Source organism: Halobacillus sp. B29, from assembly GCF_052246755.1.
GTDB lineage: Bacteria > Bacillota > Bacilli > Bacillales > Halobacillaceae > Halobacillus > Halobacillus halophilus.
In genome coordinates this window covers 115,344-159,163 of sequence record NZ_JBQQCM010000012.1, presented here as the reverse complement: position 1 = coordinate 159,163, position 43,820 = coordinate 115,344, and the positions used below count along the sequence as shown (strand labels likewise).

Genomic DNA, 43,820 nt, shown 5'->3' with positions numbered 1-43,820 from the left:
ATGCGAGCTTCAATATATTGAAGGAGATTCAAAGAATCCTTACAACCGTCGGTGCGACGGGGTTAGCCTAATCATTTGAACGAACCGTTAGGTTCGTGCTCTTAGGAATCCCCCAACTTCAAGGAGTTTCAGCGAGTAAGTGGGGGTAGTTCAAGAGGACGATTTTGGTGGATCAAGGATATTAGACAAGCATATTAAAACGTTTATAGCTACAAGATCTATCAAGACAAAGGTAAAATAGGATATTTTTTTCTCTAAATCATCTGTTTTATTATTTGAATTCAAATGAACATTAATAAAGGCCCGGTCGGAAATCGACGAGGCCTATAGTGGATCGATTGATAAAATGTTTTTTTGTGTTAAAAGGAACCTGTTACTAGCAGCGGTTATTGGTTATTTTTCCGTTCCAGTTGGCTCCATTCCGCGTTAACTGCAAAGGCCAGATCATCATTTCCAAATAAAGATAAGATTTCTAATAAAGTTTCTACAGAGATCTGATGGGCTTCCGCTGGAGGTAATGTTAGTTCTACGGCATCCTCCAAAGCAGTATTGGCTGGCTGATTTGGATAAGCTTTTTGATAAATTTCGAAAGGATCCAACTCATTGTTTACACACCATTGAGCAAAAATGAGAATCATCTTTTGTTCATCCTGCTTGTATTGGTGAATGACTTGATCATCCATTTCCTTCCGGTCCATTGCTTAGTCCCCCTCAGATTAAATTAGGTTTTTGCTTGTTAAAAGTGTCCTATTTTCTCAATATGGATACAAGCACTGAATTATGCAATAAAATGCTCTTAGTATCTATTTTAGCATTGGGAGTTCCTGCTGTCTTCTATGGTTTGTCATCTTATCAAAGTCACTGAGAGAACCTGATACTAATAAATAAATGAATTTTTCAAACTGACAATGGAGATTAAAGGGAATTGTGCGTGGTTATAGAAGGTAAGTTATATAGCATATTATAATAGAAGATCCTGTTTTGGAGAGGTCATAATTTAAAGATGGATTGATTAATGGCCTGGTTAGATTTTCTTACTTTTGGATCTGTAGGAGAGGGAAAAATCTTATTTTACTATATCAGAGGAGGCTAATATGAACATTGATCAGGCAAGACAAGAATTAGCGCAGCACAACAAACTGGGAATTCCCATTCTCTATAGTGCTTTCATTTACTGGACAGTAATGCTGGGATTAAGTTTCTTCATTGAAAATGTAAAACTGCTTTCTGTGATTTACTTATATGGAACAGGGATGCTGCTCCCATTAGGGATTTGGATTGCGAAACTAATGAAAATACAGTTGTTTAGTAAGGTAAACCCTCTATCGTCGCTTTCTGGAATTCTCGCTTCTACACCTGCTATAATGGTTCCTTTGACGATTTACATATATTTAACTGATCCCTCAGCTATTCCATTCACAATTGCGGTCATTACGGCGGGACACTTCTTTCCATTTGCCTGGTTGTATCAAACCAGAGCCTACGTGTTTCCATCTATTTTCATGATGATTGGGAGCAGCCTTGGGCTCATCATCTGGCCGGACTTGCAGTTCTTCATCATCCCGATTGTCATGATGGTTTGCCTTGCAGGAATCATAGTAGGAGCCATGAGGGAAAAGAAAACCATGCACTTGGAAATCTCTGCTTAGTATTTTTTTACAAGGCACATACTAATCTGTCTCCTTCTCTAATAATTAGTTAATGGAAGATAAATTCGGGAAAGAATTAAGTACTCCCATTAAAAATACAGAAAATGGCACATTAGAATATATGATGTACTCATAGAAGGAGGTATATTGTATGGCCTATGTTTACTTGGCTATAGGCATAATTGCTGAAGTATTTGGTAGCGCAATGCTCAAAGCGTCGGATGGTTTCACGAGAGTATTCCCTGCAATAGGAGGTGTTGTTGGGTTTGGTACGGCTTTGTATTTCTTATCATTGGCATTTAAATCTATACCTTTAAGTGTTGCTTATGCAACTTGGTGTGGAGTAGGTATAGCAGGTACAGCTTTACTCGGGATATTAATATGGAAAGAAAAACTTAGTTTTATTGGGGTAATAGGGTTAGCTCTAATTGTACTAGGAATCATTTTTGTAAATATTACTCCTGATAATCATGAGGGAAGTTCATTAGAAGTGGAAGAAACAACAACTTCAGATTAACCCTTACTTCATCATCTATTGGAATAAAAACCGGCCCGTATTTCCCAGAACCTCACATTCTTCGTATTCCAGTTCCACCCTAAAGAGGTTAACCACGGAGAAACAAAGAGAAGCTCAGAAAGGTCCTCTCAACCTTTCTGAGCTTCTGTATTAGTGCAATATTTGCTTGGAATAATTAATTTTCCGTTCGCAGCGCCTGCAAAAGGATCTTTTTATGCTGAGGAACCAATTCTCTTAGCTGGTCCGCTGTACAACACCCCGTAAAATATTGAATCACAAGACCATCAACAAAAGCGATCATTATAGAAGCGCCTTGACCATCTTGTATAACTGGATATTCTTTATTGGAGTCAAGCTCTTTCAATTTATCCTGCACATGATCGACCATTTCAATGAAAGCGCCACTAAAGGTCGTTTCATAGATTTCCCCCTGAGAGTAACGGCTCATAACCGTTTTGATTGTTTCTATATTTTGATCATTATAATCCCAGGAATCGTATAAAAATTGTTCAACGAATGCTCCAACACTTGTTGCTTCATTACCTCTGACTGCTTTTACATATTCATCCTCAAGGCCTTTCAATAACTCATCCATATTTCTATGTGAAATCCGATGTTCCATTTGCTTCATCCTTCCTAGTAATGTATTCCTACACCTTACCTACCAGCCGCAATTCATTCTTAGTCATATTTTTACAACTCTTTCTTTTTATACTTGAGAAAAGAAGCTTGCTTACAAAGGTTTGTAGATTTTGTAAATCTAGAAAAAAGGACTAGATATATGATTTTTAATTACTAAACAAAGGACTTTAGTGGTGAATTATTGCAAAATGCGCCAGAAGGAAAAACGGTTTGGATAAATAGAAGCCTTTTATCTATTGATTTAAAGGTGTTTGTCCTCTCTACTCGAATCACGAATACACTTAGTAGAATACAAAATTTTCAGAGTAGTGTTGAAAATTTTGGTAGAAAACGATATGATGGCGTAATATTTATCTATACTAATCAAGAAGAGGTGATGGGGTTGCGTCAGGAAAAAGCCGTTGAAATACTGGTTAATAGCTTAAAAGAAGACCCTGGTGTTCGTAGTATATTTCTAAAAGGGTCCATGGGCAGAAATGAGCATGACGAACATTCCGATATTGACTTGTATTGTTTGGTAAAGGAAGAAGAAGAAAAAACCTTTCTATCTCGCAGACTGAATCATCTCAGAGCCTATAAAGATCTGATATTCTACGACGATATCTTTATCATAGCCCCCCAAATAATAGCAATCTACAATGATTGGCTTCATGTGGATTTATTTACAGTTACCGAAGAGACATTTCAGAATAAGGATTATTTTACAGTTCTATATGATCCTGACCGTTTAATGGACAAGTATAAGGTCGAGCATAAACTAACACTTTCGGAAGCTGAATTTAAAGATCATGTTATTGATATAGCCTGGTTTTTGTTTCAATATAAAAAAGCGAAGGAACGAGGGAATGCGACGTGGGCGCAAGAGATGCTGCGCTACGTCATGAGCCATCTTTCTAATGTAATGTTATACGGATATGCGAGGGACCGCTCCCGGCTTGGACTTAAAGCGATCGAGGTCCATTTACCTCATGAAAAAAGAAAAAGGGTGCTCGAAATTTATGAATGTATAACACCATCTTCCCACGAAAGAGCCGTTAAACATATCGCGTCTCTTCTAAAGGTAGAAATGAACTGGATTCGAGAGATTATTGAAGAAGATGATCAGACGTTACGTTTTTTGAGATTAATGGTCGAAACCTTCTCGGCTCAAGCTGAATTAACCCCCTAAACTACTTGAGAGGATGGTTATATGTTTAAACATGTGATTAATGAACATACGGAATTGCGATTGTTGGAGGTAAGACATGCTGAGGAGTTATTTCGCCTAACGGACTCCTCGAGAGATAGTTTAAGACAATGGCTGCCGTGGATCGATGCTACCAAAACAGTGGAGAACTCCAAAGAGTTCATAGAAAGCACGCTCAAGCAATTTTGCAATAATGATGGGTTCCAGGCTGGAATCTGGTATAAAGGAGAGCTCGCTGGAGTGGCAGGACTACATACGATTAATTGGTCAAACCGATCTACATCTATTGGTTATTGGCTTGGAGAATCCTTTCAAGGAAAAGGGCTCATGACACAGGCGTGTCAGGCTATCGTGGATTACTGCTTCCATGAATTAGATTTAAGAAGGATTGAAATACAGGCGGCGACTGAAAATGAAAAAAGCTTAGCTATCCCGCACAGGCTGGGCTTTAAAAAAGATGGATGTCTTGAAAAGTCCGAACGTCTTTATGATGAATATGTCGATCATGATGTGTTTGCGTTAATCAATGATCATCCTGATTGATGGGAGGTCAGGAAGTTAGAGGAGGGGTGAAATGAACATACTACGCCAGGTCGGTATGATCTTGCTGATATGTGTCGTTACGTATTTTGTTTTAGGGCGTCCTGGTCATGTCCTTCCTATAGTGTTTGGAGGAATTTCAGGATGGGTAATCGTGAATCTATTTAGTAGATTCAGGATCTCGAAACGGTAGATATTCTTTTATTGTAAGTGCGCCGGTTGATTATTAAATTGGAGCTCCATTTGGAGGTTTACCAACTAGAGGAGGGTGCAAGGTGAGTATTTTCGTACCATTACTAATAACAACTTCGGTTTTATTATTAGCTTGGAAAGTTGGAGAAGAAGAGCAAGGAAACAACTTCCGCAAGTAAAGGGGGAAATTATGAGAATATAGTCGGTTTATATCATCAACACAATTATAAGCGGGCTCATGGCCATTCTTGTTTTTATTATGAGAAAGCTAATTTGCAAGGGAAACATTTTAATTAAATTTGTGCCAGAAACTGTAGTGGTAAGAGATTAAACTTATAAACCAAGCATTTAGGGGAAGGAAAATCGTTGAGTACATATCTTTAGATGGCAGGTTTGATGCCGAGTAATTAGCAACTTCATAGTTTATGGAGCAAGGGAGAAAAACTTTAAACGCGTACCTATTACGGACGATTATTCACTTAGAGGGACCGTTCTTTCTATAAATTGGGATCGTAAATGTTTCCGGTCATAGAGTTCCAAACCAAACTGGGAGATTAAGCTGCAAAGGGTGAATCTGAGGAATGGTTTAACTATTATGATCAAGTATGTATATTAAGACGGATATAAAAAGGATGAGCAAAGTGAGTTTGATTATAAATCCTTTGAAAACTTTTTTACCTTCTAAATAGGCTTTAACAGCTTGAATAAAGATAAATAGGGGAGTGAAAAGTGAAAATCCATCATAAGAAAGTGGTAAATCCGTAGAGATCCTGAGCAAATAATAGAAAACCCCCAGGTTAAGGACTGTCCACTCGAGAGTATAAATAAAATTGCTAATCTGTTGACGCATAAATAATCAGCCCTCTAAATTTGTGAAATTTGGATATTTACAGGTTAGCACATAACTTGTTCATTGAGAACAAGATTAAATATAGTAGATGGGCGCCCTTAAATGAAGAGGGGTTTTATAATAAATACTAATAAATATTGGGACGCAATTCCGTACTTAGGAAATGCGTTCTTTTTCATGTGCCCGGATTGCTTACACATGTGGAACCGCTCAATTAGTTGAACCATCAGAAGTCATGATTTCCCATTTCATGGGGGTTAGAGTCGGGCTAAAACAAAAAGTATTATCTTGACAAAATACACTACTTAGCATTACTATATACTAGTAATAAGTAATACTTAATACTGGGGTTGCAGAATACTCATGATTCAGACCAGATGGAGGCGAAAATGGAAAATTTCAGAGAAATGATGAAAGGGGTTCTTGAGGGGTGTGTGCTTGAGATCATCAGCCGTGGCGAAACGTACGGCTATGAAATCACTCAACAGCTGCGGGAACTTGGTTTCACTGATGTGGTTGAAGGCACCGTTTATACAATTACCATGCGGCTTGAGAAAAATAATCTGGTGGACATCGAGAAAAAGCCATCCACTATGGGGCCACCAAGAAAATTTTATACCCTCAACGCAGCAGGGCAGGAACATCTTGAAACGTTTTGGAAAAAATGGGAATTCGTCTCAGGCAAAATCAACGAACTCAAAACCAAACACTAATAAAAAGGAGAATAGAATATGAGCATCTTTGAAAAAATTACCGGAAGTCTGGATGATAAACGGGAATGGAGAGCGATGGAGGCGCGTGCGAAGGCACTTCCAAGCGAGTATTACAACGCTTATATAGCGATCCAAAAGTATATGTGGACCGCTGCTGGTGGCCCCACAGACTGGAAGGCTACCAGCCGTATTTTTGGCGGTATTCTTGATCTTTTCGAGCAAGGAGCAGCGGAGGGCAGGAAAGTCACTGACATTACGGGTGAAGACGTGGCGGAGTTCTGCGACGAATTAGTGAAGGACGAGAAAACGTGGAGGGACAAATATCGCAAGAAACTGAACGATGCGGTTGGACGTGGATAACGGCGAAACCCATGAGGTTTTGTCCAGCATCGATACTACTCGAGCAAACCTGAAAAATATCGTCCGAGTTTACTTTGCACGAATGGTCTTGAGACAAATATAAGGAAGAGCTTTTTTAGGATTTAATAATGTTAACAATCGAGGGCGAACCCTAACGCGAGGGTCCGCCTGTTTTAATTGTTATTAAGATCTGATCTCCCGTGTGCCACTCAGGATAAGAAACAGTTTATGGTTTTCTTAATGATTAACTAATATAGACAGTCTATTGTAATAGAAGGTCAAGATTACCTTTGAGATTGTTTGTTATTCCTTTATGAGTTTGATAATAGAACGTATGATTATCCTCTTTTAAATGAATATCCAATAGTCTTGCCGATCTCAAAATAGAGAGATGATGATGAATATTACCTTTTGCCATACCAAGTTCTTTGACGATATCCGTAAACGTACAGGATTGACTGGAAATAAACCGAAGAATTTTCAATCTTCTCTCGTCGCTCATTGCTTTGGTTAATTTTAAAACTTCATTAAAGTGATCCTCTATTGTTAAAGGATAAGTGATAATAAGGGTTTCCTTAAATTGATCCACCAAAGAGATCGGCTGGATGTGGGAAGCAGGAATAAGATATACCTTCTTAATAGCCTCTGATTCAACTATAAAACGACTTGTCGAATTTATAACTTTTTCAGCTTTATCCTTTTTAATTCGTTTCTCTACTAGTTTAGCCTCTTTTTCTAGTGCAGGTAAAAAACTTAAATCCATTTTCTGAAAATATTGTTCGTTCCATTCCTGCAAAAGCTCTATATAAAACAAATGAGGAAAAGTCACTCCTTAGAAAAGCTAAAGTTAAAATAAACGACCTAAATCATTTTAATACGGAAGACATAGCTAGAATGTTAAACACTACATTTTTCAAAGCAAATACTCTAAAGGGGCTGGCTGAATTCCAAACGGTTCCTTCTATTGGATATCAATTAGCTGAGAAATTAGTTTTTAAGTTGGACATTTATTCATTATCAGAAATAAAGGATAGGACCGCTGCTGACCTTTTTGACCAATTAGAAAAACAGTTAGGTGTATGGACGGATAGTTGTGTGGAAGATCAAATTCGCTGCGTGATTAACTATGCAAACAATCCCGGAAGCACTAAACAATGGTTTGATTTTACGGAAGAAAGAAAGGGATATCGAGAATTATATGGTTTCCCTGAAGATAGACCTGTAAAGGGCCTGGTATGAGTAAATGCTGATCAATAATCATTTCTGATGTTAATTGTTTCATAACCCGGTGACCTAATCGTGAGTAATTACGTGTGGGGCTTTGTCTTATTTAGAAGATTTTGTTTTATTGTTCTTGGTTCGCAAAGAAGGTGCTTTTAAAATCAATTTTGCTTTACAGCTCAATTTAAATGAATTTAAATAAGCTGGGGAATTCCTCCCCAGCTTGTTGGATCATTCTTCCTCTATTCCTAACATTCCTTTAAAGCTTTTCGCATATTGATCGGTAGCCACTATTGCATCAGCCACTTCTTCCGCTGTAACAGAGAAAGCCTGATGAATCGTTTCTCCTTCAGCTGTAGCAGTTTCCGCTACTTTTAAGATGTCTTCTCTGGAGACATCTTTCAGTTTAATATCTTCTAGGGTAATCGGCAGATCAAGGCTCATATATAAGGCCATGTATTTTTCGATTTCTTCTTGAGAATGTTCTTCCATCGTTAATTGTACAAGCGTGCCGAACGCGACTTTTTCTCCATGTGTAAGGTGATGGATCTCACCTTCTAAGGCAGTGAAGCCGTTGTGAATCGCGTGAGCCGCACCTAGTCCGCCACTTTCAAATCCAAGGCCGCTAAGAAGAGTATTCGCTTCAATTACATGTTCCAGCGCAGGTGTGACAACCTTGCGTTCGTTTGATTCATAAGCGAGTAAAGCATAATCAAATAGTACCTCTTCACACTTTTTAGCTATGGCCTGTGCGGCAAGTGTGGTTTGGCCGCCTGCCATCGTATTCCCTTTGTTGTTTACGACACTTCTTACTTCCACATAAGTAGCCAGTGCATCTGCAATACCGGAAGCTAAGAAACGTGGAGGAGCTTCCGCTATGATTTTAGAATCCAGCAAAACAAGGTCTGGATTTTTGTTATAAAAACGATAGGATTCAAACACGCCTTCATCTGAGTAAACCACGGAAAGCGCGCTCGTAGGAGCGTCTGTGGAAGCTGTTGTCGGAACAATCACGGTAAAGGCCTTAACCTCATCCGAAACGGCTTTTGCCGTATCAAGGGTTTTGCCTCCCCCGACACCAATGACGATAGAAGCTTCCGCCTCTTTCGCAATACCTGTAATTCGGTCCATTTCAGCTGTAGAAGCTTCGCCATTAAATACGACGTTCTCTGTACTGATGTTTGCTTCTTTTAAATAAGATACGACATCATTACCTGCAATATCCCATACTGTCTCATCTGCAATCACAACAGCTGTTTTTCCAATGCCTTCTAAATGCTGACCGATCTTCTGAACAGCGTTTCGACCCTGCACATATTTCGACGGGCTAATGTACACACGTTCCTTCATCGTTAATCCCTTCCTTTCGTAATGTATTACAGTGGTTATCTTACCCATTTATTCAGCCGTGATAAACAAACAAGAGAAATAAAAATTGACTCTCTTCTTACTATTGCAAGCAGGTATAATAAGACAAGTGGCCAAACCTAAATTACGTCCAGCGATACGGGGGATAACATTATGAAAAAATTGAATCAATTCATCACGAACATAAGCAATAAAATCAACTTTTCAGGAGTCGTATATGTAAAACAGGGTGAGCGTATATTATCGGATTTATCCTTTGGTTATGCGGACCGGGCGGAAGAACGACTGAACACTTCCAGCACTCGTTTCGGAATAGCCTCTGGCTGCAAGTTATTTACGGCTATCGGAATTAGTCAATTAGTAGAAGAAGGAATATTGGATTTCAATACGCGTCTGGCTGATTGTTTGAGTGTACAATTACCTCATTTTGATAAAAAAATCACGATTCACCAGTTGTTAACTCATACTTCCGGCATACCTGATTACTTTGATGAAGAGGTCATGAAGAATTATCAAGACCTGTGGAAGACCTTCCCGATGTACCAAATTGATTCTCTTAAAGATTTTTTGCCTTTATTTCAGGCAGAGCCCATGAAATTTACGCCTGGAGAAAGGTTTCATTACAACAATGCCGGATACATCCTTTTAGGACTGATTATCGAGGAACAAACGGGAAGGCGTTTTACAGAATATATAGAATCGGAAGTTTTTCATAAGTGTAATATGAAAGAATCGGGGTATTTTTCGTTAGATCAGCTTCCTGGAAATACAGCGGCAGGATATATTGACAATCATAAGGAGAATACGTGGAGAACGAATATTTATTCTATTCCTAAAAAGGGAGGATCTGATGGAGGAGCTTTTGTTACAGCTCCTGACATGATGAAGCTGTGGGAGGCATTATTTGATTATAAGCTTTTAAATGAAGAGACGACTCGAAAATTACTCTACCCTCATGTTCAGGTAAATGGAGAAGTCCATTATGGTTATGGAATATACATGAATCAGAAAAATCAGCATGTACACAAATATCATGTTATGGGCTATGATCCCGGAGTCAGCTTTAGAGCCTCTATCTATCCAGATCTGGATCTAAAGATTGTGATCCCGTCTAATGTAGAAGCGGAGCCATTCGAACTAACGAAAGCTATTGAAGGGTGTTTTATAGAGTAACGGGCATTGGAACATGGTGAAATAGTTTGGAAAGGCTGGTTATTGAAAATGAATACAGTGACTGTAAAAGAGCTTATCACTAAAGATGAAATCATACAGGGATTTCCTGTTATGAGACAATTGCGACCCCATTTAGATGAACATACATACCTGGAATTAGTATTAGAGGCCAGAGAAGTCGATCGGTACAGGATGTTTGCTTTAATGGAAGGAGAGAAGGTCGTTGCCGTCACGGGTTTTAAACCGATGACGACTCTTTATTACGGGAGGTTTGTCTGGGTTTGTGACTTAGTTACAGAGCAGAACAATCGATCGAGAGGTTATGGGGAAAAGCTGCTGAGTTATGTACATACGTGGGGAAAAGAAAATCGTTTTGAGAGTGTGGCTTTATCATCAGGATTACAGCGCTCTGATGCACACCGGTTTTATATGGATAAGCTGGAGTATGATAAAGTCAGTTATGTTTTTAAGAAATCATTACCTTAGCGGGCAAACTGTCGGTGAGGATCCTATTGAATTTAGCAGGACGATTATTTGATCCATTTAGAGGAGGAACACTTTATGGGAAAGTTGAAAAACTTCAAGCAAGCCCTGGATTATAAAAAAGCTATGACAACACATCTAGCAGACCTCAAAGATCAACACGCCAAAGGATTGATTACGGAAGAACGCATTACAAACGCAGAAGGAAAACTGTTTCTGCATACTCAAACAGCTATGATAGAAGGCTCGATCAATTTGTTTCAAGCGGATGAGACGAACCAGACTTTCATTGAATACGGACTCGCTCAATTCGACGAAGAGCTGGATGAACTTTCGGATGAGATGAATGCATACAACGTTTCTGCGCCCATTCACTTGAAAGATGTCACCATACAGCCTTTGTCTAATCCTGAAGTAAGGACTACTATGAGTGAGATGATTGTTTATTCGGATCAAGTTGTAGGGCTTTCTATTTCTTTTCAATGAAAAAATGAAGTGAGTATTAAGGGAATGAAGCTGAAGACCAATTGATGGTTTTCAGCTTTTTTAATACAAGAGCTTCCTCAAACGTAACAAAAGAAAGTTGACCTTCGAAAATCAGCCACTGCATCTTATGTGTGTCATTGACACATATATAGCGCTGATATACTATGTAGCTATGGATACAAAAAATGACAAATGGCATACGCAATTAAGAAAAGGCACGTTCGAATTAGCGATTCTTTTACTATTAAAGAATGATGCGATGTACGGATATCAGATAACGAAGAAATTACAAGAGGACAGTAGTTTTCCAATAGCAGACGGTTCTATCTATCCTATTTTACGGCGAATGAGTGCGAATGGGTGGATTGGTTCTTTTAAAGAAGAGCATGAGGGAAGGAGCAGAAAGTATTATTATCTAACCGATGCAGGGAAGGAAATTTCTGAGGATCGATGGAACGAGTTTCTAACGGTTTATTCGTTCTTAAACAACCTGCAAGCTGGAGGGGAGTAGAAACATATGAACAAAAGTCATACCGTTGAAGATTATTTGAATGAGCTGGAATATCAATTACGAGAGCTGCCAGCCGACGAACGACGCGCTCATCTTAATGAAATCAGGGATCACCTTATGGAATTGGTCGCAGAAGAAGGAAAAACAGAACAGCAAATCGTTTACTCCTTTATGTCTCCTGAACAACTGAGTCAGGAAATTCTTCAGGAGGAACAAACCAGCAGGCAAAAGAAAGAGTTTGCTATACCGGATTACTGGTATGGCGTTACGGTTATATCAGTCATCGCTCCCTTTGGTGCATTAGCTCTCCCGCTGATTTTCGAGAATATAGACATCGGGTTATTTTTACCTTTTTTATTACAATTTATAGTGGGAGCGGGTGTGCTGTTTGGATACTATAAAAATAAAATGACGACGAAGAGAGGGGATATTCTGCGCAAAGCGGGCCGAATGATGGTTCCTGTGTTAGCGCTCCCTTTTGGATTGTTTTCGCTAAACATTATGCAGACTGGAGAACTGGCTGCATTTAATATTGCTTATCTTGCTTGTTATGTACTGGTGTGGGCGTGTACTTACTTATCTATGAGATCTATATATCTGAATCACGTAAAGATCGTAGAATTATCCAGTTATTAGAGGTTATGGAATAACTGGATAACTATAAAACAGGAAAGCGATCATTCAAGATAGGGGGCAATCCTTAACAGGACAGCCTCCTTTTTTCCTGAGTTTAGCTTAGTCCTTTAAGTCAAAATCATATAAGTAAGCCACTAATTTGTTGAAATCTTTATCAGAAGAACATTCAATCTGCAAATCAATAAAGGTCATCACCACTTCTTCATCATCGAACGGGAAATGGCTGTTATCTACGTTGCTAAGGATGTCCCGGTTAGAAAGTCCCTTACCTCGTAATACCTCAACGGCTTGCTGCATGGAAGATACTTCTGCCATTTTAAATGCCTCCTTGGTTAAATTTGTTCCTGCCTACTATTTTCCCGTTCAAGTCCATTAGATAACTGGATTTGTGAGAAAAATTGGAAGGACGACAAGGATTGCGGGTGTTAAATCCTTGTATTTATTAATACTATAAAGGACGGATATTCTCCTGCTTTTACGTGGTTAAGATCATGAATTACTTACTCCATTGTTGGAATTTTGCAAATAATATGGTAGTGTTTAGGGTCACAATTTCAAGGAGGGAGACGTTATGGTTAATTATAATAACCGTCAGTTTGTATCCGTAGAAAATACGGAAAGTGGTGAAGTTTCTTCTAAAACTTATTTTCGCTACTATCAAGAAGGGGATATTCTTCATGCCGATTACTCCGGTGGAGAGGTAGTTAAAGGGAAGTTAATAGGAATAGTAAATGATGATGATACGTTGGAATTCAGATATAATCATGTGAACACATCCAATGAAATCAGGGGAGGCAAGTGCACATCCGTTCCACACGTCGATTCTGAAGGGAAGATAGAATTGCATGAAGACTGGCAGTGGCTTGATCATGATCAAACGAAAGGAAAATCGATCATCAGGGAAGTTTAATAGGGTTTTACATAGTTGGAGTGGCTTTATTGTTGATTTTTCATAAGAGGCTTATTACACAATACGGCCGTATACTGTAAGACTCAGTTTCGAGGTATCGGGTTAGAGTGAAGGTCCTGAGGGGGGCGATTCGCTTTCCGTGGGCATGTGCTGAGCCTCCTCGAGCTACGCTCTCCGGGGTCTCACCGATCATGTTCATCCCACAGGAGTCTTCATCGTCCCCCTCCGGACCTTGCCGAATCAGAAGCTCGAAACCACTTCAAACATCACCTGCGTGATGAGGAATTAGACCATGTGATTTTCTCCCGATTTTCAGTATGTAACTACCCGCAACAGCTGTCATAAAAGCATTTAATCCAGATTAAGCAGGAGAATCTTTCTCTTCTAGAAGGGGCCGTTTTTCTTAATCATGTTGGGCTGGTGGGGAAATGATGAGACTCCCATGGGAGAAGGAACTAGGTGAGATCCCGCAGCGAGTGATAACGAGCGAGGAAGCTCACCGTTCCCCCATAGGAAAGCGAGTTATTTCCCCACCAGCCCTTCTCAATTTAATGTAACGGGCCCAATTATCTCGAAACTGAGTCTTACAGTATCGGGAGCTTAACTTTAGATCAACTCGGAAGTTTAAAAGAGCCTTTTAGAAAAAGTTATGGTTCGAAATAATCGGCGCTTTCGATTATTTGAGCGCTAATTTTTCATAAAATAATGCCATAAAACAGTGGGTTTTATGGCATTAGAGATCATGTTATATTTGTAGGTCAGTCATCAACAATAAGGTTCTTCTCGAATCGATTGATGTCTTTGTCCCCACCGATAACAATTAGGATGTCACCTTCTACAATTTCTTCAGTGGCCATTGGAGAAACATTGATTTCTTTCCCTCTCTTGATCGCCACGACGTTGCAGCCATATTGGGCACGAATATCTAAATCGATGAGAGTCTGTCCACTCAACTTCCTCCCTGCTATTACCTCAACGACACTGTGATCATCGGAAAGCTCAATATAATCAAGGATGTTATTAGAAATAATATTGTGTGCTATCCTTTTCCCCATATCTCTTTCAGGGTGCACGATGTGATCGGCCCCGATTTTATTTAAAATCTTTTCATGGTAATCATTTTGAGCCTTAACCGTAATTTTTTTTATGCCCATTTCTTCCAGAATTAATGTAGTGAGCATGCTTGCTTGAATATTATCACCAATCGCAACGATCACATGATCTATGTTTCTTAATCCTAGTTCTCTTAACACATTTTCGTCCGTGGAGTCAGCAATTACGGCGTGCGAAGCGATATCCCTGTATTCATTTACTTTATCCTCATCTAAGTCCAGGGCAAGTACCTGCATACCTTCTCGACTTAATTCGCGACAAATACTTCCACCGAATCGGCCTAAACCAATGACGGCAAATTCCTTCTTCATTACAATCCCTCCTCCAACAAGTACACTGAACGAATGATAATCTCTTACTCGTTATTTTCTCTGATTCGTATCGTTCAATGATTTAAAATACTCAATGATGTCTTTCCTTCTAATGATGCCGATAAATACTTGCTGGTCATCCACTACAGGAACAAAATTTTGGTTTACCGCAAGCCCCAGCATGTCTTCCATTTCAGCATTTATGGACACAGATCTATTTTCCCTGTAGTTTTTCACGTCTTTTAAAGGGATTTTATGCATGTTGTGAAAGTTTAAGTCAGGATCATTTTTAAGTTTCCATAGTAAATCCCCTTCTGTAAGTGTGCCAACGTAGTTTCCGTGTTTGTTAATGATAGGGATAGCCGTGTAGGAGTGATACTCCATTCTTTCTAATGCCTGCCGCATAGTGGCTGTATCCAGTACATAGGCTACTTTTTCTTTAGGCAGCAGAAAAAAAGCAATATTCATAAATTGAACTCCTTCATTTTACTATGTTAATGATACTTGCCAAAAGTAGATTTATGATTGGCCTTATTATATTGTTGTACGATTCGTGCTGCTAGTTCAGCCTCTTTATTTTGAGTCACAGCTTGGTCAATCATACGTTTTATTTCATTCACAGATTTTTGCATGTGCTTCCTCTCCCTTTTTTAATCTGGTGTGGTTAAATTTTGACATCAAAAAACACAGGGGGAAGCTACCCTGTGGTCATCATTTGGTTGATCACAAGTTACCACCATCCTCTCTCTAAACGCTTACGGAGTTAGCTGTCGGGTTCGGGCATAAAGAGTTGCCCTACCATTACTATGGATTCACCCCAAGTGGCTAAAGCCACGTAAAAACTGGTTCCTCCGCTTCCATGTCGGAATTAAGCGATTAAGATTTTGGAAACATTGAATTGTATTATGGTGACAAATATTACTCCCCAATAATTCTTTAGTAAAGTGTCAAAATAAGCTTAAATAGGCTGAAAAAAACGGTTTGAGCATAAATAAGTATCTATATCTTCCATTTTCATTAATTATCTGGTTTTTGGGGGCGAATAATATTTCAGTTGTGAATGAAAGTATGATTGAACTTGGGTATGATAATAGTTAAGTCAACCATAACTATTCTATAAAGGGGTTTAGAAGTTAAACGAATCGCTATAGAATGAATACACAGTAAATCTTGAATGATAGGTGGAACAGATAATGTATAAATTGGACTTGAACCCTCCACAGATGATTATATCCATTTTTATCGTATTAATTTTATCTGGAACGCTCCTTTTAAAGCTTCCATTTGCCAGTACGGAAGGGATTTCTTTTATTGACGCTTTATTTACAGCTACTTCGGCTATGACAGTTACGGGATTGATTGTGGTGGATACAGGCACAGCCTATACACTTTTCGGTCAAATCGTTATCCTTCTGCTCATTCAGTTAGGCGGCCTTGGAATTATGACATTTGCTGTATTAATTTATATTGCCGTAGGGAAGAAAATAGGAATTAAGGAAAGATTGCTGGTTAAGCAAGCATTAAACCAGTCCGCTATAGGTGGAGTGGTCCGGCTAGCGAAACAATTACTGGTGTTTTCTCTAATCGTTGAATCCATTGCTGTGGTCTTTCTTGCTTTAAAGTGGATACCTGAAATGGGTTGGGGGCCAGGCTTTTACGCAAGCGTCTTTCATTCGATTTCTGCATTTAATAATGCAGGGTTCTCAATTTGGTCCGATAGTCTGTCCGCTTATGTAGTGAGTCCGATCGTAAATATTGTAATTACGTTTCTCTTTATCGTTGGTGGAATAGGTTTTACCGTCGTGTTTGATATGTGGAAAAGCAAAGAATTCAAACAATTGTCCTTGCAAACGAAGTTAATGATTGCGGGCACTCTAGCCATTAATACCTTCAGTTTTTTCATGATTTTCTTTCTCGAGTATAATAATCCTAATACGCTAGCGGACTTATCCAGTCTTGGTAAGATTCAAGCAGCTTATTTTCAAGCCGTTACACCGAGAACCGCCGGATTTAATACGCTGGATATTGGCCAAATGGAAGAATCCTCTCTCTTTTATATTATTACTCTTATGTTTGTAGGGGGAGGGAGTGCTTCAACAGCGGGCGGTATCAAACTCACGACAGCCCTGGCTATTCTTCTTGCCACTCTCTCTTTCTTCAAAGATAAAGAACATGTGGTGATTTATGGAAGAAGTATTACCAGTCATGTTATTAATAAAGCTTTGGCCCTGGCGGTGGGCAGCCTCTGCGTAGTGGTAACCACCATTTTTATTTTAAATCTAACGGAAGAGGCTCCATTTTTAACGATCATGTTTGAAAGTGTTTCTGCTTTTGGCACCGTTGGGTTATCCATGGGGTTAACGGGGAGTTTATCAGTAATTGGAAAAATAACGATTATTCTTACGATGCTTATTGGTAAACTTGGTCCTTTAACCTTTGCTTTTGCCTTTGCAAAACAAACTCCTGATCCTGTGAAGTATCCAAGTGAAGAAATCCTTACTGGTTAAAAGCCCGCGAATGCGGGCTTTTTTTATTTATAAGTGTCTAATCATCTCATCAAATTCTTTACAATTCTTTTTTGCAATTTAATATTGACAAAGAAAATAAGCGGGAGTAGAATCATCTCATCAGCCAAACACAATTAAATAAATTCATTCTATGAATCGCTTAATTCTAAATATTAGAAGCGGGGGACCCAATCAACATGTGGCTTGAGCCACTAGGGGTGAATCCATAATTTATGGTAGGGTGACTCTTTCCACCCGAATCCGACAGCTAACCTCGTCAGCGTTTAAAGAGAAGAATGTCTAAAGCTTATTTACGTATGCACTTTTTTAGTCATACGGATAAAAGAGCCATGAGACGTTTACCTTCTCATGGCTCTTTTTTGATCTTTTAAAGGGGGTGGTGCTGAATAGTTAATTAGTGAGTCACTAAGGAGCGGGGGTGCAACATGGAAAAAAAGATGAAGAAAAGCTTATGCGTTTATGATAAATCTCATCCACTGGAATTTATTCATGAAGAGCACAATTACCAGCATTTACTGTTTTGGGCATTCGGGGAAAAGCAGCATACTTTATATTCTGTCCATGAACAATCAAAGGTTGTCCATTTGGAAACCCAGGATGCCGGGAGGGTTTTTAAGGAAGTAGACTCATTTTTTATCGAACGAGTGATTTTATTTATGGATGATGAGGTTAAAGCTTGTTATTGGTCCATACAACTAAAAAACGATATTGCAGGTGTGCCCATATTATTAGTTGCACACAGGCCTTTAATGGCTGATCGGGTTTTTCATGAATGCGGTATTCGGACTGTGGTCAAATCCAAAGACAGAGAGCCATTATTTATTATCCGTAAACATTTTAGAGAGGAGTGAAAGGTATGTGGGATGTTTTGTTGCTCGTTACTATTATGATTTTAAGTTTAGGTATGCTGTCACTGCTCAAATGGGTGGAACGCATAATTTCAAAGGCGGGTGATCATTCATGATTAATATTCTGTTGTTCCTTCTGTCGCTGGGATTGTTTGGTTACTTGGGTTACGCGTTAATACATCCGGAAAAGTTCTAGGGAGGTTCTAATATGGTTATTGCAATTTTATCAGTCCTTTTCACCCTCATCTTCGTGGGGGTAATGTTAAAGCCATTTGGGTTATATATGGCAGCGGTTTTCGAAAGCCGTTCAACTAAATGGGATAAGATTTTCTTACCATTTGAAAAATTGTTTTATAAAGTAACTGGTTTAAAAACAGAACAACAAACATGGGGAAGCTACGTTATAGCGTTGCTCCTGACAAATACAGTGATGATTCTAATCGTTTATACAATATTCAGGCTTCAGGGTGTACTGCCTTTGAATCCGACACAAATAGCGGGAATGGATCCAACACTTGCTTTTAACACAGCTATCAGTTTTATGACTAACACCAATTTACAGCATTATAGTGGAGAATCGGGGTTATCTCTGCTATCTCAAATGATTGGGATTTTGTTTATGATGTTTGCGGCACCGGCCACAGCATTAGCTGTAGCTATTGCTTTTATAAGGGGGCTTGGTGGCAAGCCAATCGGGAACTTTTTTCAGGATTTTGTCCGGGCGATCGTCAGGGTCTTACTGCCGGTATCTTTCCTGTTTGGGGTCATCTTCGTTGCCTTAGGCATGCCACAAACCCTTGATGTTATTGTAACAGCAAATACACTTTCAGGCGAAGAGCAAACCATCTTGAGGGGTCCGGTTGGTTCGTTCTTATCGATAAAAGAGTTTGGTAATAATGGGGGCGGGTTCTATGGGGTGAACTCGGCGCATCCATTTGAAAATCCGAACGGCTTAACGAACTTGTTACATGTGCTGCTTATGTTTTTATTACCTGTTTCTTTACCATTTACGTATGGAAAGATGGTAGGCAACAAGAAGCAGGGAAATGTTTTATTTGCTTCGATGGCAACTATTTTCGTTTTGTTTCTGACTGTCTCATTATTTTCTGAATTTCAGGGAAATCCAGTGCTAAATGAAACGGGCATCGAACATTCCGAGGGTTCAATGGAAGGAAAAGAAGTACGGTTTGGTCCTGAGCAGTCAACTCTTTATGCACTTACGACTACGGCCACAGAGACCGGCGCCGTCAATACGATGCACGATACCTTAACACCGATAGCTGGAATGCTTGCTCTTGGGAATATGATGTTAAACACCGTATTTGGTGGAGTGGGCGCAGGCTTTATGAATGTTCTTTTGTACGCGATGATTGCCGTTTTCATCTCGGGGTTGATGGTAGGAAGAACACCAGAATTCCTGGGGAAAAAGATAGAAGGAAAGGAAATGAAGTTACTTGCGTTAACACTTCTGATCCATCCTTTCTTAATATTAGGGGCATCGGCTCTGGCCATTTATACGCCGCTAGGTTCTGATGGGATTTCTAATCCTGGTTTTCATGGATTATCACAAGTGTTCTATGAATATTCCTCTTCAGCTGGGAACAACGGCTCCGGTTTTGAAGGTCTGGGGGACGCTACACCATTTTGGAATATTTCAACAGGCATCGTCATGTTTATCGGTAGATTCTTCTCAATGGTGACGCTGATGGCTGTGGCAGGATCCTTAGCCAGTAAAAAAATCGTGCCAACGACGAAAGGATCATTCCGAACCGACCAGCCTCTATTTGGCGGGATATTAGTCGGAACGATTTTCATTGTAGGGGCGTTAACCTTCTTCCCTGGTCTTGTACTCGGACCAGTGGCGGAGTATTTAATTCTGAAATAGGTGTGCAGGAGGTGCATGGAAGTGGTTCAAGAAACAATCGCGCATAAGCAAGGTCAAAAGAAAAAATCGTTATTTACTAAAGAGTTAATGAATCAGGCGCTGCTTGATGCTTTCGTCAAGCTTCATCCTAAATATATGGTCAAAAATCCTATTATGTTTATAGTAGAGATAGGTTTTCTGATTACCTTTTTGTTAGCCTTCGTGCCACAAGTCAATGTGAACAATGGCAGCTGGTTTAGCATCGTTGTCTCGATCATACTGTTTATCACTGTGTTGTTTGCAAATTTTGCAGAAGCCGTAGCAGAAGGTAGAGGAAAAGCGCAAGCCGATACGCTGAAACAAACGAAGCAGGACACAATTGCCTATCGTCTAAATAAGGCAGGGGAGAAGGAAGAAATATCATCCTCCCTATTGAAAAAAGGAGACGTAGTTGTTGTTTCCCAGGGGCAATTAATTCCTGGAGACGGCGAAGTGATCGAAGGGATTGCCAGTGTAGATGAGTCAGCCATTACAGGTGAGTCCGCACCTGTTTTAAAAGAAGCAGGAGGAGATTTCAATTCAGTGACAGGCGGTACAAAAGTCGTCAGTGACCATTTAAAGATTGAAATTACGAATCAGCCGGGAGAATCTTTCCTGGATCGAATGATTGCACTGGTTGAAGGAGCTGATCGGCAAAAAACACCGAATGAGATTGCTCTCAATACCGTTTTGATCAGTCTGACGATGGTATTTTTAATTGTTGTTGTAACGCTGCCTTTTTTCACCAGCTATCTGGATTTTTCGATCGATACAGGTGTATTAATCGCTCTGCTTGTTTGCTTAATTCCGACAACCATCGGGGGATTGCTAAGCGCGATTGGGATTGCGGGGATGGATCGTGTCACCCGTTTCAACGTGTTAGCTATGTCGGGTAAAGCTGTTGAAGCAGCCGGAGACATCAATACGATTATCCTTGATAAAACGGGAACGATCACTTTTGGTAACCGCATGGCTTCTGAGTTTGTTCCTGTAGACAAGTATAGCGATCAAGAGGTAACCGAAGCAGCTGTGTACACTTCTTTAAATGATGAAACACCGGAAGGACGTTCTGTCATAGAACTGGCGGAGGAACGGAATATCCACGTTTCTCTAGAAAATGTAAAAGATGCGGAAGTTATACCATTCAAAGCTCAGACACGTATGAGTGGTCTGGATTTACCAAATGGTGATCAGTACCGTAAAGGAGCTGTGGACGCCATCCGTAAGTGGGTGGAAGGCAGTGGTGGAACAGTTCCAGCTGGGCTCCAGGAAGAATCCGAACGTATTTCTAAACTAGGAGGTACACCTTTAGCTGTAGCGAAAAATAATCAAATTTATGGATTAATTTACTTAAAAGACACCGTTAAGCCTGGAATGAGAGAACGATTTGATCAACTTAGAGAGATGGGAATCAAAACGGTTATGTGTACTGGGGATAACCCATTGACTGCAGCTACTATTGCTAAAGAGGCAGGGGTCGATGACTTTATTGCTGAAAGTACACCGGAAGATAAAATCGAAGTCATTAAGCGCGAACAGGCAGAAGGCAAGTTGGTCGCCATGACCGGAGACGGTACCAATGATGCCCCTGCTTTGGCTCAGGCTGATGTAGGTCTTGCGATGAACAGCGGAACAACGGCAGCCAAAGAAGCTGGTAACATGGTTGATCTTGACTCCAACCCAACTAAAATTATTGAAGTTGTTGCGATTGGGAAACAGTTACTAATGACGCGCGGAGCTCTAACTACGTTTAGTATTTCAAATGATATTGCCAAGTACTTTGCGATTGTTCCAGCTATGCTTATGTTGGCCATTCCTGAAATGGAAGCATTGAACATCATGAATTTAAACTCACCAGCTTCGGCGATATTATCAGCCTTAATTTTTAATGCGGTCATTATTCCCGCCCTGGTGCCCTTAGCGATTAAAGGAGTTACCTATAAGCCCGTGTCTTCGAATGAATTGTTAAAACGGAATTTGCTTATTTATGGACTAGGAGGGATTCTGGTCCCATTCATTGGAATTAAAGTCATTGATATGATTTTACAAGTCTTTATGTAGGAGGGGTTTTGGATGAAAAAACATGGATTTTCCTTATGGAACATACTCGGTTTAAGTCTTGGCGTAATGATTATATGCGGTATTCTTTACCCTTTAGCCGTTACCGCTGTAGGTCAAGGGCTCTTTAATAAACAGGCTGATGGAAGCTTAGTATACAATGGTGAAGGAGAGGTTGTAGGGTCGAAGCTTATCGGCCAATCATTTGATGAACCCGGATATTTTCATAGTCGAGTTTCAAGCATCAATTACGATGCCGCAGGTTCGGGGGCACCCAACTATGCACCTTCGAATCCCGAGATGATAGAGAGGACTATTCAGGATACAGAGCGCTGGTTAGATGAAAATCCTGACGTACCTGTCAGGGATTTGCCGATTGATTTAGTAACGAATTCAGCATCTGGATTGGATCCTCATATCTCACCAGAGGCAGCTTTAGCTCAAGTTCCTCGTGTCGCTGAAAATACGGGGATGGACGAAAGTACGTTACGGAATTTAATAGAAGCACATACTCAGGAACCTTCATTAGGGATGTTTGGATCTCCGGGAGTGAATGTGTTGACGTTAAATCTAGCCATTAATGAAAAATGAGCATCCTAATGGATGGAGGAGGCTGCAGTATGCAGTCTCCTTTTTTAAAATGGAGGTGAACGAAAGGTGGAAAGTTACGACAAACCGAGAAGAAAAAGCCCTGAGGAGTTCTTGAAAGATATTGAAGACTCAAAAAAAGGACAGTTTAAACTCTATATCGGTTCCGCCCCGGGGGTAGGGAAGACGTACCGCATGCTTCAGGAGGCTCATGAGATGAGAGAATCCGGCATTGATGTGGTAATCGGACTCATTGAATCGCATGGACGAAAAGAAACAGAAGCCCTCATCAAAGATTTAGAAACCATTCCTCTTAGAGATATTCCATATAAGGGGCATGTTCTCAAAGAACTTGATGTAGATTCCATTATTGCGAGGAAGCCTGAGGTCGTATTTATTGATGAGCTGGCTCACACCAACGTCCCGGGATCAACAAATAAAAAACGGTATGAAGATGTCCTCGTTATATTAAATGAGGGGATTAATGTCATTTCAGCCGTGAACATCCAGCACTTAGAGAGTCTGCATGATAAAATTCAACAAATCACTGGAGTTAAAGTACGTGAACGATTGCCGGACACCATTTTACAGGAAGCAAAGGAAATCATTCTAATCGATGTAACTCCTGAAATTTTGCAGGAACGATTGAGAACTGGAAGAATATACGATTCAACTAAAATCCAGCAAGCTTTACAAAACTTCTTTAATAGGAATAACCTTTCAGCTCTAAGAGAGTTGGCGTTACGAGAAGTGGCAGATGATGTGGACGAACGTATAGAAAAAATCAATGAAGCGCAAGGAGGCATCCCTTTTTTCAATGCTTCGGAACGAATCATGGTTTGTGTTCAATATGATGCGAACGCGGAAATGCTGATCAGGCGTGGATGGCGGTTCGCCAAACGGCTTAACGCACCGTTATATGTGTTGCATATTGCTACAAAACCTAATGAGAATCATTTGAAAAGGTGGAGGGAATTGTGTAATCAGTTTAACGCAACTTTTATAGTAGAAGAAAAGAGGGATGACAGAAATATTCCAAGAGCCATTACAGATATTGCTACAAAATACCGCGTAACTCAGATTATAATGGGACAATCGGCAAGGAGTCGCTGGGAAGAGATTACGAAAGGATCTATCGTAAACAATATCATGCGTTATACAGACGGAATTGATATTCATATTGTGGCAGAAAGTCCTAATTTCTAGATCAAAATATTTTGGTCTTTGTGTAATCGGGAATGGTGCTATCTGATATGATGGAGAATAGATAGTTTCTTATAAATCTCCTAAAGGCTGGTGGTTCCTTTTGACCCGTTGTGATGGTTGCGATACAGAGTTTAAATGGAGTGAAATTTTAAAGAGAAACTTGCATTATGGATTCATTGCATGCCGAAAGTGTGGGGGTGCACATAAAATAGATTTTCCTTCCAGGTTAAAAGTAACGCTGGTAAGTGTTGTTCCGTTCCTGGTATTTGGATTATTTTTAACGCCTTTTGACAATACTTTTTTTACGATCGTGACAGGTCTTTTTATATTCGTAATCGGTATGCTGATAAGTCCTTTTGTAGCTAATTATAAGTTGGTTAAGGAAGGATAATAAACTTATGAACCTGCGTAATTATTGTGATTACATGGAAGTTTGCCACATCTGGCAAGCTTCTTTTTTTATGGGAGGGATAGATAGTTGCTCTTGACAGAATATTTTGAAATAATTGACAAGAATTTAAATGAGTGGGGACAGGAGCTGGTAAAGAGAACCATATTTCTCACGCTCGTGAAGGTAAACAACCAAGAGGGATACATAAATCATTCTCCAACGATGACGTTCATGAATAGAAATAGAGAGGAGAAGTTTATTTCATGAAAAATCAAGTTAGCAGCTGTTTTATTCACCTGGTGAACTTTGAAAGTACCAAAGAATGGTATAAGGATGTACTGGATTTCGAGGTCGAAGCTGAAGGGGAAGGATACGTGCAATTTAAAATGAATGGCCCTTCGTTCATTCTGTTGCAGGCTCAAGTGAAAAAGATCACTCCTCTACCTTATTCGCCTTTCCTTTTTGAGACGGATGATGTCGAGTTAACGCAAAAGGAGTTAATAGAAAAGAATGTAAAAGTTGAAGAGATTGAGAACTTTGGAGGTCAAATCTATGGGTGTCATTTTTATGATCCAGAAGGCAATAAACTGCTCGCGTGTTCGACAGGGTGATTTTTTCTTACATGGTTTTATTAATGAAAATAGGAGGGGAACGTATGTCCATTCGCCCAATTAACCATCATGTGAATACTGTATTTATTCCGGTCGAAGATGTTGAAAAAGCGAAAGAGTGGTACAAGGGGGTGTTAGGAATTGAAGGAGGAGAGATTCAATTCGGTCATTTATTCGTAGCGGACATGAATGGAACAGATCTGGTTTTTGATGAGATGCCGATGTGGCGAGGAGAAAAGGGTGAGTTGCCTACCTTGAATGTGCCGGCTATTCAATTCAGCTCGAATGATATTCATGCCTCTTACCGATTATTGAAAGAACAAAATGTTGAGCTCGTATCGGAGGTCATGCATGATCACTTTTTTGTTTTCAAAGATCCGGATGGGAATATGCTGATGGTTTGTCAGTGTTAAACGTTATGAGTCCTGCTTCTCTTATGAGATTATCAAACTATATCGTGCAGGATTTGTACCGATAACTATACTAAATTAAATTTTGGATGAGGTGACTGGATTGAATATTGTCGTACTTTATGGAGGAACGCGTGATGGAGGAAATACAGAATTATTAACAGAAACCGTTATAGGAGATTTATCGGCCGACAAAATATATTTAAAAGATTACCAGATGAATCATATTGTGGATCAAAGACATGATGAAAAAGGGTTTGATCAAGTAGAAGATGATTATGATCAAATAGTTTCGAAGGTAATGGATGCTGATGTTCTGATTTTTGCTACACCTATTTACTGGTACGGGATGTCCAGTGTGATGAAAACCTTTGTTGACCGGTGGTCCCAGACCGCAAGAGACAACAAATTCCCAAATTTTAAAGCGTCCATGACGAATAAACCTGTGTATTTAATAGCCGTTGGAGGAGATGAACCGAGAATCAAGGGGCTGCCTCTCGTTCAGCAATTTAAATATATTTGTGAATTTATGAATTTTACTTTCGTTGACTATATCTTAGGAAATGGTGTGAAACCTTTAGATATCTTAAAGGATGAGAAATCTATAGAGTATGCGAAAGCTATGAATAAGAGTTTGATGAATAGGGGCTGAATGATGTCCAGGGCTTTTGGATAGAAGGAGACGAGTGCATATGGGAAGCGGGAATGCTTCACTGTTAGATAAATGGCGAGCGAAATATGGAGCCATAGCTGTAGCGGTCGCCTGTCTATTCAGCGGGATCTCCAGCTGGGGAGACAATTGGATTCTTACGTTTGTTTTGCTTTTAGGGACAGTTATCTGTGGGATGATGGGCTTCTTTGATATTCGAAAAGCCAGAAAGGAAAAGTTTTGAAAGGTTAAAGAATTTTCACTCTGCGATTTACGATTGAAGCTATAATTTGAAGTCCGGGTTAGTTAATTGATTTTGTATTCATAAGGAGGAGGGATGTCTGGTGGTTGTGATATAGATGCTCATTAGCATAGGCGCTGCGTTTTTTTCTCGGAATTGTTCCTGAAGGATTTGGAAACACATTATTGCTGGGAGCTATTTTAGGTGTATTATTAGGTATCTTTCATCAACTGACTAAGCTCTGTACATATTTGAGCGGTGAGGGGAATTCGGATGAATCCTTAGCCCAATCCAGTAAAATACCAATACGGAGGTAAGTGGTAATGTTCCATACAAGGATCAAGGACTCCCCTGTTACAGGTGGAGTCCTTGAGCGGCTTGGTCTTTTTACTACATGTTCTCACAAAATTGGTTAGAAACGTGAGAAAGTTTGTTCAATACAAATTGTAATACAACACCGCCCTGGTGTAAACACGCTTTAAAGTATTAAAGAAAAATGAGGTTATTTTAGTCTTTAGGAACCTCATTTCCCCCAAAATACCCCACCTCAGGTCATCCATATTATGGATGACCTGAGGTGGGGTATTTTGGATTTTTAGGAGAATTTGAAATAAGCAAAGCCTAAGCATCGAATGCTTAGGCTTTGCTTTATAATTTCCACTCGCCGGTCTCTCTCAATTTGTATAATAAATCTTCTGGCTCTCCGGTATTTCCGTTGATAACAAAGGTTTTGGATAAGAAGTCTGTATCTACTTCAACTGTCCATAAAGGCAAGTACACAAGCTCTACTTCTTTAATTTCATACCTTGGCTTTTTTAATATATAGCTTCTATTAATTTGTTTATCCTGGACATCGATCACGTACTTGTCCAGCAATTCCTGTTTGGTTATATCTGCCCTTTGTACATTTGTCTGAGATACTTCTTTTGATGTGATAGGCGGCACACTTGTAAATAATCCACGATAACCGGAGAGAGCATCTACAAAAGCCATATTCGGTTTCTTCTTAGGAGGGAAAGGTTTTCTGTCTGCGATGACCAGCAGCTTGACCATCCACATGGGATGATATATCTTTTCTTTTTTTACAATCCCTCGATTCAGGCTCTCTTCATTCAACTGCCGGTTCCATTTCAAGGAAGGTTTCAAACTTCTGTACATGTGCTTCGGCAGATCTTCTTCAGGTAAATGATCTTCTCCTATAATGCTGACCTTCATATCGTCACCTACTTATGCGTCTAAATTCATGTGATAACGGTCTACCTCTTGTTGCTTAGCTTCAGAAGGAGGAGCCGTCATTAAACTGACTACCACGGTTAAAATAGCGGAAACGGGTGCAGATACGAGGTGTTCGGAAACTAAGGCGAAAGGGAGCAGGGCCATAATGATAAAAGTGACGGTTCCGCCGACCATGCCTGCCAATGCTCCTGGTGTATTCGCTCGTTTCCACCACAATCCTAAAACAAGCGGGAAGCCGAATGCGGATAACATCGCGCCGCTAACCCATCCTACCATAACGGCAATTAACTGAGGCGGATCAATTGCAAAAATAATCCCTACAATACTAGCGAGTATCATCACGGCAAGACCGAGCCGTGTGACGGTTTTTTCTGAAGCATCTTTATTAATATGTTCCTTGTAAATATCGTGAGCAATTCCTGCAGCTACCGCTAAGAGCATGGCATCGGCAGAAGACATGATGGCTGCAAGTAACCCTGCTAACATAATCCCGGCTAATAAAGCAGGCATGTAATGTTCAATTACAGAGATAAAAATCATGTCCTGATTGTTTAAAGTGTCTGCGATCCCTAAACTTGCTCCGGCAGAAGCAATGACAAAGCCGAAAATAAAGACGGTCACATAGAGAAAGCATGCACCTAACGCAGATCGGCGGGCTGTCTTAGCATCACGAGCTGCAAAGTTCCTCATAACAGCGGAAGGGGAAACGACACCAAACCACAGAAATGCAATGAACAACCCAAAATAGGACATCCAGGGCTGTGTAATCGAACCGAACTGAGGATCGACAGCTAATGCATCTTGAATGAGCGATCCAACTCCGCCATGGTCCATTAATATAATAATAGCTAATACGAACATTCCAATAACCATTACGGCTCCCTGGATTAGATCCGTGTATGTAATCGCCCACATGCCGCCAAGAGCCGCGTATAAGGTAAAGCCCAATCCCAGAATGATGACAGCTGTAACATAATCAATACCCAGCACATACGAACCGATGAGCCCGGAAGCTGTCAGCTGCGGAATCATATAGAACGTCATACTAAGAACCACTAATATCGCTGCCACAATTTGTACAGACTTACCGTACCGATGTTTGAAAAACTCAGGCAGTGTTTTTACCCCGGTCCTTCTAATTTGTCCGGAAATTAAGAACATCGCAAAAGATGGGATAGCTACGGCACCAAACCCGTAGGCGAGTAAAAACGGAACACCGAGTGCTACCCCGGAACCTACCGCTCCCATCAAGGAACTCGAGCTTGCCACGGCTGCGAAAAAAGCAAAAGAACCTACAAAGCTATTGATCTTACCGCCAGCCGTCCAGTAATCACCTTCAGAGGAATGAGCCTGCTTAGCAAACCAGATTCCTATACCTGTCATGATAATTAAATAGATCGCTAGTATTATTGCTTCCATTATCTGCATGAATGCTCACTCCTTTATTCAACATCTTTTTTTTCTAATTTTTCCATCCATATTACGTAAGTGACAGTTAATGCTAACCATATAAAGAAGCAAACAAACATCGCCCATCCTGCTAAAGATATACCAGCCAAATACGTATCGGTCGGCCACCAAATCCAGACGATCAACGCGATCACGGATAGAAGGATAACCATAATAATTCCAGGATCTTTCCATTTTTTACGGGTCATTTTTCTCATTATATCCCTCCATTCTTATTTATAAAGTTGTTCATAAATAGATTGGACAACCACCAGGTCGAAAATCGCAGCCCCGACAGATTTATAGACGATCGTTTTATTCTCCAAATCTTCTGGGTGGTGGTTGTTTGTTATGATTTTCTCAAGATCCCAGGCTGCTGTATCGGTTCGTAACTCTTCTGCACGAATCATATCTCCTGACTCACGGAGAGCCGATTCCTTATCTACATATACTTCATCGGCCTCACTCAATACTTGATCAGAAATCTCCTGCATCGAAGGTCGGAAGGAACCCACACCTACGACCAGTTTACCTTTCCAATCGGACGCTTTTAGTTCAGGGAGTACAGGGTTGGTGGAGGTCGTAGTCGTTACCACAATATCAGAGTGTTTGACTAACTCTTTTATCGAAGAAACCGTAAAACTTACGTCCGGAAACTCTTTTTCTGCCTTTGACTTAAACTGGTACGCTTTCTCTTCGGTTCGATTAAAAATATGTACATACTTAATATCCCTGGCTGCAAGGGCTGACTGCAAATGACTCCAGCCTTGTGTTCCTGTCCCTATGATTCCTAAGATTTCCGCATCTTCCCTGGCCAAATACTTCATTCCGAGACCACCCAGGGCACCTGTCCGCAAAGAGGTAATGGCCATAGCGTCACACATAAATAAAGGCACCATTGTGTTTCGGTCATACAGAACCATCAACCCGTGGATCGTATCCTTTCCAAGACGTGAATTATTAGGGGCGACGCCAACCAATTTCGTCGCATAATAATCTCCGTAAAAAGCCGGCATGAGTAATGCAGTATTATCTCCATCCTCAATGTGCATACGGTCTGGTGAAATGTAGTCTTCTTCTTTTTCTAAGTAAAAGGTTTCAATGCTGTTCATGGTTTCTTTCATAGAGAATTTCTTCGTAATTTCATCAGCCGAAATAACTTCCATTTGTATTCCCTCCTTTATAGTTACCACATATATTAACAAATTTTTCTGAAAAGTGAAAACTTTGTAGAAATTTGAAAAAATTTTGTGTGAAAAAAGGTATTATATGGGTTTTAGCAGGGTTTTAAGAATTAGGTCAAACGGAGGTAGAATTCACTTTGAATTTGCAGATCGTAGCGAAAAATAGTATTCTCTTAATCAGCATTTGACAAGCCTTTCGAATGTTTGTCATACTGCCACCAACAATAGACTGGTATATTAAGGCTTCTTGTCAAACAAAACGGCGGGAAGCCTTTTTGTCTGTGATCTTTTTGCTTCCAGAACGGCAATCTTACTAAAAGAGACGTGAGGAATGAAATAGGAAAACGACACATGGTGATTTTGTATTAAAGGCTTTATCCGTTATGGAAGGATCTTATCGGATTGAAATCTGGTGAGACCTCTCTTTATTTCAATGAAAAATAACAAAGTATAGCAAAGAAGATTTTAAAAAAGCTCCTCCATGTGAAAAGGTTTATCGTCTTTTCACGTGAAGGAGCCTCACACAATTAAAAGCTTTTATGGAAAATAAATGTAGGAGGGGAAACATGAAAAATAAGTTTTTATTCATCCTCATGACTTCTTTTTCACTATTTGTGCTATCAGCGTGTTCCCATAATGAAGTAGAAGAGGTGAAGTCCCCAATGGTGTTTTATGGAGAGAGTGAGAGTTGGGGTGCTACATTGGTGGTAAAACAGGTACAGAATGGCGGCGATCACATGTTTAAAATAACTCAAGTATCTGACCTGACTTATAAAGGAAACGCTGGAGAAAAAGACAATAAGCAGACACGAGGAACCTCCACCTCCGTTCAAGTTTCCATTGAAGGTGTAACTCCTGAAAGAGGGAGCAGTATTCGGCTTCAGGAATACAATACCTGGAAACAAAATAGCCATACCTCAAGAGAATATGCTGTAGAAGATGATGAATTTGAGGTGGTCGTAGCCTGGAATAATAATGAAGAAACCTTCACCCTGTCGCATAACCATGAGAAGGCCCCGGAAGTAAGCCAGTATAATGCGGCTGAGGTTTACAAGGTGTTAAGTAAGCCGCAAAACAATAGAATCCCTTCTTTTTAATTATTCTCTGTATTATCAATTATCAGTACAGGTCCAGCATTATGCCGGGCCTGTACTTTTGTATGGCTGAACGTCTTTAGTCAGTCTTTTTCACACTTAGGAATGTAATGGTAGCCAGAATAAGAACCATTCCAATCAGCTGGACAAACGTCAGGCTGTCCCCAAGAACCATTACACCGAACAGGGAAGCTGTCACCGGTTCGACCATGGCGATCATCGAAGCCGTTGAAGGAGCTGTCCACCTGACGCCGACCACATAAAGAACAAAGGATACACCTGCCCCGACTAGACCGAGCAGGATAAACCATCCTATGTCTCCGGAAGTGAGAACAGAGAGGGCTTCTTGACGGTCTATGAATAGGATGAGCAGAGCACTAAATGCTAAGAATGCGATCGTCAATACCGTCTGCGGCTTACCGAAGTTGGAAGCATTTTTAAAACCGAAAATAAACACGGCGTACGATATACCGGCCCCGAGTCCTGCACCAGCACCTAGCAGGGTAACAGAAGTAGACCCTGTGTTATAGGCGCCTGTAAGCAAGATAATCCCGACAAGTACGCCAGTAATGCATCCCCATTTTAACCAGCTCGAACGTTCTATTCTCAGAAGAAACGAAACTAAAAGTACAAATACTGGTGCGGTGTACATTAATGTAGCTGCAATAGCGATACTGGACGCTTCGATACTCAGGAAATATAAAGTGAAATTACCTGCTACACCAAGACCCGCAACAAGCGACCATATATACACTGTGGAAGAAGTTGGGAAATTCTGTTTAGGGCGAAGAAGAAACCAGATCAACACACATACAAGCCCTACGGCTCCACGATAAAACGAAATAACGGAAGGGCTCCACCCTTTATTCATTAATATATCAGCGATTCCCCCGGTTATACCCCAAAGGATTGCGGCTATCAAAACTAAAATCATTCCACCATATCTCATGTACACCCTCCTATTTACAAATGTTGTTAATTATAATTGATGTCTCATGTGTATTCCATAAGAATCGATCATCTAAACGTTATACTACAATTTTTTTTATGACCAATAAAATAAAGGAGAAAGAATGAATTTTGTAGCGGTAATGTGCCCTTCTTTTTACCCACGAAAAAGCCGGCGTCCTGTATTCAGGAAGCCGGCTTTTTTCTTACTCTATTAGTTGGTTTGATCAGCAAGCTTAACAAGTACGTGAGCCATGTGTTCACGCTCTTCTTTGTTGGCTACGCCCCATAGTTCATTGAGGACTTTCTCTTCGCGGTTGCGGGGTTCTTCGTGCTTGGCAAGGTAATCCGCGACACGTTTAGCTCCTTTAGAAAGACCTTCTGAACCAAGGCCCAGTTTTTCACCTTTGTTAACCTGATCTCCTAAATAATCCTTGAACGATTCGAAGCTCTTCATAATGTCATCTTTTTTATCTTCACTCATCTGTGCTGCTGCATGTTTCGGATCTTTTTCAGCCATTGTAAAAATCCTCCTTTTTATTATTGTAAAATACTATTCCCGTGAAGAAATTGTATAAACGTTTACAGTGCTTTGAATGTGCTCGACCTCTGATTAGGGACGGAAATCTATTTTTTCTACGGGGTGAACAGGGGGAAATATTAGCTTTAGAAAATAAAGATTCTTCAACAGTTTTCAGGCAGCCTGTTTTCTAATATAAGTGTATCCCACCACAGTTCGTTGAAGGTCTATTTGAAATAAGTGTTAAAAAGATGAAACTTTTTACCTGTTTTTTCCGTATACGAATGATAAAAAAAATAATAGGGGGTTCCTGTTTTGAAAAAGTTTGGGTTACTAGCTATTGCCTTTCTATTTGTTCTAGGTTGTTCCAATGATGAAGATCGTGCGTCGAATACGAAGGATAGTAAATTAAGTGAAGAAAATCCCGTGGCTGCTTCAAATGATCATAATGAAGCGGATAAAAATGAGGAAACGGAAGAAAATGCTGATGATATGGCTGCGAATTCAAATGATGCACCATTGGAACAACAAATTGCTGATATTATGGAAGAGAATGATTTCGTGCAAGCAGATAAAATCGTGGATTATGAAATCAAAGGCGACTATATTTATGTGTTTACGCACACGGCAGCGAAGGGGGTAAACTTTGCCGTTCTCAAATACACACCTGATTCACTTGAATGGGAAACGGGTGGAGAGTTCATGGGTAGTGCTCCATATATGATTAATGATGATCCAGACTCTCCTGTCTTAACGTTAGTGGAAACAGATGATCAAGAGGTGAAAGGTGTAAAAGTGATGGGGGAAAACGCCAAAATGATTCAGCTGACGAAAGACCTGACTGAGGATTATTCCGTAGAAGTAAAGTATTGGATTCACTTTTCTAAAGTGAAAGATCATAATTTGGAAAACCTATCACCCGATACTTATGAGCTTATTCGTTAATATAGGTTCGGGGGTTTTATGCTGAGGGTAGATAAGTCACAACTATAAAAAAGATTTCCGGAAATCCGGAGGTTTACTTTCAACTAAGAAGGCGATTATTTAATTTCATAATCGTCTTTTCTGATGCAATGGGCCTTATTCCTGAAAGTCCTTATTAGTTGGAACGTTTTTTGCATGGTTTCGTATCTATTTTAGAAGGATTCAGTTAAAAGAGGGGGAGTAAAATGAAGAAGCTGCTGTTTATCGTAATTATCTTACTGCTTGTAGGGTGCGAAGCAGACAGCCAAGATATCATTCTAAGTAACGAAAAAATCGAGGTGCCAGAAACAAAGCATTCTAAAACGACAGAAACCTACAAAATTACCTATAGAAGTGATGGACTTGAAGTTAAAGGGTATATGGTCAGACCCAAAGAGATAGAAAAAGATCTTCCTCTATTGATCTTCAACCGGGGCGGGAATCAGGAATATGGAAAGATTGATGAGAAGATGCTTTCTACATACTTATCTTTATGGGCGAAGAAAGGGTACGTAGTGCTAGCTTCCCAATATCGTGGAAATGATGGCGGGGAAGGTAAGGAAGAGTTTGGAGGAGCGGATGTGAATGATGTCCTGAATCTCGTTCAGGCAGCTGAAGAACTCCCAAATGTTGATGTAGAGAATAAGGTTATGCTAGGAGCATCCAGAGGAGGAATGATGACCTATCTCGCGATAAAAGAAGGAGTAGATATTAAAGCGGCTGCCGTCGTAGGAGGGATTACGGATCTATTTAACTTTTATAAGGAAAGAGTTGTCGTGCGGGGAATGTTAGACGAACTAGTTGGGGATCCAGAGGAAAATAGGGATGCCTTTGAAAAACGTTCCGCTGTGTACTGGCCGGATCAGCTTGTTGTTCCTCTTCTGATCATGCATGGAGAAGATGATTGGAGAGTGCCCGTCGGACAGGCAAGAGAATTAACCAGCAAGCTCTCGCGAGAAAATGCCGATTTTGAATATGTGGAATATGAGGACGGACAGCATCTTCTGAACAGCTATGTGAAGGAGTACACCGATAATACGGACCAGTGGTTCCAGCAGTATATTAAGGAGTGAAACGTATGAAATAGAGAGGGTGATCATTCGAAAACAGTATCTAATTCTGATGGGTACGCTGGTTTCGTACGGACGTTTATTGAAGTACGCGGGGGCTTAGCCAGTCAGGAAAAAGCCGGACTTAGGGGGGACATCCAGGTGCACTCATCCCAACATAGATACAATAGCGAAGCGGATATTGCCGATATGTATATCGTTAAAGTGTGAGAGAAAGAGGATCTCTACACCGCTATAGTGACGTTTACAGACGAGTTGAAGGTGGATTGCCTGTATCGCTAAAAAAAGAGGTTGTTCACCTGAATGCTGGTAATAAAGAACAAGTTGGACGCTTGAAACAAAAAAGAGCAGGGATTCAGGAGGGCACTCCATAACCTCTAAATCGAGGCCAAACTAATGTTATATTCTCATTACTAACTGGAGAATGACAAAGCGGCAAGTGGAACCCCTATTTCCAAAGCTCGAATTCCAAGAATCTGATTTTCTGACATAGGCTGTCCTTTCTGCCTTCCAGGCAGGGTAGAAAAAACCGATAACAGGCCGGCTGTGAGAGCAATAGACATCATGATAGTACCTGCTAAATACATACAAATCCCTCCATTTATAGACATCTTCATCTATCGCCGAAGAACAAAACAGATGAAACCCAAAATATGCCACCTCAGGTCATCCATAAAATGGATGACCTGAGGTGGCATATTTTGGGGGAGAAAATTATTATGAAACTTTTCAATGCGTGAAATCGTTAGTACATGGTATCTACTATTATTCGAGGAGGAACAAGATATGGAATCAGTGACAAAAAAGAGAGGCGCTGCGTTCGCTATAGACCTTGCTATTTCTACAGCTGTAACCTTCGGTGTGGAAAAATTGCTTCGGAAGAAATTGAAAAGTGAAGCGTTTCACGCTTTAATTACACCCACCCTGGTTATGTGGTCTCTTGAGTACGCCCAGCTAAAAACTAGCGGCTCGACCGCGGGGTACCAAGCTTTGGGATTAAGCCTGGAGAAGGAAACAGGGGGCAGGCCGACATCTAAGCAAATCCTGAAGCGTATGGCTTATCGTGACTTAATAAGCAGTTTCGATTATTTAAAAGACAGGAAAGGATTTCAATTAGAAGCAGGCACACTTATGCCGCATGATCGTTATTCAGGAACTATCGTGAAAGAAGCAGAATGTTCATGCAAACCGTGTAAATAAGATCTGAGGAATAACTCACCCAGTCCGTCTATAATCCCGAGAGAAAGGAGAATTCTATGAAAACATTCGTGTGTTTTGGAGATAGTCTGACAGCGAGGAAAGAAGGTTTTGAAGAACCTATGCTTACAACGAAACTCGCTAAGCAGTTGAATCAGTATGAATTTATCAATGCAGGTGTATCAGGTGATAATACAGTAGACGGGCTGGAGAGAATGGAACGGGATGTGATGAGCCATAAACCAGACGGAGTAACCGTCTTTTTTGGTGCGAATGACGCTGCTTTTCATAAAAACATCCCTCTTGATCTATACCAAAAGAATCTCCATGAAATGGTGGCGCGAATCAGTCCTGAGAAAACCATTCTAATCTCGCCGGCACCTGTAGATGAAAAGGTTCAAAAGGCAAGAACAAATGAGGACTTAGAGCAATACGCTTCTGCAGCTAGAGTAGTAGCGGAAGACACAGGGTGTCATTTCATAGATTTCTTTCATCAGATGATTTCTTTGGAGGATTATCCGATTAAATTGCGAGGCATAAAAAATGATGGCCTTCATTTTGGCGAAGAAGGATACGATTTTCTTGTCCAATTAATCACTAAAAAAATAAAGAGCATCCGTTTATAAGGGGAACTAATATAAATAAGAAGGAGGACTATTGCGTTGGCTAAAGATTCTATCATACAACTTTGGGAAGATTATCGTAAAACAAATCCAGATGCACCAGACCATTATGAAGCCTGGGCTTTTGGCGATTCAAAAGAAATGGCTGATCAACTGGCAGACCTGGTGCTGGAGGGAAGAAAGACCGCTACCTCATCGAACTACACCATCTACGAATGGGAAAATGAAGCCTTACCGAACAGTGGTCTTCACAATATTATTCTTGATGGCAATGGAGAAGCCGTGGCGATTATGGAAACCACTTCTGTAAAAGTTGTTCCGTTTGATGAAGTTACGGAAGAGCATGCGTTTATGGAAGGGGAAGGGGACCGTACATTAAGGTATTGGCGCGAAGTTCATGAGTCTTTTTCCGAAAAGAACTTAAAGAAATAAATCAAGAGTTTCATTATAAAATTCCAGTGGTGTGTGAAAGGTTAAAGCTGCTGTATAAGAAGTAAGAATGGCAGGTCCTTCTTACTCTCACTCCATTAAGGCCAACTTTTCCGGATGAACAGTAAGGAATGGTGAATAGGAACCAGACCACGGATTTACGCTTATAGAGTATATCATTGAGTCTATTACATAATTTTGAAATAATTGTTACATAAACACCTAGCTCAAACGTCTAAAAATAGGGATGGGAAGAATGAAGATAAGAAGAGCAGCTGTAACGGATGCAGAGGGAGTGGCGAAAGTTCAAGTTGATAGCTGGCGTTCCACTTACGAACGTATCGTTCCTGAGGAATATTTAACAAGCATGACCTATGAAAATAGAGCGCAGAAATGGAAAGAAATGATCACAAAACAGATGGTTTATGTAGCTGAAAATTGTGAAGGGGATATTATAGGTTTCTCAAACGATGGGCTGGCAAGATCGAGAACCTATCCGGAATATGAAGGGGAACTATATGCTTTGTATTTATTAAAAAAGCACCAGAGAAACGGTTTAGGGAAGCGGTTGATAGAGCCCATTATTCACGAATTAAACAAGATGAATATTTATTCTATGCTTGTCCTCGTGTTGGCAGATAACGATTCACGGTTCTTTTATGAAAAATTAGGAGCGGAGCAAATAGATACTACGGAGATTGAAGTGTCTGGTAAAACGCTGGATGAAGTGGTGTATGGCTGGAGGGACGCTAGAGGTCTGCTGAAGTACGTTACGAAATATTAATTGTTTGGAGTGGTCAATTATCATTAAAGTTTCAGGCTTCGAATTTAATGAAAACATGTCGGTGAGCGTGGGGACGGACCATGAGTGAAGAAACACTAAGTAAAATTAGAGGTTTTCTCCTCAATGTTTTATTTTTAATAATAGCTTTTGTTTTATCCTACATCATGGCCTATCAGATCAGCTATTCACCACTCGGATATGAAATCATTGAGAAAAAAGAAGAAGCCGTTCTTGTTCAATCTCATAATTTGTTGGGATTAAAGGAAGAGCAGATCAACTTTCATCCATCTGCGGATAAGGAGTGGCACATCGATATGCTGGTAGATCGGGTGAGTCAGCTGAAACAGGATTACCTCTTATTCTTTGCATCAATCTTTGCCATCCCCCTTTTGATCATCAAGGAGTTTAACCGGGGAAAACATAAGACAATCGTCCTGTTCGCTGTATTAATGGTTATGATCTTCCCCGTAATAACGTTGATGTCAAGCTTGAATGATATTGAGAGTATTTTAGCAGGCACTTATTAATGGGGAATAGTTCAATAGTATAAGTTCTGCCTTGATCATTCAACTGATCAAGGTTTTTTCAACGTGGTCTTGTTAATAGTAGCAATGATTGGCTGTGTACCTCGATGGTTCGTTTATAATGATAGGAGAAGGTATCTGAAAAATTATGGCGTATACGACTACGTTTTCTCCTTGATCAAAAATCTATTATAGGTAAGGACGTGATCTTATGTTGAAATGTTCCTGGTGCATGAAAAGAATTAAAGAAAATGATCCTGTATTTGGTTTAAGTGTAAAATTTGCTGAAGGTGTAGATTATTCAGATCAGGAAGGGTCCATCACTCAATTATGGTTAGAGACTCGGAATACGAGTGTTCCTGTGATTGTAACGACCGCAGACTCTGAAGCTAAAAAAGATGGATCCGACGCGATGTTTGCTCTGTGCAGTGAGAAGTGTGGTAAGAAAATGAAAGAGACACTGGATAAAGAAACGACAACCATTAAGGAATTTAAAGATATCTACATGGGATAAAGAACTTACAACAGCTTTCCTATTTTAAAGATTTTTCTTTTGCATGCTGACAAGAATCTTGACCGTGATGATGGAGCTGCCACATTTGCGGAATCGTAACGAATTGGTACCCATTTCTTTTCAGCAGGGGGATCAGCTCATCCAGAGCTTCTACCGTACCACTTAAATCCTGCGTCCAGTGACCCGCATTATGCATCAAAATAATCGCGCCGGGATGGACATCATGGATAACTTGCTGGGTGATTGCTTTGTCCCCCGGCCCTTTCCAGTCTTCCGTATCAATAGACCAGCCTATCCCCTTATAACCCAAAAATCCGAGGCTCAATACCTGCTGTTCGTTTAAAGCACCGTAGGGGGCTCTAAACCATGGGGTAGTTTGCCCCGTAGCTTGATAGATTTGATTATTGGTATGATTAATTTCCCATTCCATTTGGTGAATGTCCGCTTCAGCCAGATTCGGGTGCCAATACGTATGATTTCCAATCGCATGTCCATCATCCACCATACGTCTGGTTACCTCAGGGTATTTAGCTACACGTGATCCCATTAAAAAGAACGTCGCTTTTATCTGGTGTTTGTTTAATATATCCAATATTTCAGGCGTGTACTTTTGATCTGGACCATCGTCAAACGTTAGAGCTATCATTTTATCCTTGATCTGGCCCTGGTAGAGCATATGGTTTGGAAATTCGGTTTGTAAAGGGTAATAATCGGCACTGGACGCAACTGGGGCAAAATTCGATAGGGAAATGAAGATTAAACCTGATAAAATAAATAATCGACCTAACATAACAAGCCCTTCCTTTCGCATACTTTACCTCATTCCGGACGTTCCTCTACATATTACGCCGTTGCATTTAAGAAAGGTAGAGCGCAAGGCTCTTACCCAGCATAAAGATGGGACCAAAAGGCACATTAGTTCGTGCAGGTTAGGTCCTTTCCTATTATGATGATTTTTTCGGAATTTATGCCGGTCAGAGGCTCTGGGTTTCTAGTTTTACATCAGAGGATCAGAACCGAAATGAATTTCTCGTTCGTCTTTATGATCTTGTTCAGGATTATTGGCCGAAAGAACCAGAGTACTCACTCATAAAGGAGCATTCAAACATGAAACCATCCTTTCTCTACAGTAACTCCGTCCCGGCGGAATGGGTCGATTACAATGGGCATATGAATGATGCGGAGTATAGCCGCGCTTTCAGCCTGGCGACGGACGCTTTTATTGAACACATTGGGCTTGATGAAGCTGCACGTGATCAGTGGAACTACACTATTTTCACACTGGAAACTCATACGTGCTATCTTCAGGAAGTGAAGGAAAAGGCAACATTTAACATAACGGCAAAAGTACTGGACTATGACTCCAAGCGCATGCACATGTTTTTTACAATGAAAAATGAGGCGGACGAACTTGTGGCCACCTTTGAGGAAATGCTGATGGGCATTGATCAAACGAAAGGGCGAGGATCTCCTTTTCCTGAACCTGTGGCTGAGACCATTCGTGAGATTTATCAAGGGCAGGATAATGAGGAGTATATCAAGCAGGCTGGTCGGACAATTGGAATCCGTAGAAAATAATTAGAAAAAGACAAGCAGGCCTTGCTTGTCTTTTTATATACTATTTTTAAACAAAGGATGCAAAATCAAGACGGTGATATAATAAAAGAAAAACAGTTCATAACCTGCTTCACTCAAGCAGAAATGAACAGGATTTCACTACCTGGGAGGATTATTATAGATACAAGGAGTGAGTCATATGAGATTCGTCGAGTCCATACAGCGCTCGATTGATTATATGGAAAACCATATACTTGAAAATAGTTGGTAACATGGCCGGAACCCCGGACCTGGAGGTTCATTCTGAGGGAGATCCTTATAGCGAGGATTATTATTAAAAATATGGATTCCGGTCAGGTAAAGCAAATAGAAGTCTATTAGAAAGGAGGCTTAAGGGATGAAAGTAATAATCGTGGGCGGCGGCATAGCCGGTTTGACTCTTGCTTATTGGCTGAATAAGAACGGAAATGAAGTTCAGGTCATAGAAAAAGCTTCAGAATTAAGAACAGAAGGGTATATGCTGGATTTCTTTGGACCTGGCTATGATGTGGCAGAAAAAATGGGTATTCTCGATTCGTTGCAACGCATTCATTATCCGATTTCCGGTTTGGAATTTCGGAGCGAGGATGGCAAATTTAAGTACGAGCTACCATATCCATCGCTTAGACATCTGTTTAACGGGCGGCATTTTAACTTCCTTAGAGGAGATTTGGAGCAGGTTTTGTATGGTCTGGTAAAGGATCGCGTAGATTTCAAGTTTGGATTGACGATAAATGATGTCCAGCAGGATGACAATCAAGTGCATATGAAATTTTCCGATGGCAGCCGGGGTACTGCAGATTTAGTCGTGGGCGCTGATGGAGTCAGGTCCCGTGTGCGTTCTTTAGTATTTGGTGATCATCACAACTATATCAAGCATATGGGGTATTATACTGCTGCATACATTATAGAAAATTCCTGCATGAGTAAGCCGTTAAACAACGCTTTTTATTCCCTATCATCACCAGAACTCCAGGCTTCCGTCTATCCGATCAGAGGAGATCGATCAGCGACGTTCTTTTTATATAAATCTTCACAAAAAGAGGAGCATTTATTTAGAGAAGAAGCAATAAATGAGCTGAATCACCATTTTAAACATATGGGATGGGTGGTTCCGGAATTGCTCGATCAAGCAGAAGAGGCATCGGATTTTTATTTTGACGAAGTATCCCAGGTGGTCATGCCTCAATGGAGCAAAGGTCGAGTCGTCCTTGTAGGGGACTCCTGCCAGGCGGTTTCTCTGATGGCGGGCCAGGGAGCGTCTCTCGCTATGACAGGAGCCTATGTACTGTCTCGCTCTTTACAAGAAAGTAACGATGTAAAACAGGCATTGGAAAAGTATGAAAATGATTTAAAACCTCAAGTTATGAAGACGCAGGCATCTGGAAGGAAATTTGCTCATTATTTTCTCCCAGACACTAGGTGGAGGATTATTATTCGTGATGTAACGATGCGGATTAGTGTACTCCCGGTAGTCAGAAGGTTTGTAAATATGAACAGGGCTCGAATTCCTAAGTGATATTCGAGCTTTTTTACGTGGTAGGAAATTGGCAGGATTTATGCTTTTGCTGGTTAATAATGTTAAAATAGACCAATATTCGCTGCTCCTCATTTTTTAAATGGTGCGATATCCGATGTATAAAACGGATAGAGTTGTTTGTGAATTCCCAGAATTTATTAGAAGGAGCTGATTCATAAATTGAAGATCATTCAGCAGGAGTCTTATTATGGAACACATCTTCTCGTAACCTTAATGTCATTTCTTACTTTGAAAAAGATTAAGAGAATCGAAGCGTTAAAGCAGCAAGTAGAGGAAGAGGTACAAAATTACTGGCGACAAATTTAAAACATGTGTGTCTAAAAAAAGAAAGGAAGGATCGAATGAGAGCTATTCTCTTACTTCTGGCTGCCGCTGTTAATGTCTTTTTTGTAGCAACTACATTGTTTTGGAATTCCATACCCCTAAACGGATTCTGGCTTTTATTCTTCGGCACATTCCTCCTAGCCAGTCTCCTGTTTTCCGGGTATGTTTTTGTAAAGAAAAGACGCCAGCCTAAGAGTTTCCTTTCGATTAGTTCGGTGATGGTACTTTCCATTAGTGCAGGATCAATCGGTTGGTACTCTGTTCTTGCGATACTAGCTTTTGTGAATGCCTCCGTTACTTCGTAAGACTTTACAAACCATTTGTAACTGCAGAATCTATTAAAATACAATCTCCTGGGGAGTGAATGTTTTGAAAAGCGAGCCTCCTTTCAAACACCTTGTCCATTCGATAGCTGAACTGCGCGAAGTTGCAGGTGATCCGAGTGAATTAGCTAATAATAAAGTAATTTCTTACCTGGATCAAAGCTGTGTAGAATTTATTAAGCATTCACCGTTTTTAGTGCTGTCTACGGTGAACCAAATTGGAAATTGTGACGCATCCCCGCGTGGAGATCAGCCAGGCTTTGTACACGTTTTGGATTCTACAAGATTGATCATCCCTGAAAGGAAAGGCAATAAACATCTGGATTCTATACAAAATATTTTAACGCAGCCATCCATAGGTTTGCTTTTTATGGTTCCGGGGACCGGCGAAACCTTACGAGTAAACGGAACAGCTTATATAACGAGAGATCCGGAATATCTTGAGAAGATGACCGTTCAAGGAAAAACTCCATTGTTGGGTATAGGAGTTGAAGTTAAAGAATGTTTTCTCCATTGTGCCAAAGCTTTTAAGCGTTCGAAACTATGGGAGCCGGAGCACTGGCCGGAAACAGGGCATCTTCCATCTGCCGCTAAAATGATGGCCGCCCATGCTAATATGCCGGGAGTAACAGAAGAATCGGTCGAGAAAAATTTAAAAGAAAGCTACAAAAAGCGACTTTATTAAATTGAATTGGAATGCAAACCTCTTTCTCAGTTCTCGAATATTGAAACCCTCTTGGCTTACTTGAAAAAGTAGAATAAAGGAGGGAACAATTATGAGGGTTATTTTTGAAACCACTGGTCTGCTCATCCTTATCTACTTCATTTTTTTCGTATTAAATTATGTTGGCCAGCGGTTCTTATCAGGAAAAAGTAAACATCAGGTCAATTTCACTGTACTAATCATGGTATCTTTGATTGAAACAGGTGTTCTATTCACATTTATTGCTACGGGATTGTTTTTTGAATTGGGATAGAACGTTCTGTCTTACCTTAGAAAGGGGGGAGGGAGAATGGGCACGGTCTTAGTCCTGCTTGCTTTTGTCGCGATTAGTATATGTGGTATTTCTTTAGGGTTATTATTTACTAAAACTAATCTCTCTTTTGGTTTAGCTATCAGCGCCAGTGTACCTTTCATTGTTGCTTTTTTATTTCAGGTTACGTCAGTGTTTTATCTCATTCCCATTTTGCCTTTAGCGACGTGGATC

The 43,820-nt window shown here is 40.3% G+C and carries 58 protein-coding genes and 2 riboswitches (1 of these 60 only partly in view); of the genes, 42 read left to right on the top strand and 16 right to left on the bottom strand.

Features of this window, described 5'->3' with window-relative positions:
* Nucleotides 1-386 precede the first annotated feature (386 nt).
* Nucleotides 387-698 carry a hypothetical protein gene (locus tag ACTWP7_RS15780; RefSeq protein ID WP_443124013.1) on the bottom strand — a complete coding sequence of 104 codons (312 nt, stop codon included), beginning with the start codon at nt 696-698 and terminating at the stop codon, nt 387-389.
* Between the two features lie 396 nt (nt 699-1,094).
* Here ACTWP7_RS15780 and ACTWP7_RS15775 point away from each other — a divergent pair, with 396 nt between their 5' ends.
* Together ACTWP7_RS15775 and ACTWP7_RS15770 are read left to right on the top strand one after the other, a co-directional pair.
* On the top strand, nt 1,095-1,649 hold the full coding sequence (locus ACTWP7_RS15775; RefSeq protein WP_443124012.1) for a DUF7010 family protein: 555 nt from the start codon (nt 1,095-1,097) through the stop codon (nt 1,647-1,649).
* Nucleotides 1,650-1,800: 151 nt separating this feature from the next.
* Nucleotides 1,801-2,166: a DMT family transporter gene (locus ACTWP7_RS15770; RefSeq protein ID WP_443124011.1), complete on the top strand. Its 366-nt coding sequence runs from the start codon at nt 1,801-1,803 to the stop codon at nt 2,164-2,166.
* Nucleotides 2,167-2,341: 175 nt separating this feature from the next.
* Here ACTWP7_RS15770 and ACTWP7_RS15765 read toward each other — a convergent pair whose 3' ends face one another.
* Nucleotides 2,342-2,761 carry a hypothetical protein gene (locus ACTWP7_RS15765; RefSeq protein WP_443124010.1) on the bottom strand — a complete coding sequence of 140 codons (420 nt, stop codon included), beginning with the start codon at nt 2,759-2,761 and terminating at the stop codon, nt 2,342-2,344.
* Between the two features lie 429 nt (nt 2,762-3,190).
* On the opposite strand from ACTWP7_RS15765, the gene ACTWP7_RS15760 reads away from it, so the two are divergent.
* The 4 genes from ACTWP7_RS15760 (at nt 3,191) to ACTWP7_RS15745 (ending at nt 6,649) form a co-directional block, all read left to right on the top strand.
* Nucleotides 3,191-3,976 carry a nucleotidyltransferase domain-containing protein gene (locus tag ACTWP7_RS15760; RefSeq protein WP_443124009.1) on the top strand — a complete coding sequence of 262 codons (786 nt, stop codon included), beginning with the start codon at nt 3,191-3,193 and terminating at the stop codon, nt 3,974-3,976.
* 21 nt (nt 3,977-3,997) lie between these two features.
* Complete coding sequence (locus tag ACTWP7_RS15755) at nt 3,998-4,537, top strand: GNAT family N-acetyltransferase (RefSeq protein ID WP_443124008.1); 540 nt, start codon at nt 3,998-4,000, stop codon at nt 4,535-4,537.
* A gap of 1,428 nt (nt 4,538-5,965) precedes the next feature.
* Nucleotides 5,966-6,289, top strand: a complete 324-nt coding sequence (locus ACTWP7_RS15750) for a PadR family transcriptional regulator (protein WP_443124007.1) — start codon at nt 5,966-5,968, stop codon at nt 6,287-6,289.
* A gap of 18 nt (nt 6,290-6,307) precedes the next feature.
* Nucleotides 6,308-6,649 carry a DUF1048 domain-containing protein gene (locus tag ACTWP7_RS15745; RefSeq protein ID WP_443124006.1) on the top strand — a complete coding sequence of 114 codons (342 nt, stop codon included), beginning with the start codon at nt 6,308-6,310 and terminating at the stop codon, nt 6,647-6,649.
* A 262-nt stretch (nt 6,650-6,911) separates the two neighbouring features.
* Here the strand turns inward: ACTWP7_RS15745 and ACTWP7_RS15740 are convergent, their stop codons facing one another.
* Nucleotides 6,912-7,412 (bottom strand): ArsR/SmtB family transcription factor, encoded by a 501-nt coding sequence (locus ACTWP7_RS15740; protein WP_443124005.1) that lies wholly within the window; start codon nt 7,410-7,412, stop codon nt 6,912-6,914.
* Here ACTWP7_RS15740 and ACTWP7_RS15735 point away from each other — a divergent pair.
* Nucleotides 7,388-7,888: a helix-hairpin-helix domain-containing protein gene (locus ACTWP7_RS15735; protein ID WP_443124004.1), complete on the top strand. Its 501-nt coding sequence runs from the start codon at nt 7,388-7,390 to the stop codon at nt 7,886-7,888. The genes ACTWP7_RS15740 and ACTWP7_RS15735 overlap by 25 nt on opposite strands.
* Before the next feature lie 213 nt (nt 7,889-8,101).
* Here the strand turns inward: ACTWP7_RS15735 and ACTWP7_RS15730 are convergent, their stop codons facing one another.
* Complete coding sequence (locus ACTWP7_RS15730) at nt 8,102-9,220, bottom strand: glycerol dehydrogenase (RefSeq protein ID WP_443124003.1); 1,119 nt, start codon at nt 9,218-9,220, stop codon at nt 8,102-8,104.
* A gap of 171 nt (nt 9,221-9,391) precedes the next feature.
* On the opposite strand from ACTWP7_RS15730, the gene ACTWP7_RS15725 reads away from it, so the two are divergent.
* From ACTWP7_RS15725 to ACTWP7_RS15705, 5 genes are all read left to right on the top strand, one after another.
* On the top strand, nt 9,392-10,411 hold the full coding sequence (locus ACTWP7_RS15725) for a serine hydrolase domain-containing protein (protein WP_443124002.1): 1,020 nt from the start codon (nt 9,392-9,394) through the stop codon (nt 10,409-10,411).
* Nucleotides 10,412-10,459: 48 nt separating this feature from the next.
* Nucleotides 10,460-10,897, top strand: a complete 438-nt coding sequence (locus ACTWP7_RS15720) for a GNAT family N-acetyltransferase (protein ID WP_443124001.1) — start codon at nt 10,460-10,462, stop codon at nt 10,895-10,897.
* Nucleotides 10,898-10,972: 75 nt separating this feature from the next.
* On the top strand, nt 10,973-11,380 hold the full coding sequence (locus ACTWP7_RS15715; protein WP_014644533.1) for a hypothetical protein: 408 nt from the start codon (nt 10,973-10,975) through the stop codon (nt 11,378-11,380).
* Nucleotides 11,381-11,507: 127 nt separating this feature from the next.
* Nucleotides 11,508-11,891, top strand: coding sequence for a PadR family transcriptional regulator (locus ACTWP7_RS15710; RefSeq protein ID WP_223254221.1), 384 nt, complete (start codon nt 11,508-11,510; stop codon nt 11,889-11,891).
* A gap of 6 nt (nt 11,892-11,897) precedes the next feature.
* A complete protein-coding gene (locus tag ACTWP7_RS15705) occupies nt 11,898-12,527 on the top strand; it encodes a DUF1700 domain-containing protein (protein WP_443124000.1) in 630 nt (209 codons plus the stop codon).
* Between the two features lie 99 nt (nt 12,528-12,626).
* Here ACTWP7_RS15705 and ACTWP7_RS15700 read toward each other — a convergent pair whose 3' ends face one another.
* Entirely contained in the window at nt 12,627-12,842 is a 216-nt protein-coding gene (locus tag ACTWP7_RS15700; protein ID WP_443123999.1) for a hypothetical protein, read from the bottom strand.
* Nucleotides 12,843-13,098: 256 nt separating this feature from the next.
* Here ACTWP7_RS15700 and ACTWP7_RS15695 point away from each other — a divergent pair, with 256 nt between their 5' ends.
* Nucleotides 13,099-13,437, top strand: coding sequence for a n-acetylglutamate synthase (locus tag ACTWP7_RS15695; RefSeq protein WP_443123998.1), 339 nt, complete (start codon nt 13,099-13,101; stop codon nt 13,435-13,437).
* Between the two features lie 758 nt (nt 13,438-14,195).
* Here the strand turns inward: ACTWP7_RS15695 and ACTWP7_RS15690 are convergent.
* From ACTWP7_RS15690 to ACTWP7_RS15680, 3 genes are read right to left on the bottom strand one after another with little or no spacing between them, the layout of a single operon-like run.
* Nucleotides 14,196-14,861, bottom strand: a complete 666-nt coding sequence (locus tag ACTWP7_RS15690; protein ID WP_443123997.1) for a potassium channel family protein — start codon at nt 14,859-14,861, stop codon at nt 14,196-14,198.
* 51 nt (nt 14,862-14,912) lie between these two features.
* The gene (locus ACTWP7_RS15685) at nt 14,913-15,329 is read right to left on the bottom strand and encodes a CBS domain-containing protein (protein ID WP_443123996.1); all 417 of its coding nucleotides are present in this window, start codon (nt 15,327-15,329) and stop codon (nt 14,913-14,915) included.
* 26 nt (nt 15,330-15,355) lie between these two features.
* Complete coding sequence (locus tag ACTWP7_RS15680; protein ID WP_443123995.1) at nt 15,356-15,493, bottom strand: hypothetical protein; 138 nt, start codon at nt 15,491-15,493, stop codon at nt 15,356-15,358.
* 104 nt (nt 15,494-15,597) lie between these two features.
* A riboswitch (cyclic di-AMP (ydaO/yuaA leader) is annotated at nt 15,598-15,746 on the bottom strand.
* Between the two features lie 308 nt (nt 15,747-16,054).
* On the opposite strand from ACTWP7_RS15680, the gene ACTWP7_RS15675 reads away from it, so the two are divergent.
* The 12 genes from ACTWP7_RS15675 (at nt 16,055) to ACTWP7_RS15620 (ending at nt 26,297) form a co-directional block, all read left to right on the top strand.
* On the top strand, nt 16,055-17,368 hold the full coding sequence (locus ACTWP7_RS15675) for a TrkH family potassium uptake protein (RefSeq protein WP_443123994.1): 1,314 nt from the start codon (nt 16,055-16,057) through the stop codon (nt 17,366-17,368).
* 147 nt (nt 17,369-17,515) lie between these two features.
* Nucleotides 17,516-17,667: riboswitch (cyclic di-AMP (ydaO/yuaA leader) on the top strand.
* Nucleotides 17,668-17,814: 147 nt separating this feature from the next.
* Entirely contained in the window at nt 17,815-18,240 is a 426-nt protein-coding gene (locus tag ACTWP7_RS15670; protein WP_443123993.1) for a hypothetical protein, read from the top strand.
* Between the two features lie 109 nt (nt 18,241-18,349).
* The gene (gene kdpF, locus ACTWP7_RS15665; RefSeq protein ID WP_443124018.1) at nt 18,350-18,433 is read left to right on the top strand and encodes a K(+)-transporting ATPase subunit F; all 84 of its coding nucleotides are present in this window, start codon (nt 18,350-18,352) and stop codon (nt 18,431-18,433) included.
* An 18-nt stretch (nt 18,434-18,451) separates the two neighbouring features.
* Complete coding sequence (gene kdpA, locus ACTWP7_RS15660; RefSeq protein ID WP_443124017.1) at nt 18,452-20,122, top strand: potassium-transporting ATPase subunit KdpA; 1,671 nt, start codon at nt 18,452-18,454, stop codon at nt 20,120-20,122.
* A gap of 21 nt (nt 20,123-20,143) precedes the next feature.
* Nucleotides 20,144-22,201: a potassium-transporting ATPase subunit KdpB gene (gene kdpB / locus ACTWP7_RS15655; RefSeq protein ID WP_443123992.1), complete on the top strand. Its 2,058-nt coding sequence runs from the start codon at nt 20,144-20,146 to the stop codon at nt 22,199-22,201.
* A 12-nt stretch (nt 22,202-22,213) separates the two neighbouring features.
* The gene (gene kdpC / locus ACTWP7_RS15650) at nt 22,214-22,789 is read left to right on the top strand and encodes a potassium-transporting ATPase subunit KdpC (RefSeq protein WP_443123991.1); all 576 of its coding nucleotides are present in this window, start codon (nt 22,214-22,216) and stop codon (nt 22,787-22,789) included.
* 66 nt (nt 22,790-22,855) lie between these two features.
* Entirely contained in the window at nt 22,856-23,992 is a 1,137-nt protein-coding gene (gene kdpDN / locus ACTWP7_RS15645) for a KdpD-like non-kinase potassium sensor (protein ID WP_443123990.1), read from the top strand.
* Between the two features lie 100 nt (nt 23,993-24,092).
* Nucleotides 24,093-24,383 carry a TIGR04104 family putative zinc finger protein gene (locus tag ACTWP7_RS15640; protein ID WP_443123989.1) on the top strand — a complete coding sequence of 97 codons (291 nt, stop codon included), beginning with the start codon at nt 24,093-24,095 and terminating at the stop codon, nt 24,381-24,383.
* 263 nt (nt 24,384-24,646) lie between these two features.
* On the top strand, nt 24,647-24,994 hold the full coding sequence (locus tag ACTWP7_RS15635) for a VOC family protein (protein WP_014644528.1): 348 nt from the start codon (nt 24,647-24,649) through the stop codon (nt 24,992-24,994).
* 44 nt (nt 24,995-25,038) lie between these two features.
* Nucleotides 25,039-25,407: a VOC family protein gene (locus ACTWP7_RS15630; protein ID WP_443123988.1), complete on the top strand. Its 369-nt coding sequence runs from the start codon at nt 25,039-25,041 to the stop codon at nt 25,405-25,407.
* 100 nt (nt 25,408-25,507) lie between these two features.
* The gene (locus ACTWP7_RS15625) at nt 25,508-26,056 is read left to right on the top strand and encodes a flavodoxin family protein (protein WP_014644526.1); all 549 of its coding nucleotides are present in this window, start codon (nt 25,508-25,510) and stop codon (nt 26,054-26,056) included.
* 40 nt (nt 26,057-26,096) lie between these two features.
* Nucleotides 26,097-26,297 carry a hypothetical protein gene (locus ACTWP7_RS15620; RefSeq protein WP_443123987.1) on the top strand — a complete coding sequence of 67 codons (201 nt, stop codon included), beginning with the start codon at nt 26,097-26,099 and terminating at the stop codon, nt 26,295-26,297.
* Nucleotides 26,298-26,942: 645 nt separating this feature from the next.
* Here the strand turns inward: ACTWP7_RS15620 and ACTWP7_RS15615 are convergent.
* The 4 genes from ACTWP7_RS15615 to ACTWP7_RS15600 are packed head-to-tail and all read right to left on the bottom strand — an operon-like array spanning nt 26,943 to nt 30,145.
* A complete protein-coding gene (locus ACTWP7_RS15615) occupies nt 26,943-27,509 on the bottom strand; it encodes a hypothetical protein (RefSeq protein ID WP_443123986.1) in 567 nt (188 codons plus the stop codon).
* Between the two features lie 12 nt (nt 27,510-27,521).
* Nucleotides 27,522-28,958 (bottom strand): sodium:solute symporter family protein, encoded by a 1,437-nt coding sequence (locus ACTWP7_RS15610; RefSeq protein ID WP_443123985.1) that lies wholly within the window; start codon nt 28,956-28,958, stop codon nt 27,522-27,524.
* A 14-nt stretch (nt 28,959-28,972) separates the two neighbouring features.
* Nucleotides 28,973-29,197 (bottom strand): hypothetical protein, encoded by a 225-nt coding sequence (locus ACTWP7_RS15605; protein ID WP_443123984.1) that lies wholly within the window; start codon nt 29,195-29,197, stop codon nt 28,973-28,975.
* Between the two features lie 15 nt (nt 29,198-29,212).
* A complete protein-coding gene (locus tag ACTWP7_RS15600; protein ID WP_443123983.1) occupies nt 29,213-30,145 on the bottom strand; it encodes an ornithine cyclodeaminase family protein in 933 nt (310 codons plus the stop codon).
* A 584-nt stretch (nt 30,146-30,729) separates the two neighbouring features.
* Between ACTWP7_RS15600 and ACTWP7_RS15595 the strand changes: the two genes are divergently transcribed.
* A complete protein-coding gene (locus ACTWP7_RS15595) occupies nt 30,730-31,260 on the top strand; it encodes a hypothetical protein (RefSeq protein WP_443123982.1) in 531 nt (176 codons plus the stop codon).
* Nucleotides 31,261-31,336: 76 nt separating this feature from the next.
* Here ACTWP7_RS15595 and ACTWP7_RS15590 read toward each other — a convergent pair whose 3' ends face one another.
* Together ACTWP7_RS15590 and ACTWP7_RS15585 are read right to left on the bottom strand one after the other, a co-directional pair.
* A complete protein-coding gene (locus ACTWP7_RS15590) occupies nt 31,337-32,206 on the bottom strand; it encodes a DMT family transporter (protein WP_443123981.1) in 870 nt (289 codons plus the stop codon).
* 213 nt (nt 32,207-32,419) lie between these two features.
* Entirely contained in the window at nt 32,420-32,725 is a 306-nt protein-coding gene (locus tag ACTWP7_RS15585; protein WP_443123980.1) for a DUF3243 domain-containing protein, read from the bottom strand.
* Nucleotides 32,726-33,040: 315 nt separating this feature from the next.
* Between ACTWP7_RS15585 and ACTWP7_RS15580 the strand changes: the two genes are divergently transcribed.
* The 3 genes from ACTWP7_RS15580 (at nt 33,041) to ACTWP7_RS15570 (ending at nt 35,132) form a co-directional block, all read left to right on the top strand.
* Nucleotides 33,041-33,670: a hypothetical protein gene (locus ACTWP7_RS15580; protein WP_443123979.1), complete on the top strand. Its 630-nt coding sequence runs from the start codon at nt 33,041-33,043 to the stop codon at nt 33,668-33,670.
* 224 nt (nt 33,671-33,894) lie between these two features.
* A complete protein-coding gene (locus ACTWP7_RS15575; protein WP_443123978.1) occupies nt 33,895-34,761 on the top strand; it encodes an alpha/beta hydrolase family protein in 867 nt (288 codons plus the stop codon).
* Nucleotides 34,762-34,964: 203 nt separating this feature from the next.
* The gene (locus ACTWP7_RS15570) at nt 34,965-35,132 is read left to right on the top strand and encodes a hypothetical protein (protein WP_443123977.1); all 168 of its coding nucleotides are present in this window, start codon (nt 34,965-34,967) and stop codon (nt 35,130-35,132) included.
* A gap of 39 nt (nt 35,133-35,171) precedes the next feature.
* Here ACTWP7_RS15570 and ACTWP7_RS15565 read toward each other — a convergent pair whose 3' ends face one another.
* Nucleotides 35,172-35,345: a hypothetical protein gene (locus ACTWP7_RS15565; RefSeq protein WP_443123976.1), complete on the bottom strand. Its 174-nt coding sequence runs from the start codon at nt 35,343-35,345 to the stop codon at nt 35,172-35,174.
* 199 nt (nt 35,346-35,544) lie between these two features.
* Between ACTWP7_RS15565 and ACTWP7_RS15560 the strand changes: the two genes are divergently transcribed.
* The 6 genes from ACTWP7_RS15560 to ACTWP7_RS15535 all read left to right on the top strand — a co-directional run bounded on the left by ACTWP7_RS15560 (nt 35,545) and on the right by ACTWP7_RS15535 (nt 38,829).
* Complete coding sequence (locus ACTWP7_RS15560) at nt 35,545-35,958, top strand: RDD family protein (RefSeq protein WP_443123975.1); 414 nt, start codon at nt 35,545-35,547, stop codon at nt 35,956-35,958.
* Between the two features lie 56 nt (nt 35,959-36,014).
* A complete protein-coding gene (locus ACTWP7_RS15555) occupies nt 36,015-36,581 on the top strand; it encodes an SGNH/GDSL hydrolase family protein (RefSeq protein WP_443123974.1) in 567 nt (188 codons plus the stop codon).
* A 36-nt stretch (nt 36,582-36,617) separates the two neighbouring features.
* On the top strand, nt 36,618-37,010 hold the full coding sequence (locus ACTWP7_RS15550) for an ASCH domain-containing protein (RefSeq protein ID WP_443123973.1): 393 nt from the start codon (nt 36,618-36,620) through the stop codon (nt 37,008-37,010).
* Between the two features lie 253 nt (nt 37,011-37,263).
* Nucleotides 37,264-37,791 (top strand): GNAT family N-acetyltransferase, encoded by a 528-nt coding sequence (locus ACTWP7_RS15545; protein ID WP_443123972.1) that lies wholly within the window; start codon nt 37,264-37,266, stop codon nt 37,789-37,791.
* Between the two features lie 80 nt (nt 37,792-37,871).
* Nucleotides 37,872-38,318 carry a hypothetical protein gene (locus ACTWP7_RS15540; protein ID WP_443123971.1) on the top strand — a complete coding sequence of 149 codons (447 nt, stop codon included), beginning with the start codon at nt 37,872-37,874 and terminating at the stop codon, nt 38,316-38,318.
* Between the two features lie 229 nt (nt 38,319-38,547).
* A complete protein-coding gene (locus ACTWP7_RS15535; RefSeq protein WP_443123970.1) occupies nt 38,548-38,829 on the top strand; it encodes a hypothetical protein in 282 nt (93 codons plus the stop codon).
* Between the two features lie 19 nt (nt 38,830-38,848).
* Here ACTWP7_RS15535 and ACTWP7_RS15530 read toward each other — a convergent pair whose 3' ends face one another.
* A complete protein-coding gene (locus ACTWP7_RS15530; RefSeq protein ID WP_443123969.1) occupies nt 38,849-39,619 on the bottom strand; it encodes a polysaccharide deacetylase family protein in 771 nt (256 codons plus the stop codon).
* A gap of 317 nt (nt 39,620-39,936) precedes the next feature.
* Here ACTWP7_RS15530 and ACTWP7_RS15525 point away from each other — a divergent pair, with 317 nt between their 5' ends.
* From ACTWP7_RS15525 to ACTWP7_RS15495, 7 genes are all read left to right on the top strand, one after another.
* On the top strand, nt 39,937-40,407 hold the full coding sequence (locus ACTWP7_RS15525) for a thioesterase family protein (RefSeq protein ID WP_443123968.1): 471 nt from the start codon (nt 39,937-39,939) through the stop codon (nt 40,405-40,407).
* A 376-nt stretch (nt 40,408-40,783) separates the two neighbouring features.
* Nucleotides 40,784-41,944: an FAD-dependent oxidoreductase gene (locus tag ACTWP7_RS15520; protein ID WP_443123967.1), complete on the top strand. Its 1,161-nt coding sequence runs from the start codon at nt 40,784-40,786 to the stop codon at nt 41,942-41,944.
* Nucleotides 41,945-42,124: 180 nt separating this feature from the next.
* A complete protein-coding gene (locus tag ACTWP7_RS15515) occupies nt 42,125-42,271 on the top strand; it encodes a hypothetical protein (RefSeq protein WP_443123966.1) in 147 nt (48 codons plus the stop codon).
* 35 nt (nt 42,272-42,306) lie between these two features.
* Nucleotides 42,307-42,594, top strand: a complete 288-nt coding sequence (locus ACTWP7_RS15510; RefSeq protein ID WP_443123965.1) for a hypothetical protein — start codon at nt 42,307-42,309, stop codon at nt 42,592-42,594.
* A 64-nt stretch (nt 42,595-42,658) separates the two neighbouring features.
* Complete coding sequence (locus ACTWP7_RS15505; protein ID WP_443123964.1) at nt 42,659-43,297, top strand: pyridoxamine 5'-phosphate oxidase family protein; 639 nt, start codon at nt 42,659-42,661, stop codon at nt 43,295-43,297.
* A 91-nt stretch (nt 43,298-43,388) separates the two neighbouring features.
* Nucleotides 43,389-43,589: a hypothetical protein gene (locus tag ACTWP7_RS15500; protein ID WP_443123963.1), complete on the top strand. Its 201-nt coding sequence runs from the start codon at nt 43,389-43,391 to the stop codon at nt 43,587-43,589.
* Nucleotides 43,590-43,625: 36 nt separating this feature from the next.
* A protein-coding gene (locus ACTWP7_RS15495; protein WP_443123962.1) for a hypothetical protein crosses the window boundary here: on the top strand, nt 43,626-43,820 show its 5' portion. 45 nt of this gene lie beyond the right edge of the window; 195 of the gene's 240 nt are visible here — the first part of the coding sequence; the start codon lies at nt 43,626-43,628; its stop codon lies off the right edge, out of view.

What these genes read in the sequence shown, in the direction of transcription:
- ACTWP7_RS15780 (WP_443124013.1), bottom strand. Translation starts at nt 698, where the DNA reads ATGGACCGGAAGGAAATGGATGATCAAGTCATTCACCAATACAAGCAG.
- ACTWP7_RS15775 (WP_443124012.1), top strand. Translation starts at nt 1,095, where the DNA reads ATGAACATTGATCAGGCAAGACAAGAATTAGCGCAGCACAACAAACTG.
- ACTWP7_RS15770 (WP_443124011.1), top strand. Translation starts at nt 1,801, where the DNA reads ATGGCCTATGTTTACTTGGCTATAGGCATAATTGCTGAAGTATTTGGT.
- ACTWP7_RS15765 (WP_443124010.1), bottom strand. Translation starts at nt 2,761, where the DNA reads ATGGATGAGTTATTGAAAGGCCTTGAGGATGAATATGTAAAAGCAGTC.
- ACTWP7_RS15755 (WP_443124008.1), top strand. Translation starts at nt 3,998, where the DNA reads ATGTTTAAACATGTGATTAATGAACATACGGAATTGCGATTGTTGGAG.
- ACTWP7_RS15750 (WP_443124007.1), top strand. Translation starts at nt 5,966, where the DNA reads ATGGAAAATTTCAGAGAAATGATGAAAGGGGTTCTTGAGGGGTGTGTG.
- ACTWP7_RS15745 (WP_443124006.1), top strand. Translation starts at nt 6,308, where the DNA reads ATGAGCATCTTTGAAAAAATTACCGGAAGTCTGGATGATAAACGGGAA.
- ACTWP7_RS15740 (WP_443124005.1), bottom strand. Translation starts at nt 7,412, where the DNA reads ATGGATTTAAGTTTTTTACCTGCACTAGAAAAAGAGGCTAAACTAGTA.
- ACTWP7_RS15730 (WP_443124003.1), bottom strand. Translation starts at nt 9,220, where the DNA reads ATGAAGGAACGTGTGTACATTAGCCCGTCGAAATATGTGCAGGGTCGA.
- ACTWP7_RS15725 (WP_443124002.1), top strand. Translation starts at nt 9,392, where the DNA reads ATGAAAAAATTGAATCAATTCATCACGAACATAAGCAATAAAATCAAC.
- ACTWP7_RS15720 (WP_443124001.1), top strand. Translation starts at nt 10,460, where the DNA reads ATGAATACAGTGACTGTAAAAGAGCTTATCACTAAAGATGAAATCATA.
- ACTWP7_RS15715 (WP_014644533.1), top strand. Translation starts at nt 10,973, where the DNA reads ATGGGAAAGTTGAAAAACTTCAAGCAAGCCCTGGATTATAAAAAAGCT.
- ACTWP7_RS15710 (WP_223254221.1), top strand. Translation starts at nt 11,508, where the DNA reads ATGTGTGTCATTGACACATATATAGCGCTGATATACTATGTAGCTATG.
- ACTWP7_RS15705 (WP_443124000.1), top strand. Translation starts at nt 11,898, where the DNA reads ATGAACAAAAGTCATACCGTTGAAGATTATTTGAATGAGCTGGAATAT.
- ACTWP7_RS15700 (WP_443123999.1), bottom strand. Translation starts at nt 12,842, where the DNA reads ATGGCAGAAGTATCTTCCATGCAGCAAGCCGTTGAGGTATTACGAGGT.
- ACTWP7_RS15695 (WP_443123998.1), top strand. Translation starts at nt 13,099, where the DNA reads ATGGTTAATTATAATAACCGTCAGTTTGTATCCGTAGAAAATACGGAA.
- ACTWP7_RS15690 (WP_443123997.1), bottom strand. Translation starts at nt 14,861, where the DNA reads ATGAAGAAGGAATTTGCCGTCATTGGTTTAGGCCGATTCGGTGGAAGT.
- ACTWP7_RS15685 (WP_443123996.1), bottom strand. Translation starts at nt 15,329, where the DNA reads ATGAATATTGCTTTTTTTCTGCTGCCTAAAGAAAAAGTAGCCTATGTA.
- ACTWP7_RS15680 (WP_443123995.1), bottom strand. Translation starts at nt 15,493, where the DNA reads ATGCAAAAATCTGTGAATGAAATAAAACGTATGATTGACCAAGCTGTG.
- ACTWP7_RS15675 (WP_443123994.1), top strand. Translation starts at nt 16,055, where the DNA reads ATGTATAAATTGGACTTGAACCCTCCACAGATGATTATATCCATTTTT.
- ACTWP7_RS15670 (WP_443123993.1), top strand. Translation starts at nt 17,815, where the DNA reads ATGGAAAAAAAGATGAAGAAAAGCTTATGCGTTTATGATAAATCTCAT.
- kdpF (WP_443124018.1), top strand. Translation starts at nt 18,350, where the DNA reads ATGATTAATATTCTGTTGTTCCTTCTGTCGCTGGGATTGTTTGGTTAC.
- kdpC (WP_443123991.1), top strand. Translation starts at nt 22,214, where the DNA reads ATGAAAAAACATGGATTTTCCTTATGGAACATACTCGGTTTAAGTCTT.
- ACTWP7_RS15635 (WP_014644528.1), top strand. Translation starts at nt 24,647, where the DNA reads ATGAAAAATCAAGTTAGCAGCTGTTTTATTCACCTGGTGAACTTTGAA.
- ACTWP7_RS15630 (WP_443123988.1), top strand. Translation starts at nt 25,039, where the DNA reads ATGTCCATTCGCCCAATTAACCATCATGTGAATACTGTATTTATTCCG.
- ACTWP7_RS15620 (WP_443123987.1), top strand. Translation starts at nt 26,097, where the DNA reads ATGGGAAGCGGGAATGCTTCACTGTTAGATAAATGGCGAGCGAAATAT.
- ACTWP7_RS15615 (WP_443123986.1), bottom strand. Translation starts at nt 27,509, where the DNA reads ATGAAGGTCAGCATTATAGGAGAAGATCATTTACCTGAAGAAGATCTG.
- ACTWP7_RS15610 (WP_443123985.1), bottom strand. Translation starts at nt 28,958, where the DNA reads ATGCAGATAATGGAAGCAATAATACTAGCGATCTATTTAATTATCATG.
- ACTWP7_RS15605 (WP_443123984.1), bottom strand. Translation starts at nt 29,197, where the DNA reads ATGAGAAAAATGACCCGTAAAAAATGGAAAGATCCTGGAATTATTATG.
- ACTWP7_RS15600 (WP_443123983.1), bottom strand. Translation starts at nt 30,145, where the DNA reads ATGGAAGTTATTTCGGCTGATGAAATTACGAAGAAATTCTCTATGAAA.
- ACTWP7_RS15595 (WP_443123982.1), top strand. Translation starts at nt 30,730, where the DNA reads ATGAAAAATAAGTTTTTATTCATCCTCATGACTTCTTTTTCACTATTT.
- ACTWP7_RS15590 (WP_443123981.1), bottom strand. Translation starts at nt 32,206, where the DNA reads ATGAGATATGGTGGAATGATTTTAGTTTTGATAGCCGCAATCCTTTGG.
- ACTWP7_RS15585 (WP_443123980.1), bottom strand. Translation starts at nt 32,725, where the DNA reads ATGGCTGAAAAAGATCCGAAACATGCAGCAGCACAGATGAGTGAAGAT.
- ACTWP7_RS15575 (WP_443123978.1), top strand. Translation starts at nt 33,895, where the DNA reads ATGAAGAAGCTGCTGTTTATCGTAATTATCTTACTGCTTGTAGGGTGC.
- ACTWP7_RS15565 (WP_443123976.1), bottom strand. Translation starts at nt 35,345, where the DNA reads ATGTATTTAGCAGGTACTATCATGATGTCTATTGCTCTCACAGCCGGC.
- ACTWP7_RS15560 (WP_443123975.1), top strand. Translation starts at nt 35,545, where the DNA reads ATGGAATCAGTGACAAAAAAGAGAGGCGCTGCGTTCGCTATAGACCTT.
- ACTWP7_RS15555 (WP_443123974.1), top strand. Translation starts at nt 36,015, where the DNA reads ATGAAAACATTCGTGTGTTTTGGAGATAGTCTGACAGCGAGGAAAGAA.
- ACTWP7_RS15545 (WP_443123972.1), top strand. Translation starts at nt 37,264, where the DNA reads ATGAAGATAAGAAGAGCAGCTGTAACGGATGCAGAGGGAGTGGCGAAA.
- ACTWP7_RS15540 (WP_443123971.1), top strand. Translation starts at nt 37,872, where the DNA reads ATGAGTGAAGAAACACTAAGTAAAATTAGAGGTTTTCTCCTCAATGTT.
- ACTWP7_RS15535 (WP_443123970.1), top strand. Translation starts at nt 38,548, where the DNA reads ATGAAAAGAATTAAAGAAAATGATCCTGTATTTGGTTTAAGTGTAAAA.
- ACTWP7_RS15530 (WP_443123969.1), bottom strand. Translation starts at nt 39,619, where the DNA reads ATGTTAGGTCGATTATTTATTTTATCAGGTTTAATCTTCATTTCCCTA.
- ACTWP7_RS15525 (WP_443123968.1), top strand. Translation starts at nt 39,937, where the DNA reads ATGAAACCATCCTTTCTCTACAGTAACTCCGTCCCGGCGGAATGGGTC.
- ACTWP7_RS15520 (WP_443123967.1), top strand. Translation starts at nt 40,784, where the DNA reads ATGAAAGTAATAATCGTGGGCGGCGGCATAGCCGGTTTGACTCTTGCT.
- ACTWP7_RS15510 (WP_443123965.1), top strand. Translation starts at nt 42,307, where the DNA reads ATGAGAGCTATTCTCTTACTTCTGGCTGCCGCTGTTAATGTCTTTTTT.
- ACTWP7_RS15500 (WP_443123963.1), top strand. Translation starts at nt 43,389, where the DNA reads ATGAGGGTTATTTTTGAAACCACTGGTCTGCTCATCCTTATCTACTTC.